At 60.4% G+C, this 43,534-nt stretch carries 38 protein-coding genes and 1 pseudogene; 21 read left to right on the top strand and 18 right to left on the bottom strand.

The features are described from left to right. The 13 genes and pseudogenes from ACVWYU_RS28965 to gap all read right to left on the bottom strand — a co-directional run. Positions 1-173 (bottom strand): hypothetical protein (locus ACVWYU_RS28965; protein WP_457374342.1); only part of this gene is annotated, 173 nt, incomplete at its 3' end. 11 nt (positions 174-184) lie between these two features. Then, positions 185-568: a glycine cleavage system protein GcvH gene (gene gcvH / locus ACVWYU_RS28970; RefSeq protein WP_090324755.1), complete on the bottom strand. Its 384-nt coding sequence runs from the start codon at positions 566-568 to the stop codon at positions 185-187. Positions 569-945: 377 nt separating this feature from the next. Next, the gene (locus tag ACVWYU_RS28975; protein ID WP_090324754.1) at positions 946-2,454 is read right to left on the bottom strand and encodes a sigma-54-dependent transcriptional regulator; all 1,509 of its coding nucleotides are present in this window, start codon (positions 2,452-2,454) and stop codon (positions 946-948) included. Positions 2,455-2,586: 132 nt separating this feature from the next. After that, on the bottom strand, positions 2,587-3,936 hold the full coding sequence (locus ACVWYU_RS28980; protein ID WP_457374329.1) for a CoA transferase: 1,350 nt from the start codon (positions 3,934-3,936) through the stop codon (positions 2,587-2,589). A 97-nt stretch (positions 3,937-4,033) separates the two neighbouring features. Further along, a complete protein-coding gene (locus tag ACVWYU_RS28985) occupies positions 4,034-4,789 on the bottom strand; it encodes a methyl-accepting chemotaxis protein (RefSeq protein WP_425530746.1) in 756 nt (251 codons plus the stop codon). A gap of 102 nt (positions 4,790-4,891) precedes the next feature. After that, positions 4,892-6,172, bottom strand: a pseudogene (locus ACVWYU_RS28990) (PDC sensor domain-containing protein); the annotation flags it as partial. 201 nt (positions 6,173-6,373) lie between these two features. Continuing rightward, positions 6,374-6,763 carry a YbaN family protein gene (locus ACVWYU_RS28995; RefSeq protein WP_457374330.1) on the bottom strand — a complete coding sequence of 130 codons (390 nt, stop codon included), beginning with the start codon at positions 6,761-6,763 and terminating at the stop codon, positions 6,374-6,376. 160 nt (positions 6,764-6,923) lie between these two features. Continuing rightward, entirely contained in the window at positions 6,924-7,532 is a 609-nt protein-coding gene (locus ACVWYU_RS29000; RefSeq protein ID WP_457374331.1) for a biliverdin-producing heme oxygenase, read from the bottom strand. 114 nt (positions 7,533-7,646) lie between these two features. After that, positions 7,647-10,235 (bottom strand): TonB-dependent receptor, encoded by a 2,589-nt coding sequence (locus tag ACVWYU_RS29005; protein WP_457374332.1) that lies wholly within the window; start codon positions 10,233-10,235, stop codon positions 7,647-7,649. A gap of 122 nt (positions 10,236-10,357) precedes the next feature. Continuing rightward, the gene (locus ACVWYU_RS29010; protein WP_457374333.1) at positions 10,358-11,323 is read right to left on the bottom strand and encodes a FecR family protein; all 966 of its coding nucleotides are present in this window, start codon (positions 11,321-11,323) and stop codon (positions 10,358-10,360) included. A gap of 84 nt (positions 11,324-11,407) precedes the next feature. Next, positions 11,408-11,929 carry an RNA polymerase sigma factor gene (locus ACVWYU_RS29015; RefSeq protein WP_457374334.1) on the bottom strand — a complete coding sequence of 174 codons (522 nt, stop codon included), beginning with the start codon at positions 11,927-11,929 and terminating at the stop codon, positions 11,408-11,410. Between the two features lie 77 nt (positions 11,930-12,006). Further along, on the bottom strand, positions 12,007-12,471 hold the full coding sequence (locus ACVWYU_RS29020; protein ID WP_090324741.1) for a methylglyoxal synthase: 465 nt from the start codon (positions 12,469-12,471) through the stop codon (positions 12,007-12,009). A 129-nt stretch (positions 12,472-12,600) separates the two neighbouring features. Next, positions 12,601-13,602 carry a type I glyceraldehyde-3-phosphate dehydrogenase gene (gene gap / locus ACVWYU_RS29025; protein WP_090324740.1) on the bottom strand — a complete coding sequence of 334 codons (1,002 nt, stop codon included), beginning with the start codon at positions 13,600-13,602 and terminating at the stop codon, positions 12,601-12,603. 220 nt (positions 13,603-13,822) lie between these two features. Between gap and edd the strand changes: the two genes are divergently transcribed. The 11 genes from edd (at position 13,823) to ACVWYU_RS29080 (ending at position 27,523) form a co-directional block, all read left to right on the top strand. After that, positions 13,823-15,649, top strand: a complete 1,827-nt coding sequence (gene edd / locus ACVWYU_RS29030) for a phosphogluconate dehydratase (protein WP_047532465.1) — start codon at positions 13,823-13,825, stop codon at positions 15,647-15,649. Then, positions 15,646-16,596: a glucokinase gene (locus ACVWYU_RS29035; RefSeq protein ID WP_457374335.1), complete on the top strand. Its 951-nt coding sequence runs from the start codon at positions 15,646-15,648 to the stop codon at positions 16,594-16,596. Before edd ends, ACVWYU_RS29035 begins: the two co-directional genes overlap by 4 nt. A 175-nt stretch (positions 16,597-16,771) precedes the next feature. Continuing rightward, positions 16,772-17,503 carry a response regulator gene (locus tag ACVWYU_RS29040; RefSeq protein WP_090324737.1) on the top strand — a complete coding sequence of 244 codons (732 nt, stop codon included), beginning with the start codon at positions 16,772-16,774 and terminating at the stop codon, positions 17,501-17,503. Between the two features lie 31 nt (positions 17,504-17,534). Further along, entirely contained in the window at positions 17,535-18,962 is a 1,428-nt protein-coding gene (locus ACVWYU_RS29045; RefSeq protein ID WP_390960033.1) for an ATP-binding protein, read from the top strand. Positions 18,963-19,119: 157 nt separating this feature from the next. After that, positions 19,120-20,379: a D-mannose isomerase gene (locus ACVWYU_RS29050; RefSeq protein WP_457374336.1), complete on the top strand. Its 1,260-nt coding sequence runs from the start codon at positions 19,120-19,122 to the stop codon at positions 20,377-20,379. Positions 20,380-20,496: 117 nt separating this feature from the next. Further along, positions 20,497-21,798 (top strand): ABC transporter substrate-binding protein, encoded by a 1,302-nt coding sequence (locus ACVWYU_RS29055; RefSeq protein ID WP_090324731.1) that lies wholly within the window; start codon positions 20,497-20,499, stop codon positions 21,796-21,798. A 154-nt stretch (positions 21,799-21,952) separates the two neighbouring features. After that, the gene (locus tag ACVWYU_RS29060; protein WP_090324730.1) at positions 21,953-22,861 is read left to right on the top strand and encodes a carbohydrate ABC transporter permease; all 909 of its coding nucleotides are present in this window, start codon (positions 21,953-21,955) and stop codon (positions 22,859-22,861) included. Continuing rightward, positions 22,854-23,699, top strand: coding sequence for a carbohydrate ABC transporter permease (locus ACVWYU_RS29065; protein ID WP_047532453.1), 846 nt, complete (start codon positions 22,854-22,856; stop codon positions 23,697-23,699). The genes ACVWYU_RS29060 and ACVWYU_RS29065 overlap by 8 nt, the downstream gene beginning before the upstream one ends. 2 nt (positions 23,700-23,701) lie before the next feature. After that, positions 23,702-24,862, top strand: coding sequence for an ABC transporter ATP-binding protein (locus ACVWYU_RS29070; protein ID WP_390957121.1), 1,161 nt, complete (start codon positions 23,702-23,704; stop codon positions 24,860-24,862). A 202-nt stretch (positions 24,863-25,064) separates the two neighbouring features. Then, entirely contained in the window at positions 25,065-26,411 is a 1,347-nt protein-coding gene (locus ACVWYU_RS29075) for a carbohydrate porin (RefSeq protein WP_090324725.1), read from the top strand. A gap of 257 nt (positions 26,412-26,668) precedes the next feature. Continuing rightward, on the top strand, positions 26,669-27,523 hold the full coding sequence (locus ACVWYU_RS29080) for a D-hexose-6-phosphate mutarotase (protein WP_457374337.1): 855 nt from the start codon (positions 26,669-26,671) through the stop codon (positions 27,521-27,523). A gap of 144 nt (positions 27,524-27,667) precedes the next feature. Here the strand turns inward: ACVWYU_RS29080 and ACVWYU_RS29085 are convergent, their stop codons facing one another. Then, positions 27,668-28,528 (bottom strand): MurR/RpiR family transcriptional regulator, encoded by an 861-nt coding sequence (locus ACVWYU_RS29085; protein WP_457374343.1) that lies wholly within the window; start codon positions 28,526-28,528, stop codon positions 27,668-27,670. Positions 28,529-28,757: 229 nt separating this feature from the next. Here ACVWYU_RS29085 and zwf point away from each other — a divergent pair, with 229 nt between their 5' ends. The 4 genes from zwf (at position 28,758) to ACVWYU_RS29105 (ending at position 32,523) form a co-directional block, all read left to right on the top strand. Then, positions 28,758-30,227, top strand: coding sequence for a glucose-6-phosphate dehydrogenase (gene zwf, locus ACVWYU_RS29090; RefSeq protein WP_090324722.1), 1,470 nt, complete (start codon positions 28,758-28,760; stop codon positions 30,225-30,227). Continuing rightward, a complete protein-coding gene (pgl, locus tag ACVWYU_RS29095) occupies positions 30,214-30,927 on the top strand; it encodes a 6-phosphogluconolactonase (protein WP_090324721.1) in 714 nt (237 codons plus the stop codon). The genes zwf and pgl overlap by 14 nt, the downstream gene beginning before the upstream one ends. A gap of 17 nt (positions 30,928-30,944) precedes the next feature. Next, positions 30,945-31,610 (top strand): bifunctional 4-hydroxy-2-oxoglutarate aldolase/2-dehydro-3-deoxy-phosphogluconate aldolase, encoded by a 666-nt coding sequence (locus tag ACVWYU_RS29100; RefSeq protein ID WP_090324719.1) that lies wholly within the window; start codon positions 30,945-30,947, stop codon positions 31,608-31,610. Between the two features lie 196 nt (positions 31,611-31,806). Further along, positions 31,807-32,523: an intradiol ring-cleavage dioxygenase gene (locus tag ACVWYU_RS29105; protein WP_247257794.1), complete on the top strand. Its 717-nt coding sequence runs from the start codon at positions 31,807-31,809 to the stop codon at positions 32,521-32,523. Position 32,524: 1 nt separating this feature from the next. Here the strand turns inward: ACVWYU_RS29105 and ACVWYU_RS29110 are convergent, their stop codons facing one another. Then, the gene (locus tag ACVWYU_RS29110) at positions 32,525-33,706 is read right to left on the bottom strand and encodes an aminotransferase class V-fold PLP-dependent enzyme (RefSeq protein WP_457374338.1); all 1,182 of its coding nucleotides are present in this window, start codon (positions 33,704-33,706) and stop codon (positions 32,525-32,527) included. 21 nt (positions 33,707-33,727) lie between these two features. Further along, positions 33,728-33,964 (bottom strand): DUF3820 family protein, encoded by a 237-nt coding sequence (locus ACVWYU_RS29115; protein ID WP_247257792.1) that lies wholly within the window; start codon positions 33,962-33,964, stop codon positions 33,728-33,730. Between the two features lie 204 nt (positions 33,965-34,168). Between ACVWYU_RS29115 and ACVWYU_RS29120 the strand changes: the two genes are divergently transcribed. From ACVWYU_RS29120 to ACVWYU_RS29135, 4 genes are all read left to right on the top strand, one after another. Beyond that, the gene (locus ACVWYU_RS29120) at positions 34,169-34,636 is read left to right on the top strand and encodes a ferritin-like domain-containing protein (protein WP_390957118.1); all 468 of its coding nucleotides are present in this window, start codon (positions 34,169-34,171) and stop codon (positions 34,634-34,636) included. A gap of 156 nt (positions 34,637-34,792) precedes the next feature. Next, positions 34,793-36,781: an FUSC family protein gene (locus ACVWYU_RS29125; protein WP_457374339.1), complete on the top strand. Its 1,989-nt coding sequence runs from the start codon at positions 34,793-34,795 to the stop codon at positions 36,779-36,781. Beyond that, positions 36,768-36,974 (top strand): DUF1656 domain-containing protein, encoded by a 207-nt coding sequence (locus ACVWYU_RS29130; RefSeq protein ID WP_090324710.1) that lies wholly within the window; start codon positions 36,768-36,770, stop codon positions 36,972-36,974. Before ACVWYU_RS29125 ends, ACVWYU_RS29130 begins: the two co-directional genes overlap by 14 nt. A gap of 10 nt (positions 36,975-36,984) precedes the next feature. Continuing rightward, positions 36,985-37,848, top strand: a complete 864-nt coding sequence (locus tag ACVWYU_RS29135) for an efflux RND transporter periplasmic adaptor subunit (RefSeq protein WP_090324709.1) — start codon at positions 36,985-36,987, stop codon at positions 37,846-37,848. 51 nt (positions 37,849-37,899) lie between these two features. Here the strand turns inward: ACVWYU_RS29135 and ACVWYU_RS29140 are convergent, their stop codons facing one another. Next, positions 37,900-38,370 carry a MaoC family dehydratase gene (locus tag ACVWYU_RS29140; protein ID WP_090324707.1) on the bottom strand — a complete coding sequence of 157 codons (471 nt, stop codon included), beginning with the start codon at positions 38,368-38,370 and terminating at the stop codon, positions 37,900-37,902. A 42-nt stretch (positions 38,371-38,412) separates the two neighbouring features. Next, positions 38,413-39,357: an alpha/beta hydrolase gene (locus ACVWYU_RS29145; RefSeq protein ID WP_457374340.1), complete on the bottom strand. Its 945-nt coding sequence runs from the start codon at positions 39,355-39,357 to the stop codon at positions 38,413-38,415. A gap of 268 nt (positions 39,358-39,625) precedes the next feature. Between ACVWYU_RS29145 and fadD2 the strand changes: the two genes are divergently transcribed. Continuing rightward, positions 39,626-41,314, top strand: a complete 1,689-nt coding sequence (gene fadD2 / locus ACVWYU_RS29150; protein ID WP_247257789.1) for a long-chain-fatty-acid--CoA ligase FadD2 — start codon at positions 39,626-39,628, stop codon at positions 41,312-41,314. A 389-nt stretch (positions 41,315-41,703) separates the two neighbouring features. Beyond that, positions 41,704-43,401, top strand: coding sequence for a long-chain-fatty-acid--CoA ligase FadD1 (gene fadD1 / locus ACVWYU_RS29155; protein ID WP_457374341.1), 1,698 nt, complete (start codon positions 41,704-41,706; stop codon positions 43,399-43,401). Positions 43,402-43,534: the final 133 nt, after the last annotated feature.

Below are 43,534 nucleotides of genomic sequence, written 5' to 3' on the forward strand. Positions count from 1 at the left end.
TCTTCCAGGCCCAGCACGCTGGTGCCCTTGATGCTGTCGGGAATCACGCTGGCGCTCAGGGCTTCGAGGGAATCGAAGCCGAGGCTGTTGAGCATGGCTTGCTCGTCGCCGGCGCGCGGGCCGATGTGGCGGGCGATGAATTCGTTGGCAGTGGTCAGATTCACTTGGGTCATTTCAGCGCTCCTCAGGCTTCGGCGTTGGCTTTGATCAGACGGTCGTAGGCGTCCTGATCCAGCAGTTTGGCGACAGCCGAGGCGTCAGTTGGCTGGAAGCGGAAGAACCAGCCTTCGCCCAGTGGATCTTCGTTGACCAGCTCAGGGCTGCTGTCCAGTGCCGGGTTCACCTCCAGCACTTCACCGTCCAGTGGCATGTACACGCCGCTGGCGGCTTTTACCGATTCCACGGTGGCGGCTTCAGCGCCTTTTTCGTAGGACTGCAGCTCAGGCAGTTGTACGAAAACCACGTCGCCCAATGCGTTCTGCGCGAAAGCGGTGATGCCGACTGTGACCGTGCCGTCAGCTTCGGTACGCAGCCATTCGTGATCTTCAGTAAAACGCAACTCGCTCATGGAAACTCCTAAGGGGCCAGACTCGTCTGGTGGACGCGATTGAATGCTTGGGCAATGCCCTGATTTATGCAGGGTTAATAAGCAAGAACGCGGCCAATGTTAAATTTACGTTATTAATCAATGGTTTATGAGTTTTTGGAAAGGCGCGGTCACGGCTGGCTGTAGCGAAATCGCTACAGCAGTGCGTAAAGAAAAAAGCTTAAGGGGATCAAAGCCTTGCGCAGCGCTGGTCGGGAAGGGGTGTAGCGATATCGTTCCGCTGTAGCGCTTTCAGTACAGATGAAGGTCGCTTTTAGAGTGATTTCTTGCTGGACACGAAGCCCGTGAGAGCGAGCTTGCTCCCACAGGGATCTGCGGTGATTCAGGCGTTGGCGGCGTCAGGCCTTGTTGGGAATACCGTACTTGCGCAAACGGTGGGCGATCGCGGTGTGGGAGGTTTGCAGGCGGGTAGCCAGTTGGCGGGTCGAGGGATAGCTGACGTAGAGTTTTTCCAACAGGTCCTTTTCGAACGCTTCCATGGCTTGTTCCAGGCTGTCGACGTCATGGTCGCTCTGGCGCGCCACCGAGGTGCCGGCGATGTCGAGGTCGCCGATGTCCACCAGACTGCTTTCGCAAATGGCAGCGGCGCGGAAGATCACGTTTTGCAGCTGGCGGACGTTACCCGGCCAGCGATTGCCCAGCAGTGCCGGGTAAGTGCCTGGCGCGAGACGACAGACCGGCCGCTGGATCTGCGCGCACGCTTGCTGCATGAAGTAGCGGGCCAGCAGCAGAATGTCCTGGCCGCGCTCGCGCAGGGGCGGGACTTCGACGTTGAGCACGTTGAGGCGATAGAACAGGTCTTCGCGGAACAAGCCTTCACTGACCATCTTCTCCAGGTCGCGATGGGTCGCGCTGAGGATCCGCACGTTGACCTTCACCTCGCGATCACCGCCGACACGGCGGAAACTGCCATCGTTGAGGAAACGCAGCAACTTGGCTTGCAAGTACGGCGACATTTCACCGATCTCATCGAGAAACACCGTGCCCTGGTTCGCCAGTTCCATCAGTCCCGGTTTGCCGCCCCGCTGGGCACCGGTGAAGGCGCCGGGGGCATAGCCGAACAGCTCGCTTTCGGCGAGGTTCTCCGGCAATGCGGCGCAGTTCAATGCCAGAAACGGAGCGTTGTGTCGTGCACTGATGGCATGGCAAGCCCGGGCCACCAACTCCTTGCCGGTGCCGGTTTCGCCCTGGATCAGCAGCGGCGCATCAAGGGCTGCCACGCGTTGCGCGCGCACCTTGAGCGTGCGGATCACCGGCGACTCGCCCAGCAGCGCATCGAAACCTTCGGCGTGATCGTGGTGCAGCGCCGACAGGCGTTCGCCGATGCGGTTCGGTTGATACAGGGTCAGCAGCGCGCCAGCGTCAGTGATGGGAGTGGCGTCCAGCAGTAACGTCTGCCCGTTGACGGTAATTTCCCGCAGCGGCAGCCGGAAGCCATGTTCGAGCAGGGCGTCGAGCAGGGCCGGATCAGCAAACAGGTCGGCGACGCTTTCACCGGCCGGTTCACGACCGTACAGGGCAATCAGGGCCGGGTTGGCCAACAGCACCTTGCCGCCACTGTCCAGCGCCAGCACCGGGTCGGTCATGGCCGCGAGCAACGCGTCGAGCTGCAAGTGCCGACGCTGGCCGGGCAGGATGTCGACCACCGTCACCGCTTGCACCCCGCGCACGCTGAACAGCGCATCACGCAGCTCTTCAAGGACTTCCGGGCTCAGGGTCGGGGCGTCGATGTAAACGTTGGGCGGAACCATCTCCACCGCATCCAGGTTGAGATTGCGCCCGCCGAGCAAGGCCAGGACTTCCTGGGTGATACCGACGCGGTCGATGAAGCTGACGTGGATACGCATGGGGCGGCAATGAATTCTGGACGGCGAAGGGGGGCAAGTATGCCTTGGCGCGGGCCAATGGTGAAATCCCGCGCACAATTTATGGGTAATGACAAACCTTGTGCGAGCCTGCTCGTGAAGGCTATCTGACCGTCACCACCACTGCGCGCGGTGGGAACCCAATTCAGAGGCCGCGATCGTCCACTGCAGGGGGGTACCGGTGAGCTTCAATGGAACCCGCAGCCGATGCGCCGGCCCCCAGGTCGTCTGCTCGAGCACAAGCCCCTGATCGCCTTCGTCCTCTGCGCGCAATAACGCTTCGGTCCCGGGTCCATTCTCGATCAGTAACTTCGCCGTGCGCGCCAGTGACAGCCGCGCCGATCCACCACTACCGTTGCTCAAGCGTTCAGCCAACAGCTGGATCACACTGGCCGCCATCAGGTAGCCGGTAGCGTGATCCAGGGCTTGCAGTGGCAAAGGTGTCGGCTTGTCCGCGTGCTTCCAGTGCATACCGGCCTCGGCAATTCCGCTGCTCATCTGCACCAGGCTGTCGAAGCCCCGACGGTTTTGCCAGGGGCCGCTCCAGCCGTAGGCGTTCAGGCAGACATCGATCAGCCCGGGGGCCAGCCTTTGCCGTTCGGCGACGCCGTAGCCCAGGCGTTCCAAGGCATCGGCCCGGTAGCCGTGGAGCAGAATGTCGGTGTCCTTGAGCAAGTGTTCGAACACGCTGCGATCGGCCTTGTCATGCAGGTCCAGGCGCGCGCAGCGTTTGCCCAGGGTCATTTCCGGCACCACGCCGGGCTCGTTCCAGGTGGGCGGGTCGATACGCAAGACGTCGGCGCCGAGGCCCGCGAGAAAACGGCTGGCGACAGGGCCGGCGAGCACACGGGTCAAATCCAGCACTTTGATCCCGGCCAAGGGTTGCGCGACCGAACCTTGCCAGGTCTTGGCGTTCTGGCTTTGCTGGCGGGCGAAATCGATCAGCGGTTCAGCGTTCACCGCCAGTCCCTGCGGGTGAGTCTGCCATTGCGGCCAACTGCGCATCTCGGCGGCACATCCACCGGCATCGACCACGGCCTGCTCCAGGTCACTCTTGGCCCATAGTGCGACTTTGCTCGCCATCGCTGCCCGGTCGGCACAGGCACCGAGTACCGATTCGGCAGCCGCGCGGTGATGGGGCGCATTGGTGTGCAGGCGAATCCAGCCATCGCGGGTGGCGTAGTCACCGGCGATCGGGTCCCACAGCGGTGGCACGCTCCAGCCCACCGGGCGGATCGAGGACGAGAACCAGAACGAGGCTAATCGGCGATCGACTTCAACCTCGGGCAGGCGACCGGTTTGCTGATGCAGCAACTCACTGACGGCCTGGCCGGCGGCGGCGATGCTGGCGCACGCCAGGTCGGTAACGGCAAATGCCGAGGGCAGGGCGCCACTGGCGGTGAACGAAATCGGGGTGTGGGGCAAGCCGAGTGCGGCTTGAATGGACGTGAGTAGATCAGTCATCGAAGGCCCTCCGGAGCGAGAGCCCGAGCATAGAACAAATAGATGGTCGGTCGAATTAAATCCTGTGGGAGCGAGTGAGCTCGCTCCCACAGGGGTTCTATACGCGGAACTGATCCATCAGTTTCATCTGGTGGGTGGTCAGGTTGTTGAGCTGGCTGCTGATCTGCGCCGATTCGTTGGCCTGCCCGGTCAAGGTTTCGGTGACGGTGCGGATTGCCGAGACGTTGCGATTGACCTCTTCGGCCACGGCGCTTTGCTGTTCGGCGGCGCTGGCGATCTGCAGGTTCATGTCGCTGATCACGGTGACCGCATCGCTGATCTTGCTCAGGGCCTGGACGGCCTGCTGGATCTGGCCTGCATTGCTGTGGGCCTGAGTCTGGCTTGAGTGCATGGTGGCGACCACGCCGCGTGTGCCGCTCTGGATGCGTTCGATCACCAGGCGAATTTCCTCCACCGAGTCCTGGGTGCGTTTGGCCAGGTTGCGCACTTCGTCGGCGACCACGGCAAAGCCGCGACCACTTTCGCCGGCACGGGCGGCTTCAATCGCCGCATTGAGCGCCAGCAGGTTGGTTTGTTCGGCGATGCTGCGGATCACTTCCAGTACCGATCCGATCTGCTCGCTGTTCACTGCCAGGGCTTCCACTTCAGTCACGGCCTTGCTGACTTCCTCGGCCAGTTGATTGATGTCGCGGGTACTGCGCTCGATGATCTGCATGCCATCGCGGGCGGATTGGTCGGCGCCCTTGGCCGCATTTGCCGCATTCGATGCGCTGTTGGCAACGTCGTGGGCCGTGGCGCTCATTTCGTTGGATGCGGTGGCCACCTGGTCGACTTCACGGAACTGCACCAGCATGCCTTCACTGGTCTGGCGGGCGATTTCCGCAGACTGATCGGCGGTGCCGCGAGCATCAGTGATGCTCTGCTTGATCTGTGCGATGGTCGGTTGCAGCTTGTCGAGGAAGCGGTTGAACCAGCTGACCAGTTCGCCCAGCTCATCCTTCTTGCTGTAGTGCAGGCGTTGGGTGAGGTCGCCATCGCCGCTGGCAATCGCCTTGAGCATCTCGGCCACGCTGTTGATCGGCCGGGTAACACCGGAAGCAGTCAGCCAGATCAACAGCAAGCCGATCAGGCCGGCAATGATCGCGATGCCCACCGCTTTGATCGTGCCGCTTTGTTGGGCGTCATCGAGTACTGCTTGCAGCTTCACCGAATCGGCCAGCAGCACTTGTTTCGGCAGGTCGATCACCACACCCCAGGCCTTGGCGTCAGGAATCGGACTGACCGGGTACACCGCGCGGATCAGATCGCCCTGTTGGAGAATTTTCGGTGCGCCGCCACCCAGCAGTTGCAGGATGTCCTTGCCCTCGGCACCCAGGGTGTCGCCGATGCTTTTGCCGACTTTGCCGGCGTCAACGCTGTAGGCAGCCATCACGCCGGTGCCGGAGACGATCAGCATATGCCCGGCGCTATTGAACAGGTCGCGCTGGGAGTCGACAGCCGCTGCCTGCAGGGCGTCGAGGGCGATGTCGACACCTACTACGCCAATGGACTTGCCATCCACCAGCAGCGGTACGGAAATGGTGGTCATCAACACTTCCTTGCCACCGACGGTATCGGCGTAAGGGTCGAGCAGGCAGGTGCGCTTGCTGTCGCGAGGGCAGGTGTACCAGACGTTATACGGGGTGCCGCTGAGGTTCAGAGTGGTCTTGGTCATGTCTTCTTCGACCATGATGGTATTGAGCGATTGCCCCCCCGCACGACTCCAGTAGGTGGCAAAACGCCCGGCTTCGTTGGACTGGCGAGCGGCGTCATTGGCGAACTCGCTGTCCTTGCCATCCAGGCCATTGGGTTCGAACGCCAGCCAGATACCCAGCACTTTGCCGTTGCGCTCGAACGCGGTTTTCAGGCTCTGGTTCAGTTCTTCACGCAGGGCGCCCGCCTCCAGGGAGCGCTTGGCCGCCATGGTGCGCATGTCCTTGATCTGATCAGCCAGCGCCGTCACCACCGTGAGGGTCTCGCCAAATGTCTTCTGTACCCGCACCGCTTGTTCGGCAGCCTTGGCCTGCAGCAGATCCTGCACGCTGCTGGTGAGCATCTTGCTGCTGGAGGAACTGACCAGCTCATTGTTCTGATCGGTCTGGTAGACGTTCATGCCCTCGATCAGCGCGACCACGCCAAGCAGGCACAGACCGGAGAGCAAGACAATTTTCAGGCGGATGGACAGTGAGTCGAACATAGGGCGAACTCGCGAATGGATGAGGGGTAATCATGAGTCCGGGGCCGACTCGATTCGCCAAATCCATTCAGCGCATTCAATCCACATCGGCGAGGGTGGGGCATTGCATGAGGGTGATGCCGACGAACGGTAGTTGTTGAACGTTTGCGCAGGAAAATGTGCCGAAAATCAGGTTAAAAACGGGGAAAGTCGCGGCCTGATTCAGGAAGGTTGCGCAAGTGATTCGGGGCGCGACCAGATCCACAAATTACCCAGCCCCATGCCCGCAATCGCCAGGTAGATTGGCCAGCCATGATCGAGCATCACCAGCATCAACGTGGCGCACAGCAGCATGCTGACGGTGGCGCTGACCTTGGCCCGGCGCGCAATGATTTTGCCAGTGCGCCAGTTACTGAGGATGGGGCCGAACAGCCGATGGTTTTCCAGCCAGGCACTCAGGCGTGGCGAGCTTCTGGTCGCCGCCCAGGCTGCCAGCAGGATGAACTCGGTGGTTGGCAGGCCGGGTATGACGATGGCAATCAGGCCGATACCCAGGCTGACGTAGGCCAGCAGGCCGAAGAGCAGACGAGTCAGTTTTGATGAGGAAGACATATTCTCAGAGGGGTGCTCGTGAGGCGGATCGAAAACTTTCAGGTTTACTCGGTCCCTGTGGGGCGGGCTTGCCCGCGATAGCAGTCTTACAGGCAACATCCCGTTTGAATGCCTGTCCGTCATCGCGAGCAGGCTCGCTCCCACGGGGGATCGAGTTATTTCAGACCGGTTCAGCCGTCATGGCATAAGCCTGTTCCAGCAACAGGGTAAAGCGGTTGAACGCTTCGATGGCACCTTTATCCAGTTCGGCTTCTTCCTGAGCACTGAGCTGGAGTCCATCGAGGGTTTTGACGAAGCTTTTCCAGCCTTCTGCGCGACCACCGGCCGGTTCGCCAAGGTGGCGGGCGCCGAAGGTTTCGCTCAAGCCCAGGCCAATGGCACGCTTGATCAGGAAGGCCGCGCCGAGTTTTGAGCCTTCGGACACGAAGAGCCAGCCCAGGGCCTGGGCTTTACTCGGGTTGAGCAAGGCGCCAGAAACCGGTGCCGGCACTTCGGTGTCCAGGTCCGCCAGGTCGGCTTTTGCGGCTTCGGCCCGGCAGCGAGCTGGCAGGTCCGGGACGATGGCGGTCAGTCTGGCATCGTTGTACAGCGACGCCAGCTCCGACTGGAACAGGTATTGCGCCACCACGAAACGGGCGAAGTTGGCCTGGGTTTCGAACGGTGCATGGGCTTTGACCAGCGCATCGAGTCTGGTGTGAGGTTCGTGGGTGATCTGGTTCAGGCGTTGCGAGCGCAAGGCCGGGCGTTGAGCCGTTTCCTGAGTGGTCATGAGAAGTCCTTGAGAAAAAGTAGAGCCTGGTAACGAGACGTATGGGCAGGTGCACGACAGTAAAAATTCCTCACGGCGCAGCCTGAATGAAGCTGCGTCGCGAGAAGGTCAGGATCAGATATCCCAGATCAGGTTGACCGCGAAGTTGCGACCCGGTTGAGTCAGGCGATCAAGGTTGGCCGGTTGCGTCACCGAGGCTTCGCCGACGCTGTCGTAACCGCGCACGTCATTCCACAACCAGTACTTCTTGTCGGTCAGGTTGTAGACGCCGGCGCTGACGGTGACATCGTCCGTTACCTTGTAGAAACCACTCAGGTCCAGCACGCCGAAGCCCGGTGTCTTGAATTGACTGCTGACGCCGTCCGGCGACTTGAAGTTGCTGTCGTCGACACGATTTTTCTTTTTCACCAGCGTCCAGCTCAACAAGCCGCCGTAGTTGTCCTGGTCGTAACCGACTCCGAACACACCCGTCAGCGGACTGACGCTGTTGAGCGGCTCGCCGGTGTCGTCGTTGCGCCCGTAGGCATAAGCCACGGAACCCTGGGTGTAGAGGCCTTGCGGCGCACCAAAGGCATCGAGGTTCAGGCGACCTTTGACTTCCGCGCCTTTGATGGTGGCGTGCTTGATGTTGGCACTCTGGAAGGTCGGTTCGTCATAACCCGGCGTGACGGCATCTTCGTTGATGAAATCGCGGTACTTGTTATAGAACACCGCCACATCGAAGGCGCCTTGCTCAAAGTTGCCGCGCAGGCCGGTCTCGTAGCTTTTGCTCTTTTCCGGTTCCAGGTTCGGATTTGGCTCTACGCGGTAACCGGTAACGGTGTTATCGAAACGCCCGTACAGCGCCTTCGCGGTCGGGGTGCGGAATCCTTCGGCGTACTGGCCGTACCAGGTGTACTCGTCGGTCAGGGCGTAGGTCAGGCCGAACTTGGGCGACACTTTGTGCCAGGTCTTGTTCTGGTCGCTGACGGTGCCGCGACCATCGGCCGCCACGGTGTTGAGGAATTCCCGGGTAATGTGCGGCTTGAGTTCGGTGTAGTCGTAGCGCAGGCCCGGCAGGAAGGTCCACCGGTTCCAGCTGATCTGGTCCTGGGCGAACAGGCTGTAGGTGTTGATGGTCGGGTCCGGGAAGTCGCTGGATTTTTTCAGCACGTCCGCTGCACTCGTGGCGCCAACCACCCGGCAGCTACCGAAGACGGCGAGGCAGGTGCCATTGCCGCTGCGTGATCCGGTGACTTTCTGTTGCTTGATAGTGGTGCCGTAGGTCAGCAGGTGTTCGGTGTCGGCAATGCTGAATGATTTATCCAGTTGTGCATCGAAGACCCACTGCTTTTCTTCGTAGACCGTGTCTCGGGTCCGCAGCACTTTGCGTGACATCGGATAGTAGAACTCCTCGGTGCTCTGATCGGTCTTGGCGACCTGGTGATTCAGGCTCCACTTGACGTTGTCCACCAGCAGGCTGTCGAGGGCGAAGCTGTGTTCCAGGCCGAATCGTTCGCGGGTGATGGTGTCGTTACCGGTGCGCCACTGGTACATGCCGCCCGGCAAGATGCTGTTGGGAATGGTCGGTTGGCCACCGAAGAACGGGCCGCCATAAGCGCTTTTCTGGTCGGTGTCGCGGTCGTCCTTGTACTTTTCGTAGACAAGGCCCAGGCGCGCATCCTCTTTGTAGTTCCAGCCGACTTTCGCCAGCACGTTGCTGGCACGCACGTCTTCCGGGTTGGCGGCGGTACGCGCCAGCCCTGTGCCGTTGTTGCTGCCATAGGATTCGGTTTCGTGGCCATCGCGCTGGCTGTAATGCAGCAAGCCATCGAACTGCTCGGCGCGGCCCGCCACGGTGGCGGATTTGAGCCAGCTGTCGTCGGCGGAGCTGTAACCGGTCTTCAGCCGTGCACCGACATCCTGGCCGGGCTTGATGATGTCGTCGGGGTCGAGCGTGAAGTAGCTGACGGCACCGCCGATGGCGTTACTGCCATAGAGCACCGAGGCCGGACCGCGGAGGATTTCGACACGCTTGACGATTTCCGGGTCGACGTAGTTGCGCTGGGTCTTGGCGTAAGGGCCGTTGAAGAAGCCGTCCGGTACTTCGACGCCATCGACCTGGGTCAGGATCCGGTCACCGTCGATGCCCCGGATGTTGTAGCCACTGATCCCGCCGCGGGTGCCTGTACCGCCCACGGCAACTCCCGGTTCGTAGCGCACCAGTTCCTTGATGGTGTTGACGTTGTTGCGATCCAGCTCTTCGCGTGTATGAACGGTGACGGTGCTGGGCACGCTGTTCACGTCCTGCTCCTGGCGGGTGGCGCTGATGGTCACCTGTTGCAGGTTGAGGGTGCCGCTGTTGTCACGCTTTTCCAGCACGATGTTGTTGTTGCCCAGTTTGCGATAGTTCAAGTCGGTCCCCACCAACAGGCGATCCAGGGCTTTCTCTGGCGGCAGCGAGCCGCGTACACCCGGCGATGCCACACCTTCGGCCAGCTCTGCCGGCAAGCCAACCTGCCAGCCTGTAACAGCGGTAAACGCATTGAGCGCCGACACCAGTGACTGCGGCGCAATGGCGAACGAATAGTCGCCCATGTTGCGGCTCGGCTGTTCGGCAGTGGCGGCCATGAGCGGTGCAGTGCCGGCCATCAGGATGGCGGCGGTCAGCAGCGACAGCACGCGAGAAGGTGAAGAGGACTGGCGGGTAAGGCGAGAGGACATCGATAGCGCTCCGTGTCGCACGAATCTTTATAGGTGCTGATTGGCATTTGTAGATGCGAATCAATTGCATTGGCTATAACGAGACGTACAGGAAGTGACTATCGAGTAAAAATAATGCTCATTTAATTCAGGATCACCAGCGCCGGGAACTCCCGGAGTTTGGCGGAGGTGATGTGAGCCAGTGAGCGGACTGCGTCCAGCGGCTGATCGAGGCGGTAATTACCCGTCACCGAAACATTGGCCAGTTGCTCGTTGTTGTTGATGATCCAGCCCGGATAGTAGCGACGAAGTTCCGCCAGCACCTGGCTCAGGGGGCAGTTTTCGAACACCAGTCGGCCCTGAACCCACGCCAGGTCGGTGGCGGCATTCAGCCTGGCCGGTCGGTCGAAACCGTTGGGGCCGATGCGAATGCTTTCTCCGGCGCTCAAGCGAACGCGTTCGTCGTCGCGAGTGGCGCGCAGATCGACGTCTCCGCGTTGTACTCGCACCTGAGTCACGCCATCCAGATAACGCACGGCAAATGCCGTATCCCGGACGCTCGCCGTGACCAGACCGGCGTCGATTTCCAGCGGTTGGCCTTCATGAGGTTGCACCTCGAAATAGGCTTCGCCCTGATACAGCCGTGCCACGCGTTGTTGATCGTTGATGGTGCTGGAAAACGCCGAGTTGGTGTTGAGCAGGACTTTCGAGCCGTCCTCCAGTTGCAGGCGCTGACGTTCACCGACCACAGTCAGGTGATCGGCCTGCAGGCGCATCGGCAAATTGCTGAAACTGAACAGGCCGAGGATCAGCACAGCGGCGGTGGCCAGGGCTTTGCAGTGGGGGCGCAGGCGCGAGATGACGGTGACTGTCGCCAGGGGCGTGGCCAGGCTTTGCGCGCACTGGGTGACGGGCTGGCCGTTCCAGATAGCCTGGGCCTTGGCGAACGCATCGGCATGCGCCGGATCGGCCGCGAGCCATTGGTGGAACTGACGGGTCTGTTCTTCGCTTGGGTCGTCCAGCACGATCAGCCAGTCGAGGGCCTGGTCCATCGCATCTGCACTGTCCCGCACCGGGGTGGGCGAAGGGCGGCGGTGGGTGTCCGTCACGGTGTTTCCTCGGCAGGGGCGTGTTGAAAAGCAGTTTCAAGCGACAGGCTGCAAGCTGCAAGTCGTTCGTCGTTGGCTTGCCGCTTATGGCTTGCAGTGGCTGTTCTCTGCGACTCCGATACAAATCGTCATGATCAGCTTCAGCTCTTTTTGCACGGTGCTCAGGGATACACCGAGCTTCTCGGCGATTTCCAGATAGCTGTGACCGTGCAGGCGACTGAAGATGAAAATCTGCTGCTGACGAGGGCTGAGTTGACTGAGGCGTACGTTCAAGCGCTCAAGCAATTGTTCGGCATGGACGGCGTCCTCGGCATTGCTCGCGGGGGCGGCGACGCTTTGCACCACCTCCGGCGGCACGTCTTCGACCATGGTTCGCGAGTGGATTCGCCGCGCACGCAGATGATCCAGCGCCAGGTTGCGGGCGGTCTGGAAAACGAAGGGTTCAAGGTGATCGATGGCCCGCTCGCTGAGCGCACGGGTCACGCGCAGGTAGGTCTCCTGCAGCAGGTCTTCGGCGGTGCTGTGGTTGTTGACCATCCGCTCCAGCGTGCGCAGCAGAGAGATTCGCTGGGTAATGAAGACATCGTTGAAGCGCGATTGACTCACGGGAGAACCTGATCCATTCCAAGCGGATGATAATGCTTATCATCCGCTCTAATGGTCAAGTATTGATTTTCGAAGGGTTATGCACGACCCAAAAGGTAAGACGCGTAATCCGGAATCCGGTGCGCATGCGCCTGATCCATCAGTGGGCTGCTGAGCAAATAGTCGGCGCTGCATTCGTTGCACGCCACCGGGATGTTCCAGACCGCCGCGACCCGCAGCAGCGCCTTGATATCCGGGTCGTGCGGCTGGGGTTCGAACGGGTCCCAGAAGAACACCAGCATGTCGACCCGCTGTTCGGCGATGCGCGCGCCGAGCTGCTGGTCACCGCCCAACGGGCCGCTGATCATGCTCTCCACCGGCAGGTCGAGGCGTTGTTGCAACAACAATCCCGTGGTGCCGGTGGCAACCAGTTCGTGTTGCGCGAGTTTGTCTTTCTGCCGCTCGGCCCAGTCCAGCAAAAACACCTTGCAGTGGTCGTGGGCGACCAGGGCGATACGCTTGCGCGCCGCCAGGGTCTTTTGCGTAAAGCTGATGCCAATCATCGGTTGTTGCTCCAGAAATGACGCGCACCTTGTAGGAGCGAGCCTGCTCGCGATGAACTTGAGAACACCGCGGAGCATCAGATTCCCCGCGTTATCGTTCACGACCATCGCGGGCAAAGGGCGTGCTGCTTATTCAGCGTTGCACAGCGCCAGGCAGTTATCGAGCATGCGGTTGGAGAAGCCCCATTCGTTGTCGTACCAGGCCAGCACCTTGAGCAGCTTGCCGCTGACTTTGGTGTGGTTGGCGTCGAAGATCGACGACAGCGGGTTGTGGTTGAAGTCGCTCGAGACCAGCGGCAGGGTGTTGTAGCCGAGGATCTTCGAGTGCTGACTGGCTTCCTTGAGCAGCGCGTTGACTTCATCGGCCGACGCTTCGCGCTTGAGTTGCACGGTCAGGTCGACCAGGGAAACGTTGATCACCGGTACACGCACGGCCATGCCGGTCAGTTTGCCCGCCAGTTCCGGCAGCACCAGGCCGACCGCTTCAGCGGCACCGGTCTTGCTCGGAATCATGTTCTGGGTCGCGGAACGGGCGCGGTACGGATCGGTGTGGTAGACGTCGGTCAGGTTCTGGTCGTTGGTGTACGCGTGGATGGTGGTCATCAGACCGCTTTCGATACCCAGTTCGCGGTGCAGTACCTGGGCCACCGGGGCCAGGCAGTTGGTGGTGCACGAAGCGTTGGAAATAATCTGGTGCGACTGGCGCAGGATGTCGTGGTTGACCCCGTAAACCACCGTGGCATCGGCACCTTTGGCCGGCGCCGAAATAATCACTTTGCGCGCGCCGGCCGTAATATGCGCGGCAGCCTTGGCGCGGTCGGTGAACAGACCGGTGCATTCAAACACCACATCAATCCTTTCCGCGGCCCATGGCAGGTCGGCCGGGTTGCGGATGGCGCTGACCGAAATGCGGTCGCCGTTGACGGTCAGGCTTTCCTGATCATGCTGGACATCGGCTTCGAACGTGCCATGAACGGTGTCGTACTTGAGCAAGTGCGCGTTGATCGCGCTGTCGCCCAGGTCATTGATGGCGACGATCTGCAAATCCTGGCGATAGCCTTGGGTATAGAGTGCGCGCAGGACATTACGGCCGATACGGCCAAAACCATTGATCGCGATTCGAAGAGTCATTTGTCAGCGCCGCCGTCGTTTTGTTGTTGGAATTACAAGATTATTCGCAAAAAAATAGAAAACAAGCCTTTTTAGTGGCAATATTTTGTTCAATCTACAACGAGTGACCTGAATCAACTGGTCCGATTGATCAAGAAAACCGTCTGTCATCCCATCAACAACGGCTCTTGTTCAGCATAGACAATCAGGTCGCCACATCCGTTAGCCTGGAGTTCTACACATGCATCCCCGCGTCCTTGAGGTCACCGAACGGCTTATCGCCCGCAGCCGCGCCACGCGTGAGGCTTACCTTGCACTGATTCGCGGTGCGGCCAGTGACGGTCCGATGCGCGGCAAGCTGCAATGCGCCAACTTCGCCCACGGCGTGGCCGGCTGCGGCAGCGACGACAAGAACAGTTTGCGGATGATGAACTCCGCCAACATTGCAATTGTTTCGTCATATAACGACATGCTTTCGGCGCACCAACCGTACGAAGTCTTCCCGGAGCTGATCAAAAAAGCCCTGCGCGAGATCGGTTCTGTCGGTCAGTTTGCAGGCGGCACCCCGGCCATGTGCGATGGCGTGACCCAGGGCGAGCCGGGCATGGAACTGAGCCTGCCGAGTCGCGAAGTGATCGCGATGTCTGCTGCCGTGGCGTTGTCCCACAACATGTTCGATGGCGCGCTGATGCTCGGCATCTGCGACAAGATTGTGCCGGGCCTGATGATGGGTGCATTGCGTTTCGGCCATCTGCCGATGATTTTCGTCCCGGGCGGGCCGATGGTGTCGGGCATTTCCAACAAGCAGAAAGCCGACGTGCGCCAGCGCTATGCCGAAGGCAAGGCCAGCCGCGAAGAGCTGCTGGAATCGGAAATGAACTCCTACCACAGCCCCGGCACCTGCACCTTCTACGGCACCGCCAACACCAACCAGTTGCTGATGGAAGTCATGGGCCTGCACTTGCCGGGCGCTTCCTTCGTCAACCCGAACACGCCGTTGCGCGATGCCCTGACCCGCGAGGCGGCACATCAAGTGACGCGCATCACCAAACAGAACGGCAACTACCTGCCAATCGGCGAAATCGTCGACGAGCGTTCGCTGGTCAATTCCATCGTCGCCCTGCACGCCACCGGCGGCTCGACCAACCACACCTTGCACATGCCGGCCATCGCCATGGCGGCGGGCATTCAGTTGACCTGGCAAGACATGGCGGACCTCTCCGAGGTGGTCCCGACCCTGAGCCACGTCTACCCGAACGGTAAAGCCGACATCAACCACTTCCAGGCGGCGGGTGGCATGTCGTTCCTGATCCGCGAACTGCTGGAAGCCGGGTTGCTCCACGAAAACGTCAACACCGTGCTGGGCCACGGCCTGAGCCGTTATACCCAGGAGCCGTTCCTCGATAACGGCGAGCTGGTGTGGCGCGAAGGCATTACCGAAAGCCTCGACGAAAGCATCCTGCGTCCGGTGGCTCGCGCGTTCTCGCCAGAAGGCGGCCTGCGGGTGATGGAAGGCAACCTCGGCCGTGGCGTGATGAAGGTTTCCGCCGTGGCTTTGGAAAACCAGATCGTCGAAGCACCGGCCATGGTGTTCCAGGATCAGCAAGACCTGGCCGACGCGTTCAAGGCCGGTTTGCTGGAGAAGGATTTCGTTGCCGTGATGCGCTTCCAGGGCCCGCGCTCCAACGGTATGCCGGAACTGCACAAGATGACGCCGTTCCTTGGCGTGTTGCAGGATCGCGGCTTCAAGGTCGCGCTGGTGACCGACGGGCGCATGTCCGGCGCGTCGGGGAAAATTCCGGCGGCCATTCACGTCAGCCCCGAAGCTTATGTGGGCGGCGCTTTGGCGCGGGTGCAAGAGGGCGATATCATCCGCGTCGATGGCGTCAAAGGCACCCTGGAGCTCAAGGTGGACGCCGAAGAATTCGCAGCGCGCACGCCGGCCAAGGGCCTGTTGGGCAACAACATCGGCACCGGTCGCGAACTGTTTGGTTTCATGCGCATGGCCTTCAGCTCGGCGGAGCAGGGCGCCAGCGCCTTTACTTCTGCCCTGGAGACGCTTAATTGAAACTGGCTTTGGTCGGTGACATCGGTGGGACCAACGCACGTTTCGCGTTGTGGAAAAACCAGCAACTGGAATCGGTCCAGGTGCTGGCGACGGCAGACCACGCCAGCCCCGAAGAGGCGATCAGCCTCTATCTGAACGGGCTCGGTCTCGCGCCGGGGGCCATTGGTTCGGTGTGCCTGTCAGTGGCCGGCCCCGTGAGCGGCGATGAATTCAAGTTCACCAACAATCACTGGCGCCTGAGCCGCAAGGGCTTCTGTCAGACCCTGCAGGTGGATCAGCTGTTACTGGTCAACGACTTCTCGGCCATGGCCCTGGGCATGACCCGTTTGCAGCCAGGCGAATTCCGCGTGGTCTGTGAAGGGACGCCGGAACCCCTGCGCCCGGCCGTGGTGATTGGCCCTGGCACCGGTCTGGGCGTCGGCACGTTGCTGGATCTGGGTGAAGGCCGTTTCGCGGCATTGCCGGGAGAGGGTGGTCATGTCGATTTGCCCCTGAGCAGCCCGCGGGAAACCCAACTGTGGCAACACATTTATAACGAGATTGGCCACGTCAGCGCCGAAACGGCATTGAGCGGTGGTGGTTTGCCACGGGTGTACCGGGCGATTTGCGCGGTGGACGGTCATGAGCCGGTACTCGACACCCCGGAGGCGATTACCGCTGCCGGGTTGGCGGGTGATCCGATTGCCCTGGAAGTGCTCGAGCAGTTTTGCTGCTGGCTCGGTCGCGTGGCCGGCAACAACGTGCTGACCACGGGCGCACGCGGTGGTGTGTACATCGTTGGCGGGGTGATTCCGCGCTTCGCCGATTTCTTCCTCCAAAGCGGTTTCGCCCGGTGCTTTGCCGACAAGGGCTGCATGAGCGATTATTTCAAGGGAATTCCAGTGTGGCTGGTGACGGCACCGTATTCCGGGTTGGTGGGGGCGGGAGTGGCGCTGGAGCAGGCTTGAGACCGCGTCGCCTTCATCGCTGGCAAGCCAGCTCCCACAGGATCACCGGCATTTTCAGAATGTGTACATAACCCTGTGGGAGCGGGCTTGCCCGCGATAGGGCCAGAACAGGCAACAAATATTCGAAGGTCATCAGGCATAATCCGCCCAATTCAAACAACAAGGACGCCGCCCCGTGAGCTCAGTCAACAAGTCGATATTGTTGGTCGATGACGATCAAGAGATACGCGAGTTGCTGGACACCTACCTGACCCGCGCCGGTTTCCAGGTCCGTACCACGCCCGACGGCGCCGGTTTTCGTCAGGCGTTGAACGAGGCTCCAAGCGATCTGGTGATCCTTGACGTGATGCTGCCCGATGAAGACGGTTTCAGTCTGTGCCGCTGGATTCGCCAGCACCCGCGCCGGGCCCAGGTGCCCATCATCATGCTTACCGCCAGCTCCGACGAGGCCGACCGTGTCATCGGCCTGGAACTGGGGGCGGACGATTACCTCGGCAAACCCTTCAGCCCCCGTGAATTGCAGGCGCGGATCAAGGCCTTGTTGCGTCGTGCGCAGTTCGGTCAGGAGCGCTCCGGCAGTGAAGTGCTGGCCTTCGATGACTGGCGCCTGGACATGGTCAGCCATCGGTTGTTTCACATCGATGGCGAAGAAGTGATTCTCTCGGGCGCCGATTTTGCCTTGCTGAAACTGTTCCTCGATCACCCGCAGGAAATCCTCGACCGCGACACCATTGGCAACGCCACCCGTGGGCGTGAGTTGATGCCGCTCGATCGCATCGTCGACATGGCGGTCAGTCGTCTGCGCCAACGCCTGCGCGATACCGAAAAACCGCCGCGCCTGATCCGTACCGTGCGCGGCAGTGGCTACCAACTGGCAGCCAATGTGGTTGCCAGCAATGGTCACTGAGTTTTTTCGCACGCTCGCGGCGAAGGTGCCGGTGCCGCGCTCGCTGCTCGGGCGCATGTTGCTGTTGACCTTGCTGGCGGTGCTGTTCGCGCAGACGCTGTCGAGCGTGATCTGGGTCTCGCAACTGCGCGCCACCCAGCTTGAGGGCCTGGTCACCAGCGCCCGCAGCCTTGCCCATTCCATGACCGCCAGTGTCAGTTACTTCCGTTCGTTGCCGGTGGCGTTTCGGCCGCTGGTGCTCGACCAGTTGCGCAGCATGGGCGGCACGCGGTTCGTAGTGACGCTCAACGACAAACCCTTGGGCATGGAAGTGTTGCCGGTTACCCCGCGCAAGGCGGCGGTGATCAAGGCGGTGGATGAAGTGCTGCGTCAGTCACTGGGCCAGGACACGGACATTTCGGTGACCTTCGTCAGCCCCGAAGACCTGCGGATCTTCAATGCCGGTCTGAAGCTCGATGAACTGCCACGCTCCTGGGCGCATTACGCGCTGACCCTGGAGCCGGTGAATCCGCCAGTGCTGGTTACGCAAATCCAGATGGCCCCCGGCGAATGGTTGTACATCGCTTCGCTGTTGCCCGAGCCCTACACCAGTCTTGAAGAGCAGGGCCTGCCATCGCAGCAGGTGTGGTTCATCGTCCTCACCAGCGGCTTTCTTCTGTTGTTCATCGGCTTGTTGGTGCATTGGCAGAGCCGGCCACTCAAGCGTCTGGCGCGGGCGGCACGGGATCTTTCCCTGGGCGCCGACGTCGAACCTGTGGCCGAGGGCGGAGGCAGCGAAGTGGTGGAGGTCGGTCGTGCCTTCAACACCATGCGCGAGCGCATCAGTCGTTACCTGACCGAGCGCAGTCAGTTGTTCAGCGCGATTTCCCATGACTTGCGTACGCCGATCACCCGCCTGCGCCTGCGGGTCGAATTGCTCGAAGACGAAAAACTGCAGGCCAAGTTCGGCCGCGATCTGGATGAGCTGGAGCTGCTGGTCAAAGGCGCATTGCAATGTGTGAAAGACACCGACATTCACGAAAATATCGAACAGGTCGACCTCAATCACGTGCTCGATTGTCTGGTGGAGCCGTACCTGGCGCCAAACGGTAACGGTCGCGTGACTCAGCAAGGGCGTGCGCTGGCGCCCTATCCGGGCAAGCCGCTGGCGCTCAAGCGCTGTATCGGCAACCTGATCGACAACGCCTTGAAGTACGGACAGAACGCTCATCTGCATATCGATGACGATGACAGTGCATTCGTGCTGCATGTCGACGATGAGGGGCCGGGGGTTCCGGAACAACGACTGGAGCAGGTGTTCGAGCCGCACTTCCGCCTGGCCGGGCAGCAGCAAGGGTATGGGTTGGGGCTGGGCATTGCGCGCAACATTGCCCACAGTCATGGCGGCGAAGTCAGCCTGCAAAATCTGCGAGAAGGTGGCTTGCGGGTGACCCTTCAGTTACCCCGCTCGCTGGATTGACACCGACCCTGTGGCTAGGGGCAAGCCCGCTCGCCACAAGTATTTACTCAGTGTCTATTGTCACAGCCTGGTGACATAACTCGCCCCCTTCGTTACAAGCCCGCCACCGCCCGTTGTTTAGACTGCCCTGCAGTCATAACAACAAAAAAGGTCCTCCATGCACAGCTTCCAACCGGCCTTCAGCAGTTGGCTGAACGCGCCTGCTCATCAGCAATGGCTCGCCACCGAAGGCCTGCGCCTGTTGGCGTTCGCCAAGGCTTCTAAGCTTCCCGAAGGCTTCGGTAACCTCGATGAAAAAGGTCACCTGGTGGCCAATGCGCAAGCCGAAACCATGAACACCGCGCGCATGACCCACAGCTTCGCCATGGCCCATATCCAGGGATTGCCGGGGTTTGCCGAGCTGGTGGATCACGGCATCAACGCCCTGCGCGGGCCGTTGCGTGATGCCGTTCATGGAGGGTGGTTCGCGGTCGCTGAACACCGTGACGGCAACACCGGCAAAAACGCCTATCTGCACGCTTTCGTTGCGCTGGCAGCCAGTTCCGCGGTGGTCGCGCGACGGCCCGGGGCACAAGCCTTGCTCGACGATGCCATCGATATCATCGACACGTATTTCTGGAGCGAGGAGGAGGGCGCCATGCGCGAATCCTTCAACCGCGACTGGAGCAGCGAGGAGGCCTATCGCGGCGCCAACAGCAACATGCACGCCACCGAAGCCTTCCTCGCCCTGGCGGATGTCACCGACGACAACCGCTGGTTGTGCCGCGCCCAGCGCATCGTCGAACGCGTCATCCATGGTCATGCGGCTGCCAACGATTACCTGGTGGTCGAGCATTTCGACCGCGCCTGGCAGCCGCTACGCGACTACAACCGCGACAATCCGGCCGACGGATTCCGTCCCTACGGCACCACGCCGGGCCATGGTTTCGAATGGGCGCGGTTGCTGTTGCACCTGGAGGCGTCGCGGGTACAAGCCGGGATGCTCACACCGGGATGGCTGGTCACCGACGCAGAAAAGCTCTTTGAGCACAATTGCCGTCATGGCTGGGACGTCGATGGCGCGCACGGCATTGTCTACACCCTCGACTGGGACAATCGCGCGGTGGTCCGCCATCGTCTGCACTGGACCCATTGCGAAGCCAGCGCCGCTGCCAGCGCGCTGCTCATGCGTACGGGTGATGAGCAATACGAGCAGTGGTACCGACTATTCTGGGAATTCTGTGACAGTCATTTCATTGACCGTTGCGATGGTAGCTGGCATCACGAACTCGACCCGTTGAACCGCCCGAGTGCCGATATCTGGGCCGGTAAACCCGACCTTTACCACGCCTGGCAAGCGGTGCTGATTCCGCGCCTGCCGTTGGCGCCGAGCATGGCCAGTGCGCTGGCAAAGCTGTCCCAGAGCGGTTCTATGTAACCATGCGGTGACATTCGCGCGTCCCTTCGTTACCTGCGAAGGGACATCCCCTGTTTAAAATCCTATGCAGCGCAAGCACCAGACTTGCATGCATAACAACAAGAAAGGTACTACTAGATGAATGCGATTTCTCGCCTCGCTACTGTCATTTCTCTCGCCTCAATACTCCCTGTTGCTGCATTCCCCATCAGTGCCCTTGCCGCCGATTCCAAAGGAACGGTAGAAGTTGTTCACTGGTGGACGTCGGGCGGTGAAAAAGCAGCGGTCGATGTCCTCAAGGCACAAGTCGAAAAAGACGGCTTCACCTGGAAGGACGGCGCAGTCGCCGGTGGTGGCGGTGCCACGGCCATGACCGTGCTGAAAAGTCGCGCAGTGGCCGGTAACCCGCCAGGCGTCGCTCAGATCAAGGGACCGGACATCCAGGAATGGGCCTCGACCGGCCTGCTGGACACTGACGTCCTCAAAGACGTTGCCAAAGAAGAAAAGTGGGACGGTCTGCTCGACAAGAAAGTCTCCGATACCGTGAAGTACGACGGTGATTACGTGGCCGTGCCGGTGAACATCCACCGTGTGAACTGGCTGTGGATCAACCCGGAAGTCTTCAAGAAAGCCGGTATCACCAAGAATCCAACCACCCTCGAAGAATTCTACGCCGCTGGCGACAAGCTCAAGGCCGCCGGTTTCATTCCGCTGGCCCACGGCGGTCAGCCTTGGCAGGACAGCACCGTGTTCGAAGCCGTCGTGCTTTCGGTCATGGGTGTCGATGGCTACAAGAAAGCCCTGGTCGATCTGGATAACAAAGCGCTGACCGGTCCGGAAATGGTCAAGGCGCTGACCGAACTGAAGAAAGTCGCGACCTACATGGATGCCGACGGCAAAGGCCAGGACTGGAACCTGGAAGCCGCCAAGGTCATCAACGGCAAGGCCGGCATGCAGATCATGGGTGACTGGGCCAAGTCCGAGTGGACCGCCGCCAAAAAAGTCGCCGGCAAGGACTACGAGTGCGTAGCGTTCCCGGGAACCGACAAGGCATTCACCTACAACATCGACTCTCTGGCGGTGTTCAAGCAGAAAGACAAGGGCACGGCTGCCGGTCAGCAGGACATCGCCAAAGTCGTGCTGGGTGAAAACTTCCAGAAAGTCTTCAGCATCAACAAGGGCTCGATCCCGGTGCGCAACGACATGCTGGCCGATATGGGCAAGTACGGTTTCGACTCGTGCGCCCAGACCGCGGCCAAGGACTTCCTGGCTGATGCCAAGTCCGGCGGCCTGCAGCCGAGCATGGCGCACAACATGGCGACCACGCTGGCGGTACAGGGCGCGTTCTTCGACGTAGTGACCAACTACATCAACGACCCGAAAGCCGACCCGGCCGATGCGGCCAAGAAACTGGGCGCGGCGATTCAGTCGGCCAAGTAACCGTTAGCAACGCCGGCTCTTGCAGGAGCTGGCTTGCCAGCGAAGGCGTCATGTCAGCCGACTCATCCACCGCCTGACGCAGCGCTTTCGCCGGCAAGCCGGCTCCTCCAGGGGACCTGCATGTAGTTTTTATTCCCACGTACTGGATTTCCCCATGAGTTCTGTTGCTGTGTTCAGCAAGGCCTCGCCGTTCGATGCATTGCAACGCTGGCTACCAAAACTGGTGCTGGCGCCGAGCATGTTCATCGTTCTGGTGGGCTTCTATGGCTACATCCTGTGGACGTTCGTTCTGTCGTTCACCACCTCGACCTTCCTGCCGAACTACAAGTGGGCGGGCCTGGCGCAATACGCACGGTTGTTCGACAACGACCGCTGGTGGGTGGCGAGCAAGAACCTGGCGCTGTTCGGCGGCATGTTCATCGGCATCACGCTGGTGATCGGCGTGATGCTGGCGGTGTTTCTCGACCAGCGCATTCGTCGCGAAGGCTTCATTCGCACCATTTACCTGTACCCGATGGCGCTCTCGATGATCGTCACCGGTACCGCATGGAAATGGCTGCTCAACCCGGGCATGGGCCTGGACAAACTGTTGCGAGACTGGGGCTGGGAAGGCTTCCGCCTGGACTGGCTGATCGACCCGGATCGCGTGGTCTATTGCCTGGTGATCGCCGCTGTGTGGCAGGCCTCGGGTTTCATCATGGCGATGTTCCTCGCCGGCCTGCGTGGCGTTGATCAATCGATCATCCGTGCCGCGCAGATTGATGGCGCAAGCATGCCGCGCATCTACTGGAAAGTGGTGCTGCCAAGCCTGCGTCCGGTGTTCTTCAGTGCGGTGATGATCCTGGCGCACATCGCGATCAAGAGTTTCGACCTGGTGGCGGCGATGACGGCCGGCGGCCCGGGTTACTCCTCGGATCTGCCTGCGATGTTCATGTATTCCTTCACCTTCAGTCGCGGCCAGATGGGCATGGGCTCGGCCAGTGCGATTCTGATGCTCGGTGCGATTCTCGCGATCATCGTGCCTTACCTGTACTCCGAGCTGAGGACCAAGCGTCATGACTAGTCTCGCTGCCAAACCTGCCATCAGCCTGAGTCGCATCGCGATCTACGCGGTGCTGATCCTCGCCGTGATGCTCTACCTGATTCCGCTGGTGGTCATGCTGTTGACCAGCTTCAAGACCCCGGAAGACATCAGCACCGGCAACCTGTTGAGCTGGCCGACCGTGGTCAGCGGCATCGGCTGGGTCAAGGCCTGGGCCACGGTTGACGGTTACTTCTGGAACTCGATCAAGATCACCGTTCCAGCGGTGCTGATCTCCACGGCCATCGGTGCCTTGAACGGCTACGTGTTGTCGATGTGGCGTTTTCGCGGTTCGCAGTTGTTCTTCGGCCTGCTGCTGTTCGGCTGCTTCCTGCCGTTCCAGACCGTCCTGCTGCCGGCCTCGTTCACCCTCGGCAAGATGGGCCTGGCGAGCACCACCACGGGCCTGGTGTTCGTGCACGTGGTCTACGGCCTGGCGTTCACCACGCTGTTCTTCCGTAACTACTACATCAGCATTCCCGATGCGCTGGTCAAAGCCGCGCGCCTCGACGGCGCGGGTTTCTTCACCATCTTTCGCCGGATCATCCTGCCGATGTCGACGCCGATCATCATGGTCTGCCTGATCTGGCAGTTCACTCAGATCTGGAACGACTTCCTGTTCGGGGTGGTGTTCTCCAGCGGTGATTCGCAACCGATCACGGTGGCGTTGAACAACCTGGTCAACACCAGTACCGGGGCCAAGGAATATAACGTTGATATGGCGGCGGCGATGATCGCCGGTTTGCCGACCCTGCTGGTCTATGTGGTCGCAGGCAAGTATTTCGTGCGCGGGCTGACAGCCGGCGCAGTCAAGGGGTAATCATGGCTACGCTCGAACTTCGCAACGTAAACAAGACCTATGGCGCCGGCTTGCCGGACACCCTGAAGAACATCGAACTGTCGATCAAGGACGGTGAGTTCCTGATCCTCGTCGGCCCGTCGGGCTGCGGCAAGTCGACCCTGATGAACTGCATCGCCGGCCTTGAAACCATTACCGGCGGCGCGATCATGATCGGCGACCAGGACGTCAGCGGCATGAGTCCGAAGGATCGCGACATCGCGATGGTGTTCCAGTCCTACGCGCTGTACCCGACCATGAGCGTGCGCGAGAACATCGAGTTCGGACTGAAGATCCGCAAGATGAGCCAGTCGGCCATCGATGAGGAAGTGGCTCGCGTGGCCAAGCTGTTGCAGATCGAACACCTGCTCAATCGCAAGCCGGGCCAGCTGTCCGGTGGTCAGCAACAGCGCGTGGCGATGGGTCGGGCGCTGGCACGCCGTCCGAAGATCTATCTGTTCGACGAACCGCTGTCCAACCTCGACGCCAAGCTGCGGGTCGAGATGCGCACCGAAATGAAACTGATGCACCAGCGTCTGAAGACGACCACTGTCTACGTGACACACGACCAGATCGAAGCCATGACCCTGGGCGACAAAGTGGCGGTGATGAAGGACGGCATCATCCAGCAGTTCGGCACGCCGAAAGACATCTACAACAACCCGGCCAACCTGTTCGTGGCGAGCTTCATCGGTTCGCCGCCGATGAACTTCATCCCCCTGCGTCTGCAACGCAAGGACGGTCGTCTGCTGGCATTGCTCGACAGCGGCCAGGCGCGCTGCGAATTGCCGCTGAGCATGCAGGACGCCGGTCTCGAAGACCGTGAAGTGATCCTCGGCATGCGTCCGGAACAGATCGTTCTGGCGAACGGCGGAGCCAACGATTTGCCGACCATTCGCGCGGAAGTCCAGGTCACCGAACCGACCGGTCCGGACACCCTGGTCTTCGTCAACCTCAACGACACCAAGGTCTGCTGCCGCCTGGCGCCGGACGTCGCTCCGGCCGTGGGCGAGACCCTGACCCTGCAGTTCGATCCGGCCAAAGTGCTGCTGTTCGATGCCAAGACCGGGGAGCGCCTGGGGGTTGCAGGTGTGCCGAAGGCCGAAGCGCACGCCGCCAACGTCGCGCAATTCAAAGGCCGCTGAACAAGAAAACGGTAGGAGCGAGCCCGCTCGCGATGGACGTCAACGATGACACCGGAAACCTGACACCCCACGGTGTTCTCAGGTTTATCGCGAGCAAGCTCGCTCCTGCAGGGGGGATACGTGACGGGTGGCCTGTCATCCGTCGCAACCGTTGTAACCGCGTTAATCAAAAAGTTAATAACAATAAAACGAGGATGTAGGGATGAAGATGAAGAACAAGGCCCGGTTGATCTGCCAGGTGTCAGCAGCGGCAGCACTGGTTCTGGCCGGTAATGCGATGGCCGATGAAGCGTTCAGCTCCGACTCCAAGTGGATGACGGGCGATTGGGGTGGCGAGCGTACCAAGCTGATCGAGCAAGGCATCGACATCAAGATGGACTACGTCGGGGAAGTCGGCGGCAACCTGCATGGCGGGTTTAACGACGACAAGACTGCGCGCTACTCCGACCAGTTTGGCCTGGGGGCCGCGCTGGATCTGCAAAAACTGCTGGGCTGGGACAATACCCAGGCCAAGATCCAGCTCACCAACCGTAACGGTGAGAACATTTCCAATGACCGTATCGGTGACCCGCGTGCCGGCACCTTGAGTTCCTCCCAGGAAGTCTACGGTCGTGGCCATATGGTCCGTCTGACCCAGTTGTGGATTCAGCATCAATTCTTCGACAACAAGCTGGACGTCAAGGCCGGTTACTTCGGTGAAGGCGAAGACTTCAACACCTTCCCGTGCGAATTCCAGAACCTGGCGTTCTGCGGTTCCCAGGTGGGTAACTGGGCGACCAACATCTGGTACAACTGGCCGGTCAGCCAGGCGGCGATCCGCGTGAAGTACAACATCAATGACGAGCTCTACGCTCAGATTGGCGCGTACAACCAGAACCCGTCGCAGCTGGAGCACGGTAACGGCTTCAAGCTCAGCGGCAGCGGTACGGCGGGCACCGTGTTGCCGGTCGAACTGGTCTGGTCGCCGAAGGTCAACAGCCTGCCTGGCGAATACCGTGTCGGTTACTACAAAAGTACCGCCCCGGCCAACGACGTGCTCGAGGACGACAATGGCCAGAACGCCGCGACCACCGGCAACCCTTATCGTGTCCACGATAGCAAGCACGGCTACTGGTTCGTCGCGCAACAGCAACTCACCAGCCACAACGGTGATGCTTCTCGCGGTCTGAACATCGCCGCCAACGCCACTTTCCACGACAAGGACACCAACTTCATCGACAACTACCAGTCGCTGATGTTTGTGTACAAGGGCCCGTTCGACGCGCGTCCGAAAGATGATGTGGGCATCGGTTTCGCCCGTATCCATGTCAACGATGACGTGAAGAAAAACGCTGAGCTGGTCAATGCGTCCAATGGCGTTTCGGATTACAACGATCCGGTGTTCTCGCCGATTCGTGAAACCGAATACAACTACGAGATCAACTACGGTTTCCACGTGACCAACTGGCTGACCGTGCGTCCCAACCTGCAATACATCACGCACCCGGGTGGTGTGGATGAAGTCGACAACGCGCTGGTGGCCGGCCTGAAAATTCAGTCGGTGTTCTGACGCTGTTGCGATAAGCTCTTCTCCATGTGCGCATTTTTGCGGACAGCCAAGGCTGTCCGCTTTTTTTTGCGGTTGACCCGGCGGGCTTGCTGGTTGCCTTTGTGGCGAGGGAGCTTGTCGAGTCGTCGCACCGTCCCGCTGGACTGCGCAGCAGGCCTTCTGTTGGGGGTGCTTCGCACCCCAGCGGGAGCAAGCTCCCTCGCCACAGATCATTTCAGTGACTGTTAGTACACCCATGTTTTTCAGGACCGTGGCACATGCTTGAGCATCCACTACAACGCTTCTTCAAATCCTTGCGCGAACGTCCGGTGTTTGCGTGGGAGCGCTATCAGAAGCGCGACGTGTTGGTGATCGATCATCCACTGTGTCAGGCGGTGTTCAGTCGTCAGGGCGCGCAGTTGCTGCATTTCCAGCCCAAGGGTCAGAAACCGTGGCTGTGGTGTGCGGCGAAGTGGCCGCAGGTCGGTGCCATTCGTGGCGGCGTACCGGTGTGCTGGCCGTGGTATGGCCGTCATCCAAGTGAAAACGCCTGGCCGTCCCATGGCTGGGCGCGGTTGATCGACTGGAAACTGATCGACAGCAGCCATGATGACGATGGGGTGCGATTGCACTGGCAACTTCAATTGTGCGACTGGCAAGTGGACCTGCACGCGCACCTCGGCGAGCGCATGGATCTGCGCCTGAGCACCGAGCATCAGGACAGCCTGCCGTGCCGGCTGAGCCAGGCTTTGCATGCTTACTGGCGTATTGGTGACGTCGGTGAGGTAGCGCTGTCTGGGCTGGAGGGCGCGCAGGGTTATGACCAATTGAATCGGCAGATATGTCAGCAGGAAGGCGAGTTACGCGTGGAGGGCGGCTGTCAGCGAGTGTTCCAGCACGATGGCGAACTGCAGCTCAACGACCACGCCTGGCAGCGGGCATTGTGCATCGACACGGGGGAGGCGGCCGATACGGTGGTCTGGCATCCGGGGTCGCGGCCGTTGCTTGGCGTGACCTGGAATGAGGTGTCGGAGTTTGTCTGTGTGGAAGCGGCGAGCGGTGGCACCGACAGCCTGTGCCTGAAGCCGGGGGAGCGGGCGCATTTGAGCTTGCAGGCGCGGGCGGGGGGTTAGATTTGTGCTGTTGCTGCTGGCCCCATCGCCGGCAAGCCAGCTCCCACAGCGTCCGCGCCGAACCTGAAATTCGCGAACGCCAATGAAACCTGTGGGAGCTGGCTTGCCAGCGATGAGGCAGGACCGTTCAGCGCAGATTTCGGATCAATTAAACTCGTCACCCATCGGATACCGGCTCGCATTCAAACTCTCTTTGATCTTGCGCAAATGCGGCTGGAAATCCACGCCACGGCGCAAGGTCATGCCGGTGGCGAGCACGTCCAGCACGGTGAGCTGGATGATCCGCGAAGTCATCGGCATGTAGATGTCAGTGTCTTCCGGCAGCGGAATGTTCAGGCTCAGGGTACTGGCCTTGGCCAGCGGCGAGTTCTCGGCGGTCAAACCCAGTACCGACGCGCCGTTTTCCCGGGCGATGCGCGCCACTTCCACCAGTTCGCGGGTGCGTCCGGTGTAGGAAATGATCACGAACAACTCGCCGGTATGCGCCACGGACGCAATCATGCGCTGCATCAGCACGTCAGCGTGGGCGGTCACGGCCAGGTTGAAACGAAAGAACTTGTGCTGCGCATCCAGGGCCACCGGGGCCGAGGCGCCGAGGCCGAAGAAGTGGATCTGCCGGGCCTGGATCAACAGGTCGACGGCGCGGCTGATCAGGTTCGGATCGAGGGCCTGGCAGGCACTGTCGAGGGAGGCGATGGCGCTGCCGAAAATTTTCTGGGTGTAGGCTTCCGGATTATCGTCGGCTTCCACCGCACGGCTGACGTACGCCGCGCCACTGGCCAGGCTTTGGGCCAGTTGCAGCTTGAGTTCGGGGTAACCGCTGACGCCAAATGAACGGCAGAACCGGTTGACCGTCGGTTCGCTGACCGAGGCGGCCTGGGCGAGGGCGGCGATGCTGAAGCGAGTGGCCTGCTGTGGGTTGAGCAGGATCACCTCGGCGACTTTGCGTTCGGCCTTGTTCAGCTCTTCAAGGCGATTCTGGATCTGTTCCAGTAAATTTCGCACGCGGTCCATAGTGAGTTTCCTTGATTCACCGGCGCCGATAAGCGCGCGGCTAATGCAAAAAGGGCCTTTGGTGTGGCCCATAACGGTGGCCTATCCTACTGATGGCTCTGACCGACCACCACTCGGAATCTGTATTTTGCGAAAATGTTGTGGTTATTACTACATTTTCCCTTGAGTGATGCCTTGAAAAAAGGTATTTGTAGCTTAACTTGATAAAAGAACAAACATCATGCCTTCGATTACGGTTGAACCGTGCACCTTTGCCTTGTTCGGCGCCCTTGGCGACCTGGCCCTGCGCAAGCTGTTTCCTGCCCTTTATCAACTCGATGGTGCGGGCCTCCTGCACGAGGACACGCGGATCATCGCGCTGGCCCGTGAGCCAGGTACCGAACAGCAGCACCTGGCGTTCATCGCCGCCGAGCTGCGCCGCTACGTCGGTGCCAAAGAGCTGGACGATGCCGTGGTCGAACGCTTCCTGGCCCGCCTGAGCTACCTGCACGTCGACTTCCTCAAATCCGAAGACTATGTGGCCCTGGCTGAGATGGCCGGCAGCGCACAGCGGGTGATTGCCTATTTCGCCACGCCGGCAGCGGTGTATGGCGCGATCTGCGAAAACCTGGCGAAGGTCGGCCTGGCGGAAAACACCCGCGTGGTGCTGGAAAAACCCATCGGCTCGGACCTGGAATCCTCGCGCAAGGTCAACGATGCCGTGGCGCAGTTCTTCCCGGAAAACCGCACTTATCGCATCGACCACTACCTGGGCAAGGAAACGGTCCAGAACCTGATCGCCCTGCGTTTCGCCAACAGCCTGTTCGAAACCCAGTGGAACCAGAACTACATCTCCCACGTGGAAATCACCGTGGCCGAGAAGGTCGGGATCGAAGGCCGCTGGGGTTACTTCGACAAGGCCGGTCAGCTGCGGGACATGATCCAGAATCACCTGCTGCAACTGCTCTGCCTGATCGCCATGGATCCGCCGGCCGACCTGTCCGCAGACAGCATCCGCGACGAAAAAGTCAAAGTCCTCAAGGCGCTGGCGCCGATCAGCCCGGAAGGCCTGACCACTCAAGTGGTGCGCGGCCAGTACATCGCCGGCTACAGCGAAGGCAAACCGGTGCCGGGTTACCTGGAAGAACCCAATTCCAACACCCAGAGCGACACCGAAACCTTCGTCGCCCTGCGTGCCGACATCCGCAACTGGCGCTGGGCCGGCGTGCCGTTCTACCTGCGTACCGGCAAGCGCATGCCGCAGAAGCTCTCGCAGATCGTCATCCACTTCAAGGAACCGTCGCATTACATCTTCGCTCCCGAGCAACGCCTGCAAATCAGCAACAAGCTGATTATCCGCCTGCAACCGGACGAAGGCATTTCCTTGCGTGTCATGACCAAAGAACAAGGCCTGGACAAGGGCATGCAGCTGCGCAGCGGTCCGTTGCAGCTGAATTTTTCCGACACCTGGCGCAGCGCACGGATTCCCGATGCCTACGAGCGGTTGTTGCTGGAAGTGATGCGCGGCAATCAGAACCTGTTTGTCCGTAAAGATGAAATCGAAGCCGCGTGGAAGTGGTGTGACCAGTTGATCGCCGGGTGGAAAAAATCCGGTGATGCGCCCAAGCCGTACGCGGCCGGGTCCTGGGGGCCGATGAGCTCCATTGCTCTGATCACGCGGGACGGGAGGTCGTGGTATGGCGATATCTGATTTGAAACTGCCTCAGGGCGTCAGCGCCCGTGAGTTCAAGAACCCGGCGCAACTGGCTGAAGGCTTGGCGCTGGGCGTGGCCAAACAACTGCGCGAGGCCATCGACGCCCAAGGCACCGCAACACTGGTGGTGTCCGGTGGTCGCAGCCCGGTGGCGTTTTTCCAGCACCTGGCCAAGCAGGCGCTGGACTGGTCAAACGTGGTGGTCAGCCTGGCGGATGAGCGTTGGGTACCGATCGAGCACGCCGACAGCAATGCCGGCCTGCTGAAGAAGTATCTGCTGCAAGGGCCGGCGGCCAAGGCGCAGTTCCTGAGCCTGTACAGCGCCACTGCCAACCTTGAACAGGCGGCTGAACAGGCCGACCGTTTGCTGGCTGAATTGCCGGCAATCGATGTGCTGGTGCTGGGCATGGGCGACGACGGTCATACCGCATCGCTGTTCCCCAACAGCCCTAACCTCGCCGACGCCTTGAAAGCCGATGGCACGCGTCGTTGCTACCCGATGCTGGCGCCGACCGTGCCGCATCAGCGCCTGACCATGAGTCGTGCGCTGCTGGCTTCGGCCAAACATAAAGTGCTGTCGATTTCCGGTCAGTCGAAGCTGACCACCCTGAACACCGCACTGGCTGGTGACGATGTCGCCGCATTGCCGATTCGCGCGTTTTTGCAACCCACGTTAGAGATTTACTGGTGCCCATGAGCCAAGGAACAGCCGCTATGACAAACCCATCCCCGACCGTTTCCATGGCGGACAAAGTTGAACTGATCGACAGCCTCTGTGCCAAGGCGCGGATTCTGCCGGTGATCACCATCGCTCGCGAGCAGGACATTCTGCCGCTGGCCGATGCGCTCGCCGCCGGTGGCCTGACCGCTCTGGAAGTGACCCTGCGTTCGCAGTTCGGCCTCAAGGCCATCCAGATCCTGCGTGAGCAGCGTCCGGAACTGGTGACCGGTGCCGGCACCGTGCTCGATCGCCACATGCTGGCGGCCGCGGAAGCTGCCGGTTCGCAGTTCATCGTGACGCCGGGCATTACCCGTGACCTGCTGGAAGCCAGCGTCGCCAGCCCGATTCCACTGTTGCCGGGCATCAGCAACGCTTCGGGCATCATGGAAGGCTATGGTCTGGGCTATCGCCGCTTCAAGCTGTTCCCGGCTGAAGTCAGCGGCGGCGTCGCGGCCATCAAGGCACTGGGCGGCCCGTTCGGCGAAGTGAAATTCTGCCCGACCGGCGGCGTCGGCCCGGCCAATATCAAAAGCTACATGGCGCTGAAAAACGTCATGTGCGTGGGCGGTAGCTGGATGCTTGATCCCGAGTGGATCAAGAACGGCGACTGGGCCCGCATTCAGGAATGCACCGCCGAAGCCTTGGCGCTGCTGGACTGATCCGCTTCACCTGACACCTCGTTGTGTGTTCTACGGCTTTTCGGTGCGCTTGGTCGGCGCACCGTTTTTTTTGCCCGCAAAAAAACAGGTGTGCGAGCACGTTCGCTCCCACAGGGACATCATGCGATACATACTTACCGCATGACGTGTTTTGGCCAGTGCTAGCCTGCGTTCATCTTATGGAAGAGAGAACGTCATGGACGACAACACTTCAGCAGCACCCGTTTACCTGCTTTCACCGGAACAGATTGCCGGCCCCTATTTCCGCAACCCGAAACTGATCAGACGCAATATCAGCGAAGGTGCCGATGGCATTCCGCTGGTGTTGCGGCTGGCCATCGTCGACGCCATGACCGGCCAACCCGTCACCGACGCGCTGGTGGACATCTGGCACTGCAATGCACGGGGCGCGTATTCCGGCTGGAGCAAGGTCAACCCGGATGTGGAAGTCGATGCCGAAGACATCGGCTCGGTCCCGCGAACCGACGACGATACGTACCTGCGCGGCGGGCAATTCACCGACAAGAAAGGCATCGCCCGGTTCACCACGATCTGTCCGGGGTTTTATGCCGGCCGCACCTTGCACATCCATGTCGCCGTTCGCATCACCAGCGGAAACAACTACCTGCAGGAGCGACACGTCGCGTGGGTCGGTCAGTTGTACTTCCCCGAGGTCGCCGCGCGCTCGGTGCTCAATGCCCGGGAGTACAGCGGTCGCGCCATCCCCGCACTGAGTAACGATCAAGACTTTTTCTATCAGAACATGGGCGGCGAAGCCTCGACCCTGAACATCCACACTCTCGGTCGAGACTCCAATGAAGACGGCTTTTTCGGGCAAATGACCATTGGCATCGACACCTTCGCGGCGTCATCCCGGATCAAGCCCGAGGACTTCGACAAGTTCACGGTGTGAGTCAACTCAGCTCGGTCAGCGCCGTGATCAGTTGGGCCATGTCGGCAGCGGTGGTGGTCAGTCCCGGCGTAATGCGAATGCAGGGACCGCAGGCCGCGCCGCTGCGCATTACGGTGAACAGGTTGTAGTCGTTGAGCAGCCGCTCGACCATCAGCTGCTGATCGTTGTGTGCGGTGAAACGCATCGAGGTGATGCCGCAATACAGTCTTGGGTCATCCGGCGTCAGCACTTCAATGCCCGGCAGCTCATGCGCTGCTCGAACCCACAGGTTGCGCAGGTAATTGAGCCGCATCCCCTTGGCGGCGGCACCGCCCATGGCCCAATGCTCCTCGAGCACCAGCGGCAGGGTCAGTAACGCCGGGATGTTCGGGGTGCTGTAAGGCGTACGGGCGCGAATGTCGGTCATCGGGAAATGCATCTCGCCCATGTCCGGGTCGATGTCAGCCAGGCGTTCAGGGGCAATGTAGAGGAAGCCCAGGGTCAGCGGCGCGCCGACCCACTTGTGCAGGTTATAGGCGGCGAAAGCGATGCCAAGCTCTTCAAGATCGAACTCCAACTGGCCCAATGCATGGGCTCCATCGAGAATCACGTCGACCCCGTGTTCCCTGGCTGCGGCGGCAATCGCCTGTACCGGCATCACCAGACCCGTGCGATGGGTGACGTGGGTCAGGGCCATCAGCTTGAGCCGTGGATAACGCTCGAAAGCATCGCGGTAGGTGGTCAGCAAACTGTCGAAGCTGGCGGGATGCCGGTGTTCGATTTCGATCACTTCGACGCCCCGATGACGCGCCAGCCAGCGGATGGCGCCCTTGACCGTGTCGTACTCCAGATCACACATCAACACCTGGTCGCCCGGCTGAAGGCGGTTGTAGTTACGGATCAGTGACTGCAAGCCGTCCGAGGCATTACGGGTAAGCGCGACAGCTTCGGCGGGCACGTCAATCAGTTCGGCCACCTGTGCACGGATCTTCAGGCCGTCGCTCGCTTCAAAGCGCTGGCGTACGTATACCGAGTTACTGCGGTTGATCAGCTCGATGTTGCGCTGATATTCCTCGACCACCGTGCGCGACATGCGTCCGAAGTAACCGTTTTCCAGGTTGATCGGGCCGGGCTGGACATCGTAGCGATCGGCGAACGTCCGCCAGAAGGATTCATCACGGGCACGGCGGGTGTTATCGGGCATGGGCAACTCGAAGAGTGGATGTCAATGACGTGGTGCAGGTTTGCCATGTTTGGCGCGCAAGGGTTCGAGCAATTCAGACAAGCCGTTGTGATCGATTTCCTGCATCAGGGCCAACAGACCACCCAGTTCGCCGTGGGGAAATCCCTCCCGGGCAAACCAGTTCAGGTAGGGGCCGGGCAGGTCGGCAATGATTCGGCCCTTGTATTTGCCGAAGGGCATCTGGCGAGTCATCAGCAATTCGAGCTTTTCAGGGTTCATCTATCAATCGCCTGGATTCAATCAGTCTGGAAAATACAGGCATTCTGCATGCAGGCCAAATGACAGATCATGCAAAAGAAACGGATACAGATTTAGCCGATATTCATAACTGATTGAAATACATAGGGTAATTGCTCGGTCGAAAGCTGGCATGCGAGGTGCAACACCTATAGCACCTTTCATCCAACCGCAAGGAATTGAAAAATGACCGACGTGAATAAAGAAGCGATTTCTGTACTCAACGACCTGATTGAAACCAGCAAGGACGGTCAGGAAGGGTTCAAGACTTGCGCTGAAGACATTAAACACCCAGAACTCAAGACCCTGTTCGTGCAACGTTCCGCCGAGTGCGCCACGGCGGCTTCCGAACTGCAGAATGCGGTTCGTTCCATGGGCGGCGATCCGGAAACGTCCACCAGTGTCAGCGGCGACTTGCACCGTCGCTGGGTCGACGTGAAGTCGATGTTCACCGGCAAAGACGAAGAAGCCGTGCTCAATGAAGCCGAGCGTGGTGAAGACCATGCCTTGAAGGCCTACCGAGAAGCCATGGAGAAAATCAACAAGCATAACCTGGTGGGTATTCGCGACCTCGTTGAGCGTCAGTATCACGGCGTGCAACGCAATCACGATCAGGTAAAAGCCCTGCGTAACCAGGCGCGCGCACGCTCGTAAGCGTACGTTTGCTGTCAAAAACGCCAGCCAGTCTGGCGTTTTTTTGTGCCTTGGAATGAGTGCTGGACGGGATATGGATAGCTAGCTAATAATTTGTTTCTCAAGTTGTTCACCGAAGCCGTCTATCGTTAAATCGTCCCTTCAAGAGTCCATTTCGTGCCTATCACTTTCCAGGCTTTGTTTGCGCCTGACCTCCGCGCTGTGCAATTCGCGATCAAGACCCTGATCGGCGGAGGCCTGGCGCTGTGGCTGGCCTTGCGTTGGGGACTGGAGCAACCGGCCTGGGCGCTGATGACGGCGTTCATCGTGGCGCAGCCATTGTCCGGCATGGTGCTGCAAAAGGGCTTGGCGCGACTGTTGGGTACATTGGTCGGGACGATCATGTCGGTGGTGTTCATGGGCATTTTCGCCCAGGCGCCGTGGCTGTTCCTGTTGGCCTTGGCGCTGTGGCTCGGGCTGTGCACGGCGAGTTCGACCTTGCTTCGCAGTGCCTGGTCCTATTCATTTGTACTGGCCGGCTACACGGTGGCGATCATTGCCTTGCCGGCCATTGCCCATCCGCTGACGGTGTTCGATCAGGCCGTGGCGCGCTGCACGGAAATTAGCCTGGGGATTGTCTGTGCCACCGCCAGCAGCGCCTTGCTCTGGCCGATGCGGGTCGAGCTGCAACTGGCAGATCAGGCCCGTGCGGCCTGGCGAAGTGGTATGAACGCCGCGCGCGCGACCCTGGCCGGCGATGGTCAGGCGCGAAAGGGTTTGCTGGAAATCCTCGGCCGAATCGTCGCGGTAGATGCCCAGCGCGAACACGCCTGGTTTGAAGGCCGTCGCGGCCGGCAACGTGCGCGCGCCATCAGTGGTCTGAGTCAGAAACTGTTGATGCTGCTGCGCATCGCCCGTTCGGTACGTCGTCAGTGGAAGCAGTTGGTGCCCCAGGAATCGGCGCAATTATTGCCCTGGATGAGCGAAGTCCAGGAGGCACTGAACAGTGGCGACCCCGCGACGTTGCAAGCCTTGCGCCCACGCTTGCTTGATGCGTCCCATGACCCGCACATAAGCTCCGCGCAAAGCTACTGCCTGGTGCGGCTGACCTTGTTGATGGACACCGCGCTGGCGGCCGGTATGGCGCTGCAAGCGGTGGAGCAGGGCGGTGAAACCCTTGACCCGCCACGATCCCTGACCCCGCACCGTGACCTGTCCCTGGCGCTGGTGTTCGGTGCCCGCAGCGCGCTGGCCTTTCTGGTGGTTTCGAGTTTCTGGTTGGCGACGGCATGGCCCGCCGCGACTGGGGCGTTAGTGCTGACGTGTGTGGTGTGCAGCCTGTTCGCCAGCCGTGAGAACGGCGCGCAGATCGGCATGAGTTTCATGCGCGGGATTTTCCTGGCCATCCCGGCGGCCTTCATCGTCGGGCAGATCCTGCTGCCACAATGGAGCGGTTTCGCGATGCTCTGCATGGGCCTGGGCGTGCCATTGTTTTTCGGGGCGCTGGGCATGGCCAAACCGCAGATTGGCGCCACGGCGACCTCGTTCTGCCTGCACTTCATTGTGCTGGTGGCACCGTTGAATCAGATGAGTTTCGACGTTGCGGTGTTTTTCAACAGTGCGCAAGCCATGGTGATCGGCGTGGGGGCGGCGGTGCTGGCCTTTCATTTGCTGATCCTGCGCAATCCGACCTGGCATGGCCGACGCCTGTTGGCCGCGACCCTTGACGACCTGGTGCGCCTGACCCGGCGCAATCTGGCCGGGGCCGAGAGCTGGTTCGGCGGGCGCATGGCTGATCGTTTGCTGCAATTGGCGCGGCATTATCCGGAGCTGCCGGAGCCGGCACGCAGTCGCTGGGACGATGGCTTGCTGGGCCTGGACATCGGCGATGAACTGCTGCACCTGCGCTTGAGCCTGGAGGTGGCGCAGTTACCGGTCAGCGCGCCGCAACAGCGTTATCTGGAACAACTGGAAAAAGTCCTGCAACAAGGCCCGGCCGGCAGTCGTGCCGAGGCGTTGGCCGAGTCGAGCGAAATCTTGTTGCAAACCCTGTATGCCTTGCCCCCTGACGACGCGGTGAAGCTGGCCCAGGGCGCGGTGCTGCAATTGCAAAACAGCTGGCGTGCCTGGTGCCGCCAGCAGGAGGAGGTTCATGGGCTTGCGTGAGTGGGCGGTGGGCGGCGTGCTGCTCAGTCCGTTTCTGATTTATGTGGTGCTGGCGCTGCTGGTGACGGGCGCCTTGCGCCTGCTGTTGCGGCTGACCCCGATGAGTCGCTGGATCTGGCATGAAGCTCTCTTCGATTGCGCCTTGTACGTCTGTGTATTGACCGGGATCACCGTCGTCCTCGGTCCCTTATAAGGAGTTGAATATGCGTACCCCCGTACGTGTCGCAGTAACCCTGTGTCTGGTGGCAGTGGCGATTTTTGCCGGGTTCCATTTATGGCAGTACTACATGCTCACGCCCTGGACTCGCGATGCGCGAATCCGTGCCGATGTGGTGGTGATTTCCCCTGACGTGTCGGGTTGGGTGCGAGAACTCAAGGCTTATGACAATCAACAGGTGAAGGCCGGCGATCTGCTGTTGAGTATCGACCGTGACCGTTTCGAAGCCGCGCTCGAGAAGGCCCAGGCGGTGGTGCAGACCCGCCAGCAACAACTCAGTTTGCGTGAGCGCGAAGCCAGCCGTCGCGCCAGTCTCGGGCCGCAAGCGATCAGCGCCGAACTGCGTGAGAACGCACAAATCAATGCTGGCATCGCCCGTGGCGAACTGCGTGAAGCCCAGGCTGAAGCCAAGATGGCGGAAATCAACCTGGCCCGCAGCCAGGTCCACGCGCCGCGCAATGGCCACATCACCAACTTGCGCCTGGCCGAAGGCAATTACGTGAATGCCGGGCAGTCGGTGATGGCGTTGATCGACGATTCAACCTTCTATGTGCAGGCGTATTTCGAAGAAACCAAACTGCCGCGGATTCGCGTCGGCGATCCGGTGAAAGTCTGGTTGATGAGCGCCGGGGAGGCGTTGCAGGGACACGTGGAAAGCATCAGCCGCGGCATTACCGATCGCAATACCACGCCCGATGGTCAATTGCTGGCGGAAGTGGAGCCGACTTTCAACTGGGTCAGGCTGGCGCAACGGATTCCGGTGCGGATCAAGCTGGACAAGGTGCCCGAAGGGCTGAATCTGAGTGCGGGGATGACGGCGAGCGTGCAGGTGCAGGAGGGTGAGCGCTGAATTGTGCCTGTGGCGAGGAAGCTTGCTCCCTCGCCACAGGTTAGTGGTGGATCAACCGATGCTGATCGCCGGCAACTCGGTCAGGGTCACGCTCTGCTGTTTGCGCGGCGCCAGAATCTCCGCTTCGCCATCCACCACCAGCTCATCACGCTGGTTGAACACGCGAGTGGCAATACGTACACGAAACTTCGGCAGTTTCTCGAGAATCTCCAGACGCACCGTCAGGGTGTCGCCAATCTTAACCGGCTTCTGGAAGCTCATCTGTTGGCCGATGTAAATGGTGCCCGGCCCAGGCAACTCACAAGCCACTGCCGCACTGATCAGCGCGCCGCTGAACATGCCGTGGGCGATACGCTCCTTGAACATGGTGCTGGCGGCGTATTCGGCGTCCAGGTGTACCGGATTGTGGTCGCCCGACATCGCGGCGAACAACTGAATGTCGCGCTCTTCGACGGTCTTGCTGTAGCTGGCGGTCTGGCCGACTTCGAGGGCTTCGTAAGGGGTGTTGGTAACCTGGGTCATCTGTCTCAATTCCTGTGACGAATAAAAAAATTCACAAAAAAGCTATTCGGTTCGGGGTGGCCGGCGGTTGCTCAGGGCCTGGGCGATCCAGGCCAGCACGTCGGCGGTCACTTCATCGCGGTTGCTCTCGTTGAACAGTTCGTGTCGCGCCTGCGGGTAAATAGTCAGTTGCAGGCTCTGGCTGCCGGCCTTGCGCAGGGCATTGGCCAGATCTTTCAGACGTTTGCCTTCGCTCACCGGATCACATTCGCCGCCGATCACCAGCAGTGGCAGGCCCGGATCGATCTGAGCGAGATTGGACGCTTTGCTGATTTGCTGCAACCCGCCGAGCAAATCGATCCACAGTTGATTGGTGCAGCGAAAGCCACAGAGCGGGTCATTGGCGTACAGATCGACTTCCGCCGGATCGCGGCTGAGCCAGTCGAACCGGGTGCGCGCCGGGTTGAATTTCTTGTTGAACGAGCCGAATGACAACCATTCGATCAGCGCACTGCGGCCCTTGGGGCCTTGGCGCATACGTTCGAAGCGGGCGATTTGACGCGCCGCGCGATAAAGCGCCGCGGGCTGGAAGTTCGAACCACTGAGAATCGCCCCGTGCAGGCTGGCGCTGTGGTGCAGCAGATAACCCTGAGCGATGTAGCTGCCCATGCTGTGACCCAGCAGCACAATCGGCACGCCGGGATGCTGCTGGCCGATGTGCTGGTTGAGGCGCGCCAGGTCGCCTACCACTTTGACCCAGCCGTCGGTGTCGGCGAAATGGCCGAGGGTCCCGGTTTCGGCAGTTTTGCCATGTCCGCGCAAGTCCGGTGCATACACGCCGTAGCCCTGATCGCAGAATTTTTCCGCCAGGCGTGCATAGCGGCCGCTGTGTTCCGCCATGCCGTGAGCCAACAGGATCACGGCCTTCAGACTGCCTGCCGGTAGCCACTGGTTGACGAAGAGACGGCTGTGGTCGCTGGTGGTCAGCCAGAAAGTGTTGTGGATCATCGCGGTTCCTTTCCATAGAGGCGGCAGTGCTGCAAGGGATACGGCTTGGTTGCATTGTATAGCGCATCCTGCATCGGGCGTCTGATCAGCCCACGCCACGGCAGGAAGATTCACACGATCTATGACGCCCGTGTGCATATTTGCCTGATTCGCCATAGCTGCTAGTGTCCGTGAAGCTCCGCTTTTCGCTTTTCTGCTTGTAGAGGGATATCGAGAGAAATGACAGAAAAGCGGCCCCGGATAGGTTCAGGTAAAGAGGACAAGAACAATGCAACCTGATTTCTGGAATGACAAACGCCCGGCCGGCGTGCCCCTGGACATTGAAGCGGGTGCCTACAAGTCGGTGATCGAGGTGTTCGAACGTTCCTGCAAGAAGTTTGCTGACCGCCCGGCGTTCAGCAACATGGGTGTCACCCTGACCTACGCTGAACTGGAACGCCATAGCGCGGCCTTCGCCGGTTACCTGCAAGCCCACACCGACCTGGTGCCGGGGGATCGCATCGCGGTGCAGATGCCCAACGTCCTGCATTACCCGATCGCCGTGTTCGGCGCGTTGCGCGCCGGGTTGATCGTGGTCAATACCAACCCGCTGTACACCGCTCGGGAGATGCGTCATCAGTTCAAGGATTCTGGTGCCCGAGCGCTGGTGTACCTGAACATGTTCGGTGCCAAAGTCCAGGAAGTAGTGCCCGACACCGACCTGCAGTACCTGATCGAAGCGAAGATGGGCGACCTGATGCCTGCCGCCAAGGGCTGGCTGGTCAACACCATGGTCAGCAAGGTCAAGAAAATGGTCCCGACCTATCACTTGCCCCAGGCGGTCTCCTTCAAAAGTGCACTGCGCCTGGGCCGGGGCCTGGGGATCAAGCCGCTGAACGCCGGCCTCAATGACATCGCGGTGCTGCAATACACCGGTGGTACCACCGGCCTGGCCAAGGGCGCGATGCTGACCCACGGCAACCTGGTGGCCAATATGCAGCAGGCGCGGGCCTGCCTCAGTCAGACCGCCGTCGACGGCCACCCGCTGCTGCGCGAAGGCCAGGAAGTGATGATCGCGCCGCTGCCGCTGTACCACATCTATGCCTTCACGGCGAACTGCATGTGCATGATGGTGACGGGCAACCATAACGTGCTGATCACCAATCCGCGAGACATCGGCGGCTTTATCAAGGAACTCAAGAACTGGCGGTTTTCGGCACTGTTGGGCCTCAACACGCTATTTGTCGCGCTGATGGATCATCCGGATTTCAAGACCCTGGATTTCTCCAGCCTCAAGCTCACCAATTCCGGCGGCACCGCGCTGGTCAAGGCCACTGCCGAGCGCTGGGAGCAACTGACCGGGTGCCGCATCACCGAAGGCTACGGCCTGACGGAAACCTCGCCAGTGGCTTGCACCAACCCCTATGGCGACCAGTCGCGCATCGGCACGGTCGGCTTGCCGGTGCCGGGCACCACGCTGAAGGTCATCAACGATGAAGGCGTCGAGCAGCCGTTGGGCGAGCGCGGCGAACTGTGCATCAAGGGCCCGCAGATCATGAAGGGCTACTGGCAGAAGCCCGAAGCCACCGCCGAAGTGCTGGATGCCGAGGGTTGGTTCAAGTCCGGTGACATCGCGGTGATCGACCCTGACGGGTTTGTACGCATTGTCGATCGCAAGAAAGACATGATCATCGTCTCGGGTTTCAACGTGTACCCGAACGAAATCGAAGACGTGGTCATGGCCCACCCGAAAGTCGCCAACTGCGCGGTCATCGGGGTGCCGGACGAGCGCTCGGGCGAAGCGGTGAAGTTGTTTGTGGTGGCCCGAGAAACGGGTGTCAGCCTTGAAGAGCTGAAGGCGTACTGCAAGGAAAACTTCACGGCGTACAAAGTGCCCAAGCACATCGTGTTGCGTGAGTCGCTGCCAATGACGCCGGTGGGCAAGATCCTGCGACGGGAATTGCGCGATATCGCCTGATCGGTGAATGGCCGCGCTTTGCGCGGATCGGTGTAGGAGCGAGCTTGCTCGCGATGGTCTTGAACCATGACGAGTAAAGCCGGATGCCCCGCGTCGGCCTCGAGTTTTTCGCGAGCAAGCTCGCTCCTGCATAGATTTAAGCCCCGATTTTCGGGGCTTTCAGGGCTTTATAGGATTTTTGCTCTAAAATGACCGCTTGTCATTCTTGAGTCACGAAAGTGACCGTAGAGGCCGCTTTTGGCTCTAGTCGACCCTTGGCAAAGCTGCTACTCTCGGCGCGCTTTGTGACTTCTCGGCCTTGTAAAAAGCCAGACTCACCAATAAACAAACACCAATAATAATCGCATCAAATGCGGTGCTGAATTCGCGTTGCTGAGGAGTGGGCTTCCATGAACGAAGACTTTTGGAAGGATAAGTACCCAGCTGGAATTGCTGCCGACATCAATCCAGACGAGTACCCGAATATTCAGGCAGTGTTGAAGCAATCCTGCCAACGCTTCGCCAACAAGCCGGCGTTCAGCAACCTGGGCAAGACAATCACCTACGGTGAACTGTACGAATTGTCTGGTGCCTTTGCTGCTTACCTGCAACAGCATACCGATTTGCAGCCTGGCGATCGAATCGCCGTGCAACTGCCCAACGTGCTGCAATACCCGATTGCCGTCTTTGGTGCCATCCGCGCTGGCTTGATTGTGGTCAATACCAACCCGCTGTACACCGCGCGGGAAATGGAACATCAATTCAACGATTCCGGCGCCAAGGCCCTGGTGTGCCTGGCCAACATGGCGCACCTGGCCGAGACCGTTGTGCCAAAGACTGGCGTCAGGCACGTGATCGTCACCGAAGTGGCCGACCTGCTGCCACCGCTCAAGCGCCTGTTGATCAACAGCGTCATCAAGTACGTGAAGAAGATGGTCCCGGCGTACCACCTGCCAAAAGCCGTCAAGTTCAATGACGTGTTGAGCAAGGGGCATGGCCAGCCAGTGGCGGAAGCCAGCCCGGCCAGCAGCGACGTGGCGGTGTTGCAATACACCGGCGGAACCACCGGCGTGGCCAAGGGCGCCATGCTGACCCACCGCAACCTGGTGGCGAACATGCTGCAGTGCAAGGCGCTGATGGGCTCCAATCTCAATCAAGGCTGCGAGATCCTGATCACGCCGCTGCCGCTGTACCACATCTATGCGTTCACCTTTCACTGCATGGCGATGATGCTGATCGGCAACCACAACATCCTGATCAGCAACCCGCGCGACCTGCCGGCGATGGTCAAGGAGTTGTCGAAGTGGAAGTTCAGCGGTTTCGTCGGCCTCAACACCCTGTTTGTCGCCCTGTGCAATAACGAAGGTTTCCGCAAGCTGGATTTCTCGGCGCTGAAAATCACCCTGTCCGGCGGCATGGCCCTGCAACTGGCTGCGGCCGAACGCTGGAAAGCGGTCACCGGTTGCGCCATCTGCGAAGGTTACGGCATGACCGAAACCAGCCCGGTGGCGACGGTCAACCCGATCCAGAACATTCAGATCGGCACCATCGGCATTCCCGTGCCGTCGACCCTGTGCAAAGTCATCGACGATGCCGGCGTGGAACGGCCAATGGGGGAAATCGGCGAACTGTGCGTGAAAGGTCCGCAGGTCATGAAGGGCTACTGGCAGCGTCAGGAAGCCACCGATGAAATCCTCGACAGCGAAGGCTGGTTGAAGACCGGTGACATCGCGCTGATTCAGCCCGATGGCTACATGCGCATTGTCGATCGCAAGAAAGACATGATCCTGGTGTCCGGATTCAACGTATATCCCAACGAGCTGGAAGACGTACTGGCGACCCTGCCGGGCGTGTTGCAATGCGCGGCCATTGGTATTCCGGACGAGAAGTCGGGTGAGGCAATCAAGATTTTCATCGTCGCCAAACCGGGCGTGAACCTGACCAAGGAACAGGTGATGGAGCACATGCGCGCCAATGTCACCGGTTACAAAGTGCCGCGTTCCGTGGAGTTCCGCGATGCATTGCCGACCACCAACGTTGGCAAGATCCTGCGTCGCGAGTTGCGGGATGAAGAGTTGAAGAAGATCAAGGCGAAGAACGCCGCCTAATCAAAGAGCCCCGCCGAAGCGGAAATGCTGTTCAGTTAAGGACGAACACTGTACCTGTGGCGAGGGAGCTCGCTCCCGCTGGACTGCGCAGCAGTCCCATTTTTTGGGCCGCTGCGCGCCCCAGCGGGAGCGA

The organism is Pseudomonas sp. TE12234, from assembly GCF_054061835.1.

What these genes read in the sequence shown, in the direction of transcription:
- gcvH (WP_090324755.1), bottom strand. Translation starts at nt 568, where the DNA reads ATGAGCGAGTTGCGTTTTACTGAAGATCACGAATGGCTGCGTACCGAA.
- ACVWYU_RS28975 (WP_090324754.1), bottom strand. Translation starts at nt 2,454, where the DNA reads ATGCGTATCCACGTCAGCTTCATCGACCGCGTCGGTATCACCCAGGAA.
- ACVWYU_RS28980 (WP_457374329.1), bottom strand. Translation starts at nt 3,936, where the DNA reads ATGACTGATCTACTCACGTCCATTCAAGCCGCACTCGGCTTGCCCCAC.
- ACVWYU_RS28985 (WP_425530746.1), bottom strand. Translation starts at nt 4,789, where the DNA reads ATGCTGGTGCAGTTCCGTGAAGTCGACCAGGTGGCCACCGCATCCAAC.
- ACVWYU_RS28995 (WP_457374330.1), bottom strand. Translation starts at nt 6,763, where the DNA reads ATGTCTTCCTCATCAAAACTGACTCGTCTGCTCTTCGGCCTGCTGGCC.
- ACVWYU_RS29000 (WP_457374331.1), bottom strand. Translation starts at nt 7,532, where the DNA reads ATGACCACTCAGGAAACGGCTCAACGCCCGGCCTTGCGCTCGCAACGC.
- ACVWYU_RS29005 (WP_457374332.1), bottom strand. Translation starts at nt 10,235, where the DNA reads ATGTCCTCTCGCCTTACCCGCCAGTCCTCTTCACCTTCTCGCGTGCTG.
- ACVWYU_RS29020 (WP_090324741.1), bottom strand. Translation starts at nt 12,471, where the DNA reads ATGATTGGCATCAGCTTTACGCAAAAGACCCTGGCGGCGCGCAAGCGT.
- gap (WP_090324740.1), bottom strand. Translation starts at nt 13,602, where the DNA reads ATGACTCTTCGAATCGCGATCAATGGTTTTGGCCGTATCGGCCGTAAT.
- edd (WP_047532465.1), top strand. Translation starts at nt 13,823, where the DNA reads ATGCATCCCCGCGTCCTTGAGGTCACCGAACGGCTTATCGCCCGCAGC.
- ACVWYU_RS29050 (WP_457374336.1), top strand. Translation starts at nt 19,120, where the DNA reads ATGCACAGCTTCCAACCGGCCTTCAGCAGTTGGCTGAACGCGCCTGCT.
- ACVWYU_RS29055 (WP_090324731.1), top strand. Translation starts at nt 20,497, where the DNA reads ATGAATGCGATTTCTCGCCTCGCTACTGTCATTTCTCTCGCCTCAATA.
- ACVWYU_RS29060 (WP_090324730.1), top strand. Translation starts at nt 21,953, where the DNA reads ATGAGTTCTGTTGCTGTGTTCAGCAAGGCCTCGCCGTTCGATGCATTG.
- ACVWYU_RS29065 (WP_047532453.1), top strand. Translation starts at nt 22,854, where the DNA reads ATGACTAGTCTCGCTGCCAAACCTGCCATCAGCCTGAGTCGCATCGCG.
- ACVWYU_RS29070 (WP_390957121.1), top strand. Translation starts at nt 23,702, where the DNA reads ATGGCTACGCTCGAACTTCGCAACGTAAACAAGACCTATGGCGCCGGC.
- ACVWYU_RS29075 (WP_090324725.1), top strand. Translation starts at nt 25,065, where the DNA reads ATGAAGATGAAGAACAAGGCCCGGTTGATCTGCCAGGTGTCAGCAGCG.
- ACVWYU_RS29080 (WP_457374337.1), top strand. Translation starts at nt 26,669, where the DNA reads ATGCTTGAGCATCCACTACAACGCTTCTTCAAATCCTTGCGCGAACGT.
- zwf (WP_090324722.1), top strand. Translation starts at nt 28,758, where the DNA reads ATGCCTTCGATTACGGTTGAACCGTGCACCTTTGCCTTGTTCGGCGCC.
- pgl (WP_090324721.1), top strand. Translation starts at nt 30,214, where the DNA reads ATGGCGATATCTGATTTGAAACTGCCTCAGGGCGTCAGCGCCCGTGAG.
- ACVWYU_RS29100 (WP_090324719.1), top strand. Translation starts at nt 30,945, where the DNA reads ATGACAAACCCATCCCCGACCGTTTCCATGGCGGACAAAGTTGAACTG.
- ACVWYU_RS29105 (WP_247257794.1), top strand. Translation starts at nt 31,807, where the DNA reads ATGGACGACAACACTTCAGCAGCACCCGTTTACCTGCTTTCACCGGAA.
- ACVWYU_RS29110 (WP_457374338.1), bottom strand. Translation starts at nt 33,706, where the DNA reads ATGCCCGATAACACCCGCCGTGCCCGTGATGAATCCTTCTGGCGGACG.
- ACVWYU_RS29115 (WP_247257792.1), bottom strand. Translation starts at nt 33,964, where the DNA reads ATGAACCCTGAAAAGCTCGAATTGCTGATGACTCGCCAGATGCCCTTC.
- ACVWYU_RS29120 (WP_390957118.1), top strand. Translation starts at nt 34,169, where the DNA reads ATGACCGACGTGAATAAAGAAGCGATTTCTGTACTCAACGACCTGATT.
- ACVWYU_RS29130 (WP_090324710.1), top strand. Translation starts at nt 36,768, where the DNA reads ATGGGCTTGCGTGAGTGGGCGGTGGGCGGCGTGCTGCTCAGTCCGTTT.
- ACVWYU_RS29135 (WP_090324709.1), top strand. Translation starts at nt 36,985, where the DNA reads ATGCGTACCCCCGTACGTGTCGCAGTAACCCTGTGTCTGGTGGCAGTG.
- ACVWYU_RS29140 (WP_090324707.1), bottom strand. Translation starts at nt 38,370, where the DNA reads ATGACCCAGGTTACCAACACCCCTTACGAAGCCCTCGAAGTCGGCCAG.
- ACVWYU_RS29145 (WP_457374340.1), bottom strand. Translation starts at nt 39,357, where the DNA reads ATGATCCACAACACTTTCTGGCTGACCACCAGCGACCACAGCCGTCTC.
- fadD2 (WP_247257789.1), top strand. Translation starts at nt 39,626, where the DNA reads ATGCAACCTGATTTCTGGAATGACAAACGCCCGGCCGGCGTGCCCCTG.
- fadD1 (WP_457374341.1), top strand. Translation starts at nt 41,704, where the DNA reads ATGAACGAAGACTTTTGGAAGGATAAGTACCCAGCTGGAATTGCTGCC.